Source organism: Mesorhizobium sp. WSM3862, assembly GCF_002294985.1.
In the GTDB taxonomy this organism is placed as follows: Bacteria; Pseudomonadota; Alphaproteobacteria; order Rhizobiales; family Rhizobiaceae; genus Mesorhizobium.
In genome coordinates this window covers 114020-171690 of sequence record NZ_NSGE01000003.1, presented here as the reverse complement: position 1 = coordinate 171690, position 57671 = coordinate 114020, and the positions used below count along the sequence as shown (strand labels likewise).

The 57671-nt window shown below is 63.3% G+C and carries 46 protein-coding genes, 1 tRNA gene and 2 pseudogenes (2 of these 49 running past the window's edge); 21 read left to right on the top strand and 28 right to left on the bottom strand.

Annotated features, from left to right (window positions below; genetic code table 11):
- From CK224_RS09265 to CK224_RS09240, 6 genes are all read left to right on the top strand, one after another.
- On the top strand, positions 1 to 974 hold the end of the coding sequence (locus tag CK224_RS09265) for a heme lyase CcmF/NrfE family subunit (protein WP_095781552.1). Its footprint begins 1018 nt before the window's first position; only the last 974 of its 1992 coding nucleotides appear in the window; its start codon lies off the left edge, out of view; its stop codon occupies positions 972 to 974.
- A complete protein-coding gene (locus CK224_RS09260) occupies positions 971 to 1435 on the top strand; it encodes a cytochrome c-type biogenesis protein (RefSeq protein ID WP_095781551.1) in 465 nt (154 codons plus the stop codon). The genes CK224_RS09265 and CK224_RS09260 overlap by 4 nt, the downstream gene beginning before the upstream one ends.
- Positions 1436 to 1555: 120 nt before the next feature.
- Positions 1556 to 3100, top strand: a complete 1545-nt coding sequence (locus CK224_RS09255; RefSeq protein WP_095781550.1) for a Do family serine endopeptidase — start codon at positions 1556 to 1558, stop codon at positions 3098 to 3100.
- Between the two features lie 356 nt (positions 3101 to 3456).
- The gene (locus CK224_RS09250) at positions 3457 to 4131 is read left to right on the top strand and encodes a response regulator transcription factor (protein ID WP_066997584.1); all 675 of its coding nucleotides are present in this window, start codon (positions 3457 to 3459) and stop codon (positions 4129 to 4131) included.
- Between the two features lie 96 nt (positions 4132 to 4227).
- Positions 4228 to 5703 (top strand): HAMP domain-containing sensor histidine kinase, encoded by a 1476-nt coding sequence (locus CK224_RS09245; RefSeq protein ID WP_067320986.1) that lies wholly within the window; start codon positions 4228 to 4230, stop codon positions 5701 to 5703.
- Complete coding sequence (locus tag CK224_RS09240) at positions 5703 to 8681, top strand: bifunctional [glutamine synthetase] adenylyltransferase/[glutamine synthetase]-adenylyl-L-tyrosine phosphorylase (protein ID WP_176477892.1); 2979 nt, start codon at positions 5703 to 5705, stop codon at positions 8679 to 8681. Before CK224_RS09245 ends, CK224_RS09240 begins: the two co-directional genes overlap by 1 nt.
- A 48-nt stretch (positions 8682 to 8729) precedes the next feature.
- On the opposite strand, the gene CK224_RS09235 is transcribed toward CK224_RS09240, so the two are convergent.
- Together CK224_RS09235 and pepN are read right to left on the bottom strand one after the other, a co-directional pair.
- The gene (locus CK224_RS09235) at positions 8730 to 11051 is read right to left on the bottom strand and encodes a PAS domain-containing sensor histidine kinase (protein ID WP_095781549.1); all 2322 of its coding nucleotides are present in this window, start codon (positions 11049 to 11051) and stop codon (positions 8730 to 8732) included.
- A 176-nt stretch (positions 11052 to 11227) separates the two neighbouring features.
- Positions 11228 to 13873 carry an aminopeptidase N gene (gene pepN / locus CK224_RS09230; RefSeq protein WP_095781548.1) on the bottom strand — a complete coding sequence of 882 codons (2646 nt, stop codon included), beginning with the start codon at positions 13871 to 13873 and terminating at the stop codon, positions 11228 to 11230.
- Between the two features lie 152 nt (positions 13874 to 14025).
- On the opposite strand from pepN, the gene CK224_RS09225 reads away from it, so the two are divergent.
- Positions 14026 to 14973, top strand: coding sequence for a DMT family transporter (locus tag CK224_RS09225; RefSeq protein WP_095781547.1), 948 nt, complete (start codon positions 14026 to 14028; stop codon positions 14971 to 14973).
- A gap of 2 nt (positions 14974 to 14975) precedes the next feature.
- Here the strand turns inward: CK224_RS09225 and CK224_RS09220 are convergent, their stop codons facing one another.
- The 3 genes from CK224_RS09220 to CK224_RS09210 form a co-directional block, all read right to left on the bottom strand.
- Positions 14976 to 15788, bottom strand: a complete 813-nt coding sequence (locus tag CK224_RS09220; RefSeq protein WP_095781546.1) for a helix-turn-helix transcriptional regulator — start codon at positions 15786 to 15788, stop codon at positions 14976 to 14978.
- A 91-nt stretch (positions 15789 to 15879) separates the two neighbouring features.
- A complete protein-coding gene (locus tag CK224_RS09215; RefSeq protein ID WP_095781947.1) occupies positions 15880 to 16803 on the bottom strand; it encodes a uracil-DNA glycosylase in 924 nt (307 codons plus the stop codon).
- A gap of 68 nt (positions 16804 to 16871) precedes the next feature.
- Positions 16872 to 17510 (bottom strand): hypothetical protein, encoded by a 639-nt coding sequence (locus CK224_RS09210; protein WP_095781545.1) that lies wholly within the window; start codon positions 17508 to 17510, stop codon positions 16872 to 16874.
- Between the two features lie 251 nt (positions 17511 to 17761).
- Between CK224_RS09210 and CK224_RS09205 the strand changes: the two genes are divergently transcribed.
- Together CK224_RS09205 and CK224_RS09200 are read left to right on the top strand one after the other, a co-directional pair.
- The gene (locus CK224_RS09205) at positions 17762 to 19441 is read left to right on the top strand and encodes an electron transfer flavoprotein-ubiquinone oxidoreductase (protein ID WP_066998143.1); all 1680 of its coding nucleotides are present in this window, start codon (positions 17762 to 17764) and stop codon (positions 19439 to 19441) included.
- A gap of 168 nt (positions 19442 to 19609) precedes the next feature.
- Positions 19610 to 20203, top strand: coding sequence for a DUF922 domain-containing protein (locus CK224_RS09200; RefSeq protein WP_066997555.1), 594 nt, complete (start codon positions 19610 to 19612; stop codon positions 20201 to 20203).
- A 44-nt stretch (positions 20204 to 20247) separates the two neighbouring features.
- Here CK224_RS09200 and CK224_RS09195 read toward each other — a convergent pair whose 3' ends face one another.
- The 5 genes from CK224_RS09195 to CK224_RS09180 form a co-directional block, all read right to left on the bottom strand.
- Complete coding sequence (locus CK224_RS09195; RefSeq protein ID WP_095778013.1) at positions 20248 to 21258, bottom strand: endonuclease/exonuclease/phosphatase family protein; 1011 nt, start codon at positions 21256 to 21258, stop codon at positions 20248 to 20250.
- A 138-nt stretch (positions 21259 to 21396) separates the two neighbouring features.
- Positions 21397 to 22857: an AMP nucleosidase gene (locus CK224_RS09190; RefSeq protein ID WP_245425838.1), complete on the bottom strand. Its 1461-nt coding sequence runs from the start codon at positions 22855 to 22857 to the stop codon at positions 21397 to 21399.
- A 128-nt stretch (positions 22858 to 22985) separates the two neighbouring features.
- Positions 22986 to 23180, bottom strand: a complete 195-nt coding sequence (locus CK224_RS09185; RefSeq protein WP_067321018.1) for a hypothetical protein — start codon at positions 23178 to 23180, stop codon at positions 22986 to 22988.
- A gap of 32 nt (positions 23181 to 23212) precedes the next feature.
- Positions 23213 to 23365 (bottom strand): hypothetical protein, encoded by a 153-nt coding sequence (locus tag CK224_RS31230; RefSeq protein ID WP_164747131.1) that lies wholly within the window; start codon positions 23363 to 23365, stop codon positions 23213 to 23215.
- A 207-nt stretch (positions 23366 to 23572) separates the two neighbouring features.
- Positions 23573 to 23914 (bottom strand): DUF2147 domain-containing protein, encoded by a 342-nt coding sequence (locus tag CK224_RS09180; RefSeq protein ID WP_066997546.1) that lies wholly within the window; start codon positions 23912 to 23914, stop codon positions 23573 to 23575.
- A 435-nt stretch (positions 23915 to 24349) separates the two neighbouring features.
- On the opposite strand from CK224_RS09180, the gene CK224_RS09175 reads away from it, so the two are divergent.
- Together CK224_RS09175 and CK224_RS09170 are read left to right on the top strand one after the other, a co-directional pair.
- Positions 24350 to 24616, top strand: coding sequence for a sel1 repeat family protein (locus CK224_RS09175; RefSeq protein WP_066997543.1), 267 nt, complete (start codon positions 24350 to 24352; stop codon positions 24614 to 24616).
- A 379-nt stretch (positions 24617 to 24995) separates the two neighbouring features.
- Entirely contained in the window at positions 24996 to 26117 is a 1122-nt protein-coding gene (locus tag CK224_RS09170) for an ABC transporter substrate-binding protein (RefSeq protein ID WP_095781543.1), read from the top strand.
- Between the two features lie 162 nt (positions 26118 to 26279).
- Here the strand turns inward: CK224_RS09170 and CK224_RS09165 are convergent, their stop codons facing one another.
- The 4 genes from CK224_RS09165 to CK224_RS09150 all read right to left on the bottom strand — a co-directional run bounded on the left by CK224_RS09165 (position 26280) and on the right by CK224_RS09150 (position 30926).
- Positions 26280 to 28241, bottom strand: a complete 1962-nt coding sequence (locus CK224_RS09165) for an acetyl/propionyl/methylcrotonyl-CoA carboxylase subunit alpha (protein WP_095781542.1) — start codon at positions 28239 to 28241, stop codon at positions 26280 to 26282.
- 49 nt (positions 28242 to 28290) lie between these two features.
- Positions 28291 to 28665 (bottom strand): hypothetical protein, encoded by a 375-nt coding sequence (locus CK224_RS09160; protein ID WP_176477891.1) that lies wholly within the window; start codon positions 28663 to 28665, stop codon positions 28291 to 28293.
- A gap of 120 nt (positions 28666 to 28785) precedes the next feature.
- Positions 28786 to 29316, bottom strand: a complete 531-nt coding sequence (locus CK224_RS09155; protein ID WP_066997529.1) for an O-acetyl-ADP-ribose deacetylase — start codon at positions 29314 to 29316, stop codon at positions 28786 to 28788.
- Positions 29317 to 29318: 2 nt separating this feature from the next.
- Positions 29319 to 30926 (bottom strand): carboxyl transferase domain-containing protein, encoded by a 1608-nt coding sequence (locus tag CK224_RS09150; protein WP_095781541.1) that lies wholly within the window; start codon positions 30924 to 30926, stop codon positions 29319 to 29321.
- A 244-nt stretch (positions 30927 to 31170) separates the two neighbouring features.
- On the opposite strand from CK224_RS09150, the gene CK224_RS09145 reads away from it, so the two are divergent.
- On the top strand, positions 31171 to 31563 hold the full coding sequence (locus CK224_RS09145) for a hypothetical protein (protein WP_066997523.1): 393 nt from the start codon (positions 31171 to 31173) through the stop codon (positions 31561 to 31563).
- 17 nt (positions 31564 to 31580) lie between these two features.
- On the opposite strand, the gene CK224_RS09140 is transcribed toward CK224_RS09145, so the two are convergent.
- The 7 genes from CK224_RS09140 to CK224_RS09110 all read right to left on the bottom strand — a co-directional run bounded on the left by CK224_RS09140 (position 31581) and on the right by CK224_RS09110 (position 39661).
- Entirely contained in the window at positions 31581 to 32744 is a 1164-nt protein-coding gene (locus tag CK224_RS09140) for an isovaleryl-CoA dehydrogenase (RefSeq protein ID WP_095781540.1), read from the bottom strand.
- A gap of 57 nt (positions 32745 to 32801) precedes the next feature.
- Complete coding sequence (locus CK224_RS09135) at positions 32802 to 33452, bottom strand: TetR/AcrR family transcriptional regulator (protein WP_066997517.1); 651 nt, start codon at positions 33450 to 33452, stop codon at positions 32802 to 32804.
- 136 nt (positions 33453 to 33588) lie between these two features.
- The gene (locus tag CK224_RS09130; protein ID WP_095781539.1) at positions 33589 to 35016 is read right to left on the bottom strand and encodes an HlyD family type I secretion periplasmic adaptor subunit; all 1428 of its coding nucleotides are present in this window, start codon (positions 35014 to 35016) and stop codon (positions 33589 to 33591) included.
- Between the two features lies 1 nt (position 35017).
- A complete protein-coding gene (locus CK224_RS09125) occupies positions 35018 to 36727 on the bottom strand; it encodes a type I secretion system permease/ATPase (RefSeq protein ID WP_245425911.1) in 1710 nt (569 codons plus the stop codon).
- A gap of 104 nt (positions 36728 to 36831) precedes the next feature.
- A complete protein-coding gene (locus CK224_RS09120) occupies positions 36832 to 37989 on the bottom strand; it encodes a CAP domain-containing protein (protein WP_095781537.1) in 1158 nt (385 codons plus the stop codon).
- A gap of 201 nt (positions 37990 to 38190) precedes the next feature.
- Positions 38191 to 38475, bottom strand: a complete 285-nt coding sequence (locus CK224_RS09115) for an acylphosphatase (protein WP_095781946.1) — start codon at positions 38473 to 38475, stop codon at positions 38191 to 38193.
- 73 nt (positions 38476 to 38548) lie between these two features.
- Positions 38549 to 39661 (bottom strand): pyridoxal phosphate-dependent aminotransferase, encoded by a 1113-nt coding sequence (locus tag CK224_RS09110; RefSeq protein ID WP_095781536.1) that lies wholly within the window; start codon positions 39659 to 39661, stop codon positions 38549 to 38551.
- 126 nt (positions 39662 to 39787) lie between these two features.
- On the opposite strand from CK224_RS09110, the gene CK224_RS09105 reads away from it, so the two are divergent.
- Both CK224_RS09105 and CK224_RS09100 read left to right on the top strand, forming a co-directional pair.
- Positions 39788 to 41455: a sulfotransferase gene (locus CK224_RS09105; RefSeq protein ID WP_095781535.1), complete on the top strand. Its 1668-nt coding sequence runs from the start codon at positions 39788 to 39790 to the stop codon at positions 41453 to 41455.
- A 330-nt stretch (positions 41456 to 41785) separates the two neighbouring features.
- Positions 41786 to 43465 (top strand): sulfotransferase, encoded by a 1680-nt coding sequence (locus CK224_RS09100; protein ID WP_095781534.1) that lies wholly within the window; start codon positions 41786 to 41788, stop codon positions 43463 to 43465.
- 493 nt (positions 43466 to 43958) lie between these two features.
- On the opposite strand, the gene CK224_RS09095 is transcribed toward CK224_RS09100, so the two are convergent.
- The 3 genes and pseudogenes from CK224_RS09095 to CK224_RS09085 form a co-directional block, all read right to left on the bottom strand.
- On the bottom strand, positions 43959 to 45095 hold the full coding sequence (locus CK224_RS09095) for a porin (RefSeq protein ID WP_095781533.1): 1137 nt from the start codon (positions 45093 to 45095) through the stop codon (positions 43959 to 43961).
- Positions 45096 to 45193: 98 nt separating this feature from the next.
- Positions 45194 to 45471: pseudogene (locus CK224_RS09090) on the bottom strand (GIY-YIG nuclease family protein).
- Between the two features lie 65 nt (positions 45472 to 45536).
- Positions 45537 to 45627: transfer RNA gene (locus CK224_RS09085), tRNA-Ser, on the bottom strand.
- A gap of 441 nt (positions 45628 to 46068) precedes the next feature.
- Between CK224_RS09085 and CK224_RS09080 the strand changes: the two genes are divergently transcribed.
- Both CK224_RS09080 and CK224_RS09075 read left to right on the top strand, forming a co-directional pair.
- Positions 46069 to 47232, top strand: a complete 1164-nt coding sequence (locus CK224_RS09080; protein WP_095781532.1) for a porin — start codon at positions 46069 to 46071, stop codon at positions 47230 to 47232.
- 244 nt (positions 47233 to 47476) lie between these two features.
- On the top strand, positions 47477 to 48550 hold the full coding sequence (locus tag CK224_RS09075; protein ID WP_095781531.1) for a site-specific integrase: 1074 nt from the start codon (positions 47477 to 47479) through the stop codon (positions 48548 to 48550).
- 71 nt (positions 48551 to 48621) lie between these two features.
- Here the strand turns inward: CK224_RS09075 and CK224_RS09070 are convergent, their stop codons facing one another.
- A complete protein-coding gene (locus tag CK224_RS09070; protein WP_095781530.1) occupies positions 48622 to 49512 on the bottom strand; it encodes an alpha/beta hydrolase in 891 nt (296 codons plus the stop codon).
- Between the two features lie 143 nt (positions 49513 to 49655).
- Positions 49656 to 51679 (bottom strand): annotated as a pseudogene (locus tag CK224_RS09065) (lytic transglycosylase domain-containing protein).
- A gap of 301 nt (positions 51680 to 51980) precedes the next feature.
- Here CK224_RS09065 and dapA point away from each other — a divergent pair.
- From dapA to CK224_RS09050, 3 genes are all read left to right on the top strand, one after another.
- On the top strand, positions 51981 to 52862 hold the full coding sequence (gene dapA / locus CK224_RS09060) for a 4-hydroxy-tetrahydrodipicolinate synthase (protein WP_095777859.1): 882 nt from the start codon (positions 51981 to 51983) through the stop codon (positions 52860 to 52862).
- A 25-nt stretch (positions 52863 to 52887) separates the two neighbouring features.
- The gene (gene smpB, locus CK224_RS09055; RefSeq protein ID WP_095781529.1) at positions 52888 to 53367 is read left to right on the top strand and encodes an SsrA-binding protein SmpB; all 480 of its coding nucleotides are present in this window, start codon (positions 52888 to 52890) and stop codon (positions 53365 to 53367) included.
- An 86-nt stretch (positions 53368 to 53453) separates the two neighbouring features.
- A complete protein-coding gene (locus CK224_RS09050) occupies positions 53454 to 54155 on the top strand; it encodes a glycoside hydrolase family 25 protein (protein ID WP_245425909.1) in 702 nt (233 codons plus the stop codon).
- Here CK224_RS09050 and CK224_RS09045 read toward each other — a convergent pair.
- Positions 54124 to 54795 carry a uracil-DNA glycosylase gene (locus CK224_RS09045; protein ID WP_176477890.1) on the bottom strand — a complete coding sequence of 224 codons (672 nt, stop codon included), beginning with the start codon at positions 54793 to 54795 and terminating at the stop codon, positions 54124 to 54126. The two genes, CK224_RS09050 and CK224_RS09045, sit on opposite strands and share 32 nt — an antisense overlap.
- Entirely contained in the window at positions 54792 to 55373 is a 582-nt protein-coding gene (locus CK224_RS09040) for an NYN domain-containing protein (RefSeq protein WP_066997475.1), read from the bottom strand. The genes CK224_RS09045 and CK224_RS09040 overlap by 4 nt, the downstream gene beginning before the upstream one ends.
- 296 nt (positions 55374 to 55669) lie before the next feature.
- On the opposite strand from CK224_RS09040, the gene rpoZ reads away from it, so the two are divergent.
- Together rpoZ and CK224_RS09030 are read left to right on the top strand one after the other, a co-directional pair.
- Positions 55670 to 56071, top strand: coding sequence for a DNA-directed RNA polymerase subunit omega (rpoZ, locus tag CK224_RS09035; protein WP_066997473.1), 402 nt, complete (start codon positions 55670 to 55672; stop codon positions 56069 to 56071).
- Positions 56072 to 56196: 125 nt separating this feature from the next.
- Positions 56197 to 57671, top strand: partial view of a bifunctional (p)ppGpp synthetase/guanosine-3',5'-bis(diphosphate) 3'-pyrophosphohydrolase gene (locus CK224_RS09030; RefSeq protein ID WP_066997471.1) — the 5' portion only. 754 nt of this gene lie beyond the right edge of the window; 1475 of the gene's 2229 nt are visible here — the first part of the coding sequence; the start codon lies at positions 56197 to 56199; its stop codon lies off the right edge, out of view.

Here is a 57671-nt window from a genome sequence, read left to right as displayed (position 1 = left end):
TGTTCCAGCCGATCTCGCGCGAAGGCGCGCTCGTGCTCAACAATCTGTTCCTGACCACGGCGACCGCGACGGTGCTCGTCGGCACGCTATACCCGCTGGCGCTTGAGGCCATCACCGGCGGCAAGATCTCGGTCGGCGCGCCCTTCTTCGACCTGACCTTCGGCCCGCTGATGCTGCCGCTGCTCGCCATAGTGCCGTTCGGTCCGCTGCTTGCCTGGAAGCGCGGCGACGTCCTTGCCGCCTCGCAGCGCCTGATGGCGGCCTTCGGGCTGGCGATCGCCGCGATGCTGGTCACCGGCCTGTTCGTCGATGGCGCCTCGGTCTTCGCTGCGCTTGGCGTCGGCCTCGCCGTCTGGCTTGTTGCCGGCGCGCTGACCGACCTTGCCGTCAAGTCGGGCATCGGCTCGGTGGCGCCGGCCGTCATGCTGAGACGCTTTGCCGGCCTGCCGCGCTCGGTCTTCGGCACCGCGCTTGCCCATCTCGGCCTCGGGCTCACCTTGCTCGGCATCGTCGGCACGCTTTCGTTCGGCACCGAGAAGATTCTTACCATGCGCGCCGGCGAGACGGTGGAACTTTCCGGCCACACGCTGCGCTTCGAAGGACTGTTTCCTCAGAAAGGCCCAAACTTCACTGAGGAGCGCGGCCGCTTCCTGCTGATTGGCGCCGATGGCAACGCCGATGGCGAGATCACCTCGGCTAAACGCTTCTATCCGGTGCGGCAGACGGTAACGACCGAGTCCGGCATCAGGACGCTGGGTTTGAGCCAGCTCTATCTGTCGCTCGGCGATGAGGGCAAGGACGGCTCGGTCGTCGTGCGCCTGTGGTGGAAGCCGTTGGTGACGCTGATCTGGGGCGGCGGACTGGTGATGATGGCGGGCGCCGCCATGTCGCTGCTCGACCGGCGCCTGCGCGTTGGCGCCCCGGCGAGGCGCCGCAAGCCGGCCGCCGCTGCCTTGCCCGCGAGCCCGACATGAAAGCGAAGTTTTCGCTCGCCCCGCTGATCCTCCTGCTGGCGTTGGTCTTCGCTGGCGCGGCACAGGCGGTGAAGCCCGATGAGGTGCTGCCCGATCCGGCGCTGGAGGCTCGCGCACGCGCGCTTTCCGAAGGCCTGCGCTGCATGGTTTGCCAGAACCAGTCGATCGACGAATCCGACGCCGATCTGGCCCGCGACCTGCGCATCCTCGTGCGCCAGCGCCTCGTCGCCGGCGATACCGACCAGCAGGTGATGGACTACATCGTGTCGCGCTACGGCGAGTTCGTTCTCTTGAAGCCGCGCTTCAGCCTGCGCAACGCGCTTTTGTGGGGCACCCCGGCGCTTCTGCTTGTGGCCGGCGGCATCTTCATCGTGCTCAGCACCCGTTCGCGCCGCCGCGCGCCGGGCAGCACGCTCAGCGCCGAGGAACAGGCGGCGCTGGACAAGCTGCTGCGCGATTAAAGCGCCAACATTACAAAATTTTCATATATCGGAAATGGCGCCGTAATGTGCGCCTCACTAAGTCTCTTTTCCGAGGATGCTCTCCTGAGCGCATCCACTTCGAAAGAGGAAACGAGACCCATGAATATTGCCCCCGATTCATATTCAAGCACCCGCAAGCGCCTGATCGCGGCTGTCGCGTCCCTGGCCGTCATTGGTGCGGTCGGCGCAGGCGCGCTTGCCACCGGCACTGCGCCCGTGCTGGCCGATGCTGTGCGTGTCGAGGCTCCGCAGGTTCCGAGCTTCGCCGACGTCGTCGAGCGCGTCTCGCCGGCGGTGGTCAGCGTCAAGGTGAAGGCCAAGATCCAGCCGACGGCCGATGACGGCTCCGACGATCAGAACGGCTTCGACAACCTGCCCGACAATCCGCAGCTGCGTCGCTTCTTCAGGGAGTTCCGCGGCTTCGGCGATCAGGGCGGCCAGTTCGGCATGCCCCGCTTCAACCACCGCAACCACGGCAATGGCGAGCCGCGCCCCGTGGCTCAAGGTTCGGGCTTCTTCATTTCCGAGGACGGCTACCTCGTCACCAACAATCACGTGGTTTCGGAAGGCTCCGACTTCACCGTAGTCACCAATGACGGCAAGGAGCTCGACGCCAAGCTGATCGGCACCGATCCGCGCACCGACCTCGCCGTGCTGAAGGTCGATGGCGGCGGCAAGTTCACCTATGTCGACTTCGCCGACGACTCCAAGATCCGCATCGGCGACTGGGTCGTCGCGGTCGGTAACCCGTTCGGCCTCGGCGGCACCGTCACCGCAGGCATCGTTTCGGCCCGCGGCCGCGACATCGGCGCCGGCCCCTATGACGACTTCATCCAGATCGACGCCTCGGTCAACCGCGGCAATTCGGGCGGTCCGACCTTCAATCTCAACGGCCAGGTGATCGGCATCAACACCGCCATCTTCTCGCCGTCGGGCGGCAGTGTCGGCATCGCCTTCGACATTCCGGCCTCGACCGCCAAGCAGGTGGTCGAAGACCTGATGAAGAACGGCTCAGTCCAGCGCGGCTGGCTCGGCGTCGAGATCCAGCCGGTCACCTCCGACATTGCCGAGTCGCTCGGCCTGAAGTCGGACAAGGGCGCGCTGGTTTCGAGCGCGCAGGACGCTGGTCCCGGCAAGAAGGCCGGCATCGTCGCCGGCGATGTCATCACCCAGGTCGACGGCAAGGACGTCGCCTCGCCGAAGGAACTCGCCCGCATGATCGGCGCTTATGCGCCGGGCAAGTCGGTTGATGTCACTGTCTGGCGCAACGGCAAGAACGAGACGGTCAAGGTGGACCTCGGCACGTTGCCTTCGAGCGACAAGCAGGCCTCGAACGAAGGCAGCAACAAGCAGGCGGCTCCCGCCAAGGCCGATACGCTTGCCGATCTCGGCCTCACCGTCACCAAGTCGGAAAACGGCAAGGGCCTGGTGGTCACCGATGTCGATCCGGACAGCGATGCGGCCGACCGCGGCATTCAGCCCGGCGACGTCATCACCTCGATCAATTCGAACGAGGTGAACACTACCGACGACGTTTCCAAGGCCATGACCGATGCCTCCAAGTCGGGCCGCAAGGCCGTGCTGATGCAGATCACCCGCGACGATAGCAACCGCTTCGTCGCGCTGCCGGTCGGTAAGGGCTGATCTGATAGAGCGGTTCAATCGCTCCTCGAGAACGCAGAACCGCTCTAACTCTCTGTTTGACGCAATTCCGGACGGCAACCCGCTTCACGCCTTTCCTGGAATTGCTCAGCGACTTTTCCTTGCGGCGGTTTCAACACCCCCGAGCCGCCGCCGGGAAAACATGGGGCCGAGCACGTCAGCCAGTCACCGTGTTTCGCTCCTGCGGCAGCGGGTTTCCCATCACCCGCTGCCGCTTGCCAAGCACGGTGCCCGCAAGTGGGTACCGGTCTGGGATCACGACATGCGGCTGGCGAACGCAAAGGCGCTGAGTCATGGCTGCCCCTCAACCTTCCAGTGAAATCGCGTATAACGGCTCCATGAAGATTCTCGTCATGGAAGACGACCGCGAGGCTGCGGACTACCTGCAGAAAGCCTTCGCCGAGGCGGGCCACACCGCCCATGTCGCCGGGGACGGCGAGACCGGCTTCGCGCTTGCCGACGCCGGCGACTATGACGTGATGGTGGTCGACCGCATGATGCCGCGCCGCGACGGGCTGTCGGTGATCGCAGCGCTCCGCTCGCGCGGCAACACCACGCCGGTGCTGATCCTGTCGGCGCTGGGCGAGGTCGACGACCGCGTCACCGGGCTGCGCGCCGGCGGCGACGATTATCTCACCAAACCCTACGCTTTTTCCGAATTGCTTGCCCGCGTCGAGGTGTTGAACCGTCGCGCCGGCGCCCGGGAAACCGAGACCGTCTACCGCGTCGGCGATCTCGAGCTCGACCGTCTGTCGCATTCGGTCAAGCGCGCCGGCCGCGAGATCACGCTGCAGCCGCGCGAGTTCCGCCTGCTGGAATATCTGATGCGCCACGCCGGCCAGGTGGTGACGCGCACCATGCTGCTGGAAAATGTCTGGGACTATCATTTCGATCCGCAGACCAACGTCATCGACGTTCATGTCTCGCGCCTGCGCGGCAAGATCGAAAAGGGTTTCGACAAACCGATCCTGCACACCATCCGCGGCGCGGGCTACATGCTGAAAGGCGGCTAGAGCATGATCCCAAACCGAAAGTCAGGGAACGTTTCGGAAAAGATGCTGCAACAAGGGGTTACCGTGCAGCCAATCGTCATCCTGATCTAGGCGCACATGGCTCTTTCCCTGCCGGCCATCATGAAGACGACGGCGGCCCGGCTCTCGGCGCTTTACCTTCTGCTTTTCGCTCTCTGCGCCGTGCTGCTCGTCTTTTACATGACGTCGCTCTCGGCGCGCATGCTGACGGCGCAGACCCAGGACACGATCAACGACGAGATCCTCGGCTTGGCTCGCGCATACAAAAATGGCGGCCTGCCGTTGCTGGTGCGCGTGGTTGAAGCCCGCTCGCGCCAGCCTGGCGCCAACCTCTATCTGATCGCCGACGCCAACGGCCAGATCCTGACCGGCAATGTGCAGAGCCTGGAGCCGGGAATCATCGAAACCGAGGGCTGGACGACGGAGCCCTTTTCGTACCATCGCTTCGGTGAGGGCGAACTCGACCGGTTGCGTGGTGGTGGCACCGATCAGAGCGCGCCGTCCCCGGGCGACAGCAGCGCTCGGTCGGAAGGCGAAGAAGGCCATAACGCTATCGCGCTGGTGCTGCGACTGCCCAATCAGATGATCTTGCTGGTCGGGCGCGATCTTGGCGAGCCCGAGCGCTTCCGCGCCGTCATCCGCCGCGCGCTGATGCTTGCGCTGGGCATGATGGGGCTCGGCGGCCTCTTGATCTGGTTCTTCGTCGGGCGCGCCGCGCTGAAGCGCATCGACAGCGTCTCCGACGCAAGCCGCCGCATCATGGGCGGCGATCTCAGCGGACGGCTGCCGGTGACCGGCGCCGGTGACGAATTCGACCGCCTGTCCGAAAACCTCAACACGATGCTTGCCCGTATCGCCATGCTGAACGAGGGGCTGAAGCAGGTCTCCGACAACATCGCTCACGATCTGAAGACGCCACTGACCAGGCTGCGCAACCGCGCCGAAGCCACCCTTGCCGGCAAGCGCAAGACGACGGACTACCGTCAGGCGCTGGAGGGAACGATCGCCGAGTCCGACCAGCTCATCAAGACCTTCAACGCCATCCTGATGATCTCGCGGCTGGAGGCCGGCTATTCCTCCGAGACAACCGGCCCGGTCGACCTCGCCGCTACGGTGAGCGATGTCGTCGAGCTCTACGAGCCGGTGGCGGAAGAGGCGGGCGTCGTGCTGGAAACCGCGGTGCCGGAAGCGGTGACCATCAACGGCAATCGCGAGCTGATCGGCCAGGCACTGTCGAACATCGTCGACAACGCCATCAAATACTCGACCGGCGCCGCCGAGAGCCCGAAAGTGCGCGTCACGCTGGAGCGCATCGGCGGCGAGGTCAAGCTCGCCGTTTCCGACAATGGCCTTGGCATTCCCGACGATGCCGACCGCGCCAGGGTCACCGAGCGTTTCGTGCGGCTGGAGAAGAGCCGTTCGCAGCCGGGCTCGGGTCTGGGCCTTAGCCTCGCCAAGGCGATCATGACTTTCCATAACGGCAGGCTTGATCTTCTGCCCGCCAATCCCGGATTGTCCGTAGTCATGAGTTTCCCGGCCCGGGAGACGCATTGATGGCGGCCAGGATGGCAAAAAAGAAGATCGATACGGAATGGCAACTCCAACCGACGCTGGCGCTTCGCCCGCTCGGCGGCGACCATGCCCGGAGGGAATTGTCCGAGATCGCTGACGCGGCCGAGCAAGACGGCCTTCCGCGTCTGGCCGCGTTCCTCGCCGGCCAGGGAGCACTGCAGGAATTGCTCGCCGCCATCTTCGACCTGTCGCCGTTCCTGCGTGATACGGCCCGCCGCCGGCCGGCCATTCTCGACACGCTGTTCGACCAGACGATCGAAGCGCGTCTCAACGAGATCGGCGAGGCGGTCGATCGCGCTGCGCGGGCCGACAATGTTTCGGAATCGAGCCTGATGATGGAACTCAGGCAGTTCAAGGTCGAAGCGCATTTCCTGGTCGCGCTGGCCGATCTGTCCGGCGAAGCCGAAACCGCGCTGACGGTGCGCCGTCTGAGCGACCTGGCGGATGCTTGCACACGCGCCGCCGTCGATTTCCTGCTGCTCGACGCGCACGGGCAGGGCAAGCTCAAGCTGCCCCATCCGGAAGACCCGGCGCGCGGCTCGGGCTGGATTGTGCTCGGCATGGGCAAGCTCGGCGCGCATGAGCTGAATTTTTCCTCCGACATAGACCTCGTCGTCTTCTTCGATCCGGAGGCGCCGGCGGTGGTCGATCCGCTCGATGCGACGGAGCTGTTCTCGCGCCTTACCCGCCGTCTCGTGCGCATCCTGCAGGACCGCACGGAGCATGGCTATGTCTTCCGCACCGATCTGAGGCTGCGCCCCGATCCCGGCTCGACCCCGCTGGCGATCCCGGTCGAGGCGGCGCTTCGTTACTACGAGGCCCGCGGCCAGAACTGGGAGCGCGCCGCCATGATCAAGGCGCGGCCAGTGGCCGGAGACCTTGCCGCGGGCTCGGCCTTCCTCAAGGAATTGCAGCCCTATGTTTGGCGGAAATACATGGATTACGCCGCGATCGCCGACGTCCATTCGATCAAGCGCCAGATCCATGCCCACAAGGGTCACGGCGAGATCGCGGTGAAAGGCCACAACGTCAAGCTCGGCCGCGGCGGCATCCGCGAGATCGAGTTCTTCGTCCAGACGCAGCAGCTGATTGCCGGCGGCCGCTTCCCGGAACTGCGCGGCCGCGAAACGGTGCCGATGCTGGACGCGCTCGCCGTGCGCGGCTGGATCACCGCCGATGCGCGCGATGCGCTCACCCGGCAATACTGGTTCCTGCGCCGTGTCGAGCATGCCGTCCAGATGGTGGCCGACGAGCAGACGCATGTCCTGCCGGAAGAGGACGAGGAGCTGGAGCGTATTGCGCTGATGCTCGGCTTCACCGGCGAGGCGGAATTCGCGGAAGCTTTCCGCGCCTCGCTGCAGCAGGTCGAACGCCATTATGCGGCGCTGTTCGAGACGGCACCCGAACTGTCGGCCGGCGTCGGCAATCTGGTCTTCACCGGTGATGTCGACGATCCCGACACGCTGCAGACCTTGCATCGCCTCGGCTTTCAGCGGCCGAGCGACATCTGCCGTGTCATTCGCGGCTGGCATTTCGGCCGATACCGCGTCACCCAGTCGGCGGAGGCGCGCGAGCGGCTGACGGAACTGACGCCGGCGCTGCTGAAAGCCTTCGGCCAGACGCGCCGCGCCGACGAGGCGCTGATCCGCTTCGACGAGTTCCTCGCCGGCCTGCCGGCTGGCATCCAGCTCTTCTCGCTTTTGCAGTCCAATCCGGCACTGCTCAAGCTGATGGCGACGATCATGGGCGCAGCTCCGCGGCTCGCCGCCATCATCACGCGCCGCCCGCATGTGTTCGACGGTCTGCTCGATCCGGCGTTGCTCGCGGAACTGCCCGACCGTGCCTATCTGTCGGCGCGGCTTGCGGCTTTCATCGACGGAGACCGCGCCTATGAGGATGTGCTTGACCGGCTGCGCATCTTCGCCTCCGAGCAGAAATTCCTGATCGGCGTGCGGTTGCTTGCGGGCTCCATCGATCCCGGGCGCGCCGGTCGCGCCTTCTCGGACCTGGCCGACCTCACGATCGAAGCGGCGCTCAACGCAGTCATCGCCGAGTTCGCGTTGCGCCATGGCAGGATTGCCGGGGGCAGGGTCGCGCTCCTCGGCATGGGCAAGCTGGGCAGCCGCGAGCTCACTGCCGGCTCGGATGTCGATCTGATCCTGCTTTATCACCACGACGCGGATGCGGAAGACTCCGATGGCGAGAAGCCGCTGGCGCCCTCACACTACTACACCCGCATGACGCAGCGGCTGATCGCCGCCGTCTCGGCGCCGACGGCCGAGGGAGTGCTTTACGAACTCGACCTCCGCTTGCGCCCCTCCGGCAACAAGGGGCCCGTCGCCACCCATGTCGACGCCTATAAGAAATATCAGCGGCAGGATGCCTGGACCTGGGAGCATATGGCGCTGGCACGAGCACGCGCCATCGGCGGTGACGCAGCGCTTTGCGCCGAGGTCGAGGACGAGGTTGCGGCGGTTCTCGCCCAGCCGCGCGACGGCGCCAAGGTGAAGGCGGATGCCTCCGAGATGCGGGCGCTGATCGACACGGAAAAGCCGCCGCGCGATCTCTGGGACATCAAGCTGATCCCCGGCGGCCTGATCGACCTTGAATTCATCGCCCAGGTCGCGGTCATCACCGGCGCGGTCGAGGCTGGTAGGCGGGCAACCGCGACGGCGGAAGTGCTGGCGCGGCTGGCCCCCGGTTACGCGGCGCCTGATGTTCGGCACGAGCTTTGCGAGGCCTGGAGGCTCTATCTCGCGCTGACCCAGATGATCAGGCTCTGCCTTACCGGCGAGTTCCAGCGCGACGATGTTCCGCCGGGGCTTTCTGATCTGCTTCTGGCGGCCACCGACCTGCCGGATTTCGGTGTGCTCGAAGCGCATCTCAAGGAGACGTCGCGGAAGGTTCGGAAGGATTTCGACCTTCTGCTTCGCGCGGGAGCGTCGATCTCGCGAGGTTAATCCACGCGTCATTCCTTGGCGCCGGCGTTTCGAATTTCAGCGCGCCAACTAAGCCGCCACCTTGACCATGGGCGGCGCCTTCTTCAGCGGGATGCGGACCGACACGATCGTGCCGACGCCTTCGGTGGAGCGAATCTTCAGCGCGCCGCCCTGCAGTTCGGCGAGCGAACGCGAGATGGCGAGGCCCAGGCCGGAACCGGTGTGGTTCTTGGAGAACTGGTTTTGCACCTGCTCGAACGGCCGCCCGAGCTTGCTCAGCGCCTGCTTCGGGATACCGCAGCCATTGTCCTCGATGGTGAGCACCAGCGCGCCTGAGGCGCTGCGCGCCCTGACCGTGATCTTGCCGCCCTGTCCGGTGAACTTCACCGCGTTGGAGAGCAGATTGATGGCGATCTGCTTGATCGCGCGGCGGTCGGCGTAGAGCCGCATCGCATCGGCGATGCGCGTCTCTACCGTGATCGACTTCTCCGCCGCCTGCAGCGAGATGACGCGAACCGTTTCCCTGATCAGCGGGCAGAGGTCGATTTCCTCGCGGTCAAGCGAGAACTGGCCGGCCTCGATCTTCGACATGTCGAGAATGTCGTTGATGACGCCGAGCAGGTATTTGCCGCTGCCGTTGATGTCGCTGGCATATTCCTCGTAGCGCTCGGAACCCAGCGGTCCGAACAGGCCTTGCTGCATCAGCTCGGAGAAGCCGATTATGGCGTTGAGCGGTGTGCGCAGTTCATGCGACATATTGGCGAGGAATTCGGACTTCGCCCGGTTGGCGGCCTCGGCGCGCTCGGTTTCCTTCATGTATTTGCGATTGAGCTCGACCAGCTCCTTGGCGCGTTCCTCCTCGGCCCGGCGGGCGAGGCTAAGATCGTGGATGGTCGCCATCAGGCGGCGCTCGCTGTCGACCAGCTTTTCCTGATGCAGCTTGATCTGGGTGATGTCGGAGCCGACCGAGACGATGCCGCCGTCTCTGGTCCTGAGCTCGTTGACCTGCAGCCAGCGTCCGTCGGCGAGCTGGCGCTCCAGCGTCACACCGCCATGCGGCCCGTTGGCGTTGGCCAGCCTGCGCTCCGAGGCGAAGGCGAGCATGCGCTCCTCCAGCATGTCGCGGGTTGCGCCCGGCATCACGTCGCGGTCCGAGAGCCCGTTGTCCTGCTGGAATTTGGAGTTGCACATGATCAGCCGTTCGGCGGCATCCCACAGCACGAAGGATTCGTTGATGTTCTCGATCGCCGTGCGCAGCCGCATGTCCGCCGCTTCCGAGCGCAGCGCGAGATGCCGCTGCTCGGTCACGTCGACGGCGATGCCGATCAGCTGGATCTCGGGCGCTTCCGGGTCGATCACCTGGGCGCGGGCGCGCATCCACACCCATTGGCCGTCGGCGTGGCGCATGCGGAACACCTGGTCGATATGGTCGATCTCGCGCTCGACGATGCGGTTGGCGAGCTCGAAGAGGTCGCCGTCGTCGGGATGGATGATCTCGTCGACCTCGCCGAAGGACAGCATCGTATCGCAAGGCTCGTAGCCCAGCATGTCGTACATCGAGCGCGACCAGTACATCTTGCCGCGCACCATGTCCCAGTCCCACAACCCGCAGCGGCCGCGCACCAGCGCCATGTCGATGCGCTGATGCGCTTCGAGATAGATGCGGTCGGCCGCCTGGGCGCGCGCCGCCTGGCCGAAATAGGCGTAAAGGATGACGATCAGCACGCCGGCCGTCAGCACGAACAACGTGACGTTGAGCGACACCGTCTTGCGCCAGCTGTCGAACACCGCCTCCTTGGGCACCAGCACCGCCGCGGCGTTGTTGCGGTCGCCGGTGAGGCTGACGGCGGCGAACCAGTCCTTGCCGCCGATGCTGACATCCATAACGCCGGCGCGGTCGCCGAACATGAACAGCGGCTGGCCGCCGAGCACCAGGCTGTCCAGCGAGCGTCCCTGCCAGCCGGTCGACAATGGCGATACCGCGACGATCTTGAAAGCGCCGTCGGTGATGGCCAGCACGTGGCTGCGGCCCATGGCGCCCTGGCGGCTGGTCTTCTCCAGAAGGTCCGTCGCATTCACGCCGGCTGCGTTCGGGTCGGCCGCAATCGCCTGTGCCATCTGGCCGGCGGCTAACGCCAGCACCGACTTGGCGTCGCGTTCGACCTCGTCGCGGTCGTTCACCAGCGACAGGAAGCGCAGTGCGGCGATGACAATCAGGAAGATGATGATCAGTGCGGGGATGGAGCGGCGCAGCAGCGGTTCCGCCGCCAGCAGCCGCTGGTAGGCGGGTTCGGCGATCAGACGCGCATTGCCGGCAGGCCCGCCGCTCCTTGCCTCGCGACGCGCAAAAGCTCTCCCTCCGGGCGCGCCCCACGCGTCCGTCTTCGCCATAAATGGCACTCCCCGATTTGCCGCATACTTGACGATCCGGCTACGCCGCACGTCCGAATCGTCAATAAGGAATCAAAGGTGATTCGCCTTGTCCAGAGGCGCGGCCAAAAAAATTAAAAGTTGATTGAAATTCGTCGAAACTGCTGATCTCCCCGCGTTGTGGGGGAGATTGCTAATCACACCAGCGTCCGCTCCACGATGTCGCGCAGGTCGGCCGACAGGTTGTCGGCGTTCGCGATCTGCAACAGTGCCTGCCTTGCCTTGTTCTGCCGGACCGGTTCCAGCGAGCGCCAGGACCTGAGTGCCGTCGCCAGCCGTGCTGCCACTTGCGGGTTGCGCTTCTCGACCTCCAGCACGGTCTCGGCGAAGAAGCGGTAGCCTTGGCCGTCGGAAAGATGGAAGCCGGTCTGGTTGGCGCTGAAGAAGGTGCCGATCAGCGAGCGCACCCGGTTCGGATTTGCGATCGAGAAGGCAGGGTGCTGCATCAGCGCGCGCACGTTTTCGACGGTCAGCGGTCCCGGCACTCCGGCCTGGATCTGGAACCATTTGTCGAGCACCAGCGCATCGCCGCGGTATCTCATCTCGAAGGCCGACAGTGCCTCCTCCGCTTGCGCGGAGCCGGCATGACGGTGTGCCAGCACGGTCAGCGCCGCGGCGCGGTCGGTCATGTTGGTGGCGGCGTTGAAATGCCGCGCGGCAAGCGCCGCGCCTTCGGGCAGGAGCGACAGGTAATCGAGCAAGATGTTGCGCAGCGCGCGGCGCCCAGCGCTTGCCGAGTCGGGCGTGAACGGACCGTTGTCGGCCAGGCTGGCGTAAAGGGCCGAGAAGATCTCGCGATTCGCCATGGCAATCGTCCGCGCCAGCGCCTCGCGGGCGACGAAAATGGCGTCGGGATCGATGCCCTGGCCGATGTCGCGCGCAATATCGGCCTCGCCGGGCAGCGACAGAGCCAGCGCCCGGTAGGCCGGCTCCAGCGTCTCGTCGCGGGCAATGCTTCCGGCAAGCTCGGCGAGCTTTGCGTCGAAGGCCGACTCTTTGCCGCCCAGCAGCTGGCGGAACGCCGCTATGAGCGCGTCGGTGAGCAGCGTGTTGAAGGCCTGCCAGCGCGAGAAAGGATCGCTGTCATGGCTGGCCAGGAAGAACTGGTCGTCGGCCTTCTGCTGCACCGAGAGCGTGATCGGCGCCGAGAAGTCGCGGTTGAGCGACACCGAAGGCCGCTCCGAAACCCCCGAGAAGCGCACCGTGTGCCGCCGCTTTCGGACATGGATGATGCCGTCCTCGACGGTGGCGCCATCGACGGCTGCCCAGGCGACAGGCTTGCCGCCGGCGCCGACCAGGCCGAAGGCCAGGGGAATATGCATCAGCCGCTTGCGGCTTTCCGACGGCGTCGGCGGCACCGATTGTTCGATCTCCAGCGTGAATGCCTTGGCCGCCGCATTGTAGGAGGAACTCACCGTCAGGTTCGGCGTACCGGCCTGATGGTACCAGAGCGCGAACTGCCCGAGGTCTCGGCCCGAGACGTCCTCGAACACTTTGAGGAAGTCCTCGATCGTCGCCGCTTCGCCGTCATGCCGCTCGAAATAGAGGTCCATGCCGGCGCGGAAGGTCTCCGCGCCGAGGATGGTGCGGATCATGCGCACCACTTCCGAGCCCTTCTCGTAGACTGTTGCCGTGTAGAAGTTGTTGATCTCGCGGTAGCGGCGCGGCCTGACCGGATGCGCCAATGGTCCCTGGTCCTCGGGGAACTGATGCGCGCGCAGCGTGCGCACCTCGGCGATGCGCTTTACCGCGCGCGAGCGCTGGTCGGCCGAGAATTCGTGGTCGCGGTAAACCGTCAGCCCTTCCTTCAGGCAGAGCTGGAACCAGTCGCGGCAAGTGATTCTGTTGCCTGTCCAATTGTGGAAATATTCATGCGCGATGATCGCCTCGATGTTGGCGAAGTCGGCATCGGTCGCCGTCTCCTCGTCGGCCAGCACATATTTGTCGTTGAAGATGTTGAGGCCCTTGTTCTCCATGGCGCCCATGTTGAAGTCGGACACGGCGACGATGTTGAAGACGTCGAGGTCGTATTCGCGGCCGAAGGCTTCCTCGTCCCATTTCATCGAGCGCTTCAGCGCATCCATCGCGTAGCCGGCGAGCCGCTCCTTGCCGGGCTCGACATAGATGCCGAGCTCGACCTTGCGGCCGGATAGGGTGGTGAAGCTGCCCGCGACCTTGCCGAGCGCGCCAGCCACCAGCGCAAAGAGATAGGAAGGTTTCGGGTAGGGGTCGTGCCAGACGGCATAGTGCCGGCCATCCGCGAGCGCTCCGCTTTCTACGGGGTTGCCGTTGGACAGCAGCAGCGGCGCCTCGGCGTGCGGCGCCTCGATGCGCACGGTGTAGACCGAGAGGACGTCTGGACGGTCGAGGAAATAGGTGATGCGGCGAAAACCCTCCGCCTCGCATTGGGTGCAATAGACATTGTTGGAGCGATAAAGGCCCATCAGCGCCTCGTTGCTGGACGGCGCGATCTCGGTCTCGAGACGAAGCTCGAAGCGCCGTGCCGCCGGCGGCGTCGGAATGATCAGCTGGTCGGGCGTAGCCTGATAGTCGGCTTCCGGGAGTACCTGCCCGTCGATGGCAACGCCGAGCAGCTTCAGCCCGTCGCCGTCAAGCACCAGCGGCGTGGAAGCGGCGACCCCCTGGCGTCGCTCGACGGTGAGCACGGCAGTGACGCGGGTGGCCTCCGGAGACAGACGGAAATCGAGGCTGGTCCGCGGAATGAGATAGTCGCTGGGACGGTAGTCTTCGAGCTTGAAGACATGGCCGGTATCTGTGCGCATTCCGTCGTTTTTCCTGTCGATTTCGGGTGGCAGTCGGCTTTGCTGGTCCGGGAATCTTAAAGTCCGCGCTCTTTACACGAAACGGTCACTCGACAAAACTGCGCCAAGGTCTATTTCTGGGCTTCGTTTTCCGACCATCGTCACGAGGCAAGATGACCGTCGATCATCCCGTCGGCCACAATACGCTGCGCGGCATTGCGCTGAAGATCGTCTCGGTGGCGGTCTTTGTCGGCATGCAGACCTGCATCAAGGCGGCCGGCGCCGTGCCTGCCGGACAGATCGTCTTCTTCCGTTCCTTCTTCGCCATCTTGCCGATCATCGCCTTTCTGGCCTTCAAGGGACAGCTGGCCACCGCATTCACCACGAAACGGCCGTTCAACCACATCGCGCGCGGCGTCGTCGGCGTCGGCGCCATGGGGCTCGGCTTCTTCGCGCTGACCAGGTTGCCACTTCCCGAAGCGATCACGCTGAATTATGCCCAGCCGCTGCTGGTCGTGGTGTTCTCTTCGATCTTCCTGGGCGAGATCATCCGCGTCTATCGCTGGAGCGCGGTCGCCTTCGGCCTCGTCGGCGTTTTGATCGTTTCCTGGCCGGAACTGACGCTGTTGAATTCCGACGAGTCGCTCGACGACCAGGAGGTGCTCGGTGTGATGGCGGCGCTGATCGCCGCGGCGATCTCGGCCGTCGCCATGCTTCTGGTGCGCAATCTCGTGCAGACCGAGAAGACGGCGACCATCGTGCTGTGGTTTTCCTCGACGGCGAGCGTGCTGGCGCTGCTCACCCTGCCTTTCGGCTGGCAGATGCTGACGCCGATGCAAGCCGCGCTGCTTGTCATGGCCGGCTTCTGCGGCGGGCTCGGTCAGATCCTGATGACGGCCGCCTACCGCCACGCCGAGGCTTCGGTCGTGGCGCCTTTCGAATATAGCTCGATGATTCTCGGCGTCGTCATCGGCTATCTTGTGTTCGGCGATGTGACGTCGCTCAACACGCTGATCGGCGGCGTGATTGTGGTTGCCGCCGGCATCTTCATCATCTGGCGCGAAAGGCAACTTGGCCTCGAGCGCACGCGCACCCGAAGGGCGACGCCGCCGCAGGGGTAAGCCTACGAAGCGGCCGTCCGCTCCTTCGCCAGCCGCACCAGCACGGTCCGCGTCTGGTCGTCGGCGGGGAAGAAGGATTCGATCGCCAGCTCCGACAGCGTCACGTCGAGCGGCGTTCCGAAGACGGTGATCGTGCTGATCAACGACAGCACCTGATCGCCATGCGCGAGCCTGAGCGGATGGACGATGCCGCTTGGCTCGACCGGCGCCGGCCGGCTGCTCCTCAGCCCGGACGGATAGCCGCGCAATTCCTTCTCCAACTCGATCAGCATGGAGTCGCCGGTGGCGTCGTTCTGGTGCTTGAGGCGCTCGAGCAGATGCGCGCGCCATTCCGCGAGGTTGACGATGCGCGGCGCGACGCCACCGGGATGCAGGCTGAGCCTCAGCACATTGACCGGCGGCTTGAGCAGCCACGGCTCCGAGACGTCGGCCAGGAACGGGCCGATCGCCGCGTTGGCGCAAACGAGGTTCCAGTGCTGGTCGACCGCCAGCGCCGGGAAGGGCTCGTGGCCCTTGAGCACCGTCTCGACCGCAGCCATCGCCGGCGCCAGCGTCGTATCGGTCAGCGGCCTTTCGCTGAAGCTCGGCGCGAAGCCGGCCGCGAGCAAAAGCTGGTTGCGCTGGCGTAGAGGAATGGCAAGCTGCTCGGCCAGATGCAGCACCATCTCGCGCGAAGGCTGGGCGCGGCCGCTTTCGACGAAGGAGAGATGCCGCTGCGAGATATCGGCTTCCATGGCGAGGTCGAGCTGGCTCATGCGCCGGCGCGTGCGCCACTCGCGAATGAGGCTGCCGGCGGAGACGTCGGGTGTTGTCATGGGGGATGAGTAGGGCGGCGAGGGGAGTAATTCAATTACCTAAGAGGTTATCGCTCCCCTTCTCCCTTGTTGTGGGAGAAGGGAAGGTGCTTCACCCCAACGCCCTCAGTTTCGCCTTCACCTCGAGAAAATCCCGCCACGCCAGCTTCTTGTGTGCAGGCGTGCGAAGCAGATACGCCGGATGCAGCGTCGGCATCGCTGGAATGGCAATGCCCGACTGGGTGGTGTGGACGCGCCAATTACCCCGTAACCGCAGGATGCCCTCGGTCGTGTTGAGCAGCGTCTTGGCGGAAGGGCCGCCGAGATTGACCAGCACCTTCGGATTGACCAGCTCGATCTGCCTTTCGATGAACGGGCGGCAGATCTCCGTCTCGTGCAGCGTCGGCGTGCGGTTGCCCGGCGGGCGCCACGGGATGACGTTGGCGATATAGGCCGATGTCCGGTCGAGGCCGATTGCTGCCAGCATGCTGTCGAGCAGCCGTCCGGAGCGGCCGACGAAGGGCAGCCCTTCGAGGTCCTCGTCGCGGCCCGGCGCCTCGCCGACGAGCATCAGGTCGGCATTCGGGTTGCCGTCGGCGAAGACCAGGTTCTTGGCGGTGAATTTGAGATTGCAGCCGTCGAACGCCGCCATCTGCTGGCGCAGCTCGTCAAGCGTCGAGGCGCTCGCCGCCAGCTGCCGTGCAAGCTTGATCTGCCCCTCGTCGGGGACCGTGGCGGTGGTGAGCGTCGGGCGCCGCGGCGCATCGGGCACTTGGCTTGCGTCCAGCCCGGTCGATGCCGCCGGCCGTTCCGCCGCCCGGCCTGTCTCGAATCCGGGCTCCGATGCCGGCCGCTCCAGGGGCATGCTTTCACGCGCGATCGCGGCCTGCGCAGGCGCGCGCTCGGCTTGCTTCGGCTTGGCCTCGGCGAAGCGGTTGACAGGCGTGTCTTCCAGCGCCTCGTCAACGCCGGCGCTGGCATAGAAGGCCAGCAGCTCTGCGATATCGATCGGGTTGTTGGGGGAGGCGGCAGTCATGGCGCCACCATCGTCCGCGCGGCAAAGATTTGCAACCGCTCGGAATTCGCCATTCAGCGCAATGTCTGTCACCCCGTCGGTATGCGCGGATCCTGCACCAGGAAAAATGTCCAGCGCGGCGTGTAGTCGGTGATCAGGAACTCGAACGTCGCCGTCTTCAGCGGGTCGACCTTGCCGTTCTTGAACAAGAGCCGGTCATAGGGTTCGAACTGGCGGTCGAAATCGGCGAAGTTGCTCGAGACGATGTTGTCGGGATTCTTGTTGCGCTGGTCGAAGGAGAGGCCGTCGCCGAACACGCTCGGCTGGTCGAGGATTTCCTGCAGCTCGAACTGGAACTCGACCCAGGGCAGGGAGCTGTTGTTGAGCACGTCGATGCGCATGTACATAACCCCATTGGCCACGTTGCCGGCCCTGCCGAAGGCTTCAATCGGCCTGATCGCGCGGATGGTCAGCGTCACTGGCGTCGCCGAATTCAGCTCCTCGGTGATGACCAGCGGGTCATCCTTGGTGCCAATTCCGGAAGCGCCGGTGATGCGGAAGCCGCCGAGCTCGTCGGAAAAGGAGTAGGCGCCGGCCGCCCAGACTTTCTGCGGATCGGCCTGGGCCGTGCCGAGCGAAAAGAGGAGCGGAAGAACCGCGCGGCAGAGCACGCCGGGCGTGAAGAGTAAGCGCTTCAATGAAAAGCCGGTTGGCTCGGGAGTGCGCATGGGGCCAAGTATTGCCGATAAGCAAGCCGTCGAACAATTAAAAACGTGCCGGACAGGCCTGGCCTTCCAACTGCATGGCCCTGGCCTATGCTTCGCCGTCGCCTGTCCGACGGCCGTTTCGCATGGAACACCGCGACTTTTTGTCGAAATCGGCTTTGTCACGTCAGCGCCGGTTTCGCGTCGCGAATTGATGCGCTATGCAGCGCGTGAGCCAGCAAAATGCGAGAATAGGGCAAGCCAGCGAGGGGCAGATGAGCGAAATCGAACGCGAGAGCATGGAATTCGACGTGGTCATCGTCGGCGCCGGTCCGGCCGGCCTTGCCGCGGCGATCCGTCTGAAGCAGCTCAACCCCGACCTTTCCGTCGTCGTGCTGGAAAAAGGCGGCGAGGTCGGCGCCCACATCCTGTCCGGCGCCGTCGTCGACCCGATCGGCATCGACCGCCTTTTGCCGGGCTGGCGCGAGGAGGAAGGGCACCCTTTCAAGACGCCTGTCACCGACGATCATTTCCTGGTGCTAGGCCCCGCCGGGTCCTTCCGCCTGCCCAACTTCCTGATGCCGCCGCTGATGAACAATCACGGCAACTACATCGTCTCGCTTGGCAATGTCTGCCGCTGGCTGGCGACCAAGGCCGAGGCGCTCGGCGTCGAGATTTATCCGGGCTTTGCCGCGGCGAGCCTTGTCTACAACGACGCCGGCGCCGTGACCGGCGTGATCACTGGCGACATGGGCGTCGAGAAGGACGGCACGCATGGCCCGGCCTACGCTCCGGGCATGGCGCTGATGGGCAAATACGTGCTGATCGGCGAGGGCGCGCGCGGCTCTTTGGCCAAGCAACTGATCGACAAATACCAGCTTGCCGACGGCCGCGAGCCCGCCAAATTCGGCATCGGTCTCAAGGAACTCTGGCAGGTCAAGCCTGAGAACCACAAGCCGGGGCTGGTGCAGCACTCCTTCGGCTGGCCGCTCGACATGAAAACCGGCGGCGGCTCCTTCCTCTACCATCTCGAAGACAACCAGGTGGCGGTCGGCTTCGTCGTCCATCTGAACTATAAGAACCCCTGGCTCTCGCCCTTCGAGGAATTCCAGCGCTTCAAGACTCATCCGGCGATCAGAGGCACCTTCGAGGGCGCCAAGCGGATCGGCTATGGCGCGCGCGCCATTACCGAGGGCGGCTGGCAATCGGTGCCGAAGCTTTCATTCCCGGGCGGCGTGCTGATGGGCTGCGCGGCCGGCTTCGTCAACGTGCCCCGCATCAAGGGCTCGCACAATGCGGTGCTGTCCGGCATGCTGGCGGCCGAGCATGTCGCGGACGCCATTGCCGCGGGCCGGGCCAATGACGAGCTCGCCTCCTATGAAGACGCCTGGCGCGGCAGCGACATCGGCAGGGACCTGAAGAAGGTGCGCAACGTCAAGCCGCTGTGGTCGCGCTTCGGCACCATCGTCGGTGTCGGCATCGGTGGTCTCGACATGTGGCTGAACACGCTGTTCGGCTTCTCGCCCTTCGGCACGCTGAAGCACGGCAAGGCCGACTATGCGACGCTCGAGCCCGCCTCCAAGCACCAGAAAATCGCTTATCCGAAGGCGGATGGCGTCTTGACCTTCGACCGGCTCTCCTCGGTGTTTTTGTCCAACACCAACCATGAGGAAAATGAGCCCGTGCACCTCATCGTCGGCGACATGGCGCTGCAGCAGCGTTCCGAGCACGACGTGTTCGCCGGGCCATCGACCCGCTACTGCCCGGCCGGCGTCTATGAGTGGGTGGACAAGGACGGCAATGCCGCTGCCGATCCGTCCGCCAAGGACGTGCGCTTCGTCATCAACGCGCAGAACTGCGTCCACTGCAAGACTTGCGACATCAAGGACCCGAACCGGAACATCAATTGGGTACCCCCGCAAGGCGGAGAGGGGCCGGTCTACCAAGGCATGTGAGCCCCACGTCTGGCCGGGCCGGCTCGACAGCCGCCATCCTGCGGCTGGCGAGAGCCGGGTAACAGGCGGCACCTACGAGCAATACCGGTTGCGACGGCGCAACCTCAAGGCTGTTGAATCCGCTGCCTGCTTGTGTTCCCTTTCCCTAAGGATAGGGAGGAGACGGTTATGCGCATGGCGGTTCTGACATGCCTTGTCGCTCTCGGCGCGCTCTGCGCGCCGCAGGCTTCGGCCGGCACCAGGGTGCTGGTCCAGACGCGCACCTATGACATTGCCGGCAATTCGGGCGCGGCGCTCATCGAGGCGATGGGCAGCAAAGGTCCCAAGCACGGCTTCATGACGCATGCCATCGCCCAGACCGCCTATACGGCCGACTGGGAGCTTGGCGTTATCCAGGACAAGGGCTCGTGCCGGATACGGCAGGCAAACGGAACGCTCAGTCTCTTCTACACTTTCCCCCGCTTGGCGTCGCCAGCCACGCCTGCATTGAAGAAGCGCTGGAACCGGTTCTTCGCCGGCGTGCGCGCGCACGAGGGAACCCATGGCCGCATTGCCCGGGAAATGATGCGCGTCACCGATCGCTCGATCACCGGTCTTAGGGTCGCTAACGACCCCTATTGCTACAAGGCGCGCAGCGAGGCGCGCCGGCGCATCCAGGCCGTCTATGCCGAATACGAGGCCAGGCAAAATGCCTTCGATGCCCGCGAGCACCGCGAAGGTGGTCATGTCGAGCACCTGGTCGCTGCTTTGATCAGGCCCTAGCGGCACAAGCAGAAACCGGCGATGCGGCGGGAAGCAATGCGACGCTAACTGCCCGTCTTGCCAAGTTGTGCGTTTGCCGCCAGCGCCGACTGATGCTCGTGCTCGGGCTGTCGGCCGTCGGACCGCAACGAGAACTCGATCAGCACCGGCAAGTGGTCGGACCCGGCGTCTTCCAGCCGCGTCGCCGAGTGGATGGTCACGGCGCCCTTGCTGAACACTTGGTCGATCGGCAGGCCGGCGAAGCGCCGGATGAAATCTGGTAGCTTCCGATGGATCCAGGTCGGCCCGGCCGACGGCATAACGCTCAGTCCGCCGAGCGAGGCGACACGACGCACTGCAGCGCTCCACGGCACGGCGTTGCAGTCGCCGGCCATGATGGCGGTTTCGCCGAGCGCGGCAAGCGGCCCCGCCAGCTCGCCGATCTGCCAGTACTGCTCGCGCGGCCAGGGCCAGCTCAAATGGATTGCCGCGACATCGACGCCGGTGCCGCCGAAATCGACCGTGGCGGTTGCCATCGCACCGCGCGGCTCGCAATGCGGCGCGGTGCCCGGGGCAAAAGGCCGCCGCGAGAGCAGCGCGACCCCGAATACGCCGTTGGGGTAGGGGCAGAGGATGCGGTACGGATAGGCGCCGGTGATATAGCCGAGCTCTCTCGTCCACATTCCCGACACCTCGTCGAGGGTGATCACATCAGGGTTGGTGCGGCCGATCAGCGACAGCACCTTCTTGGGCGTCGGATTGTCGAAGCGAAGATTGATCTGCAGCAGGCTGTAGACGATACGGTCGGCAGGTTTGGCGACCGCCTGCTGCGGCCACAACCTGGGCAGTGCGCTGGCCGTCGTGGCAAGGCAGGCGAGGGCGAAGAGCAGCGCTGCTGCCGCTTGCAGCCGGTACGAACTGGCAAGCAGCGCCACCGCCAGCAGCGCCGTGAGCACGCTCAGATGAATACGAAAATGCGAGAACGAATCGAGGGCTGGATGCAGCGCGCCGAGGAATCCGGCCAGCAGCGCGGCCGTGAGTGCCGTCATCGCCAGGAATGCCACCCCAGCCGTCATGTTTGAGCGCGCGCCGCCTGTTGTCATGTCAGTCGTGTTCTGCCGAATGTCGCCGGCATCTTTTTGCAGCGACATAGTCTCGCTCAGGCCTGCTTATCGGCAAAATTGCGGCCCGGGCAAGACGATGAGTTGCCTCGGCTACTGGAAAGCAGTCTCGGAGAAGCTTCTCAACTTGCGCGAATGCAGCCGCTCCATCGGCATTTCGGCCAGCTTCTCCATCGCCCTGATGCCGATGGTGAGGTGCTGCGCCACCTGCCGTTTGTAGAATTCCGTCGCCATGCCGGGCAGTTTCAGTTCGCCATGCAAAGGCTTGTCGGAGACGCACAGCAGCGTGCCGTAGGGCACGCGGAAGCGGAAGCCGTTGGCGGCGATCGTCGCCGATTCCATGTCGAGCGCGATGGCGCGCGACTGCGAAAGGCGCTGCACCGGTCCGCGCTGGTCGCGCAGTTCCCAGTTGCGGTTGTCGATGGTGGCGACGGTGCCGGTGCGCATGATGCGCTTGAGATCGTAGCCGGAAAGTCCCGTTACCTCGGCGACCGCTTCCTGCAGCGCTACCTGGATCTCGGCCAGCGGCGGGATGGGCACCCAGACCGGCAGGTCGTCGTCGAGCACATGATCCTCGCGCACATAAGCATGGGCCAGCACATAGTCGCCCAGTGCCTGCGTGTTGCGCAGGCCGGCGCAGTGGCCGAGCATCACCCAGGCATGTGGCCGAAGAACCGCGATATGGTCGGTGATGGTCTTGGCGTTGGACGGGCCGACGCCGATATTGACCATGGTGATGCCGCCATGGCCCGACTTCTTCAGATGGTAGGCCGGCATTTGCGGCAGGCGCTGTGGCGGGGTGCCTTCGCTCGCCGCGCCGGCCCCGGCCTTAGTCACGAGGTTGCCCGGCTCGACGAATTCGCTGTAACCGCCGCCGCCGCTCTCCATCAGCTCGCGGGCCCGCGCCACGAACTCGTCGATGTAGAACTGGTAATTGGTGAACAGCACGAAATTCTGGAAATGCTGCGGGCTGGTCGCCGTGTAGTGCGTCATGCGGTGCAGCGAATAGTCGATGCGCTGGGCCGTGAACGGCGCCAGCGGCCTCGGCTCGCCGAACGCCACCTCGAAAGTGCCGTTGGCGATCTGGTCGTCCGTGCCGTCGAGATCCGGCACGTCGAACAGGTCGCGGATCGGCCGCCTGATCCGCTCGGCTGCCGTGCCATCGACATAGGTGCCCTCCAGGAAGGCGAAATGCAGCGGGATCGGCGTCGTCGATTCCGACACCGTAACCTGGACGCCGTGATTGCGCATGATGAGCCGAAGCTGCTCGACGAGATAGTTCTCGAACAGCTTTGGCTGGGTGATGGTGGTGGCAAAATGCCCGGGCGTCGGCATATGGCCGTAGGCCTGGCGCGAGTCGATCTGCGTGAACGAGGTGGTGGTGACGCCGATCTGCGGATAGAAGGCCCGGTAGCGCCTGCTCTCGTCGCCGCCGGCGGCGAGCCTGGCGAAGGAATCGCGCAGGAATTTGGTGTTGCGGTCGTAGAGCGCCTCCAGCGCCGCGACCGCCTTCTTGGCGTCGTCAAAACTCTGCCTGCCGAAAGGCTCCGGCATGACGACCGATTCGATGGCTTGGGGGTAGATTCGCTTTTCCATGGCCCAATATAGGGATTTGGAAGAGCGCTTGGGAGGGGGAGGCGCGCGCGAACCTGGCTCCTGCGGCGTATTTTTCTCCGGCCGTGTCAGCCGCGCTGCAAGCTGACCAGCAGCACGAAGCCGATGCCTGCCTTCTTCGGCGTTGGCGCCTCGATGACCGAACCGGCGTCGGCGCGCATCATCGGCACCGCCAGCACAGGAGCGGCAAGCACCATCAGGATGAGCATCGCCCGCGGCAGGAGCCGAAGAGCTTTGAGGGTGGAGGCAGCGATGCGGTTCATGGTGGTCGTTCCGGTTTCGAGTATTGGTCGTCTCAGCGGCCAAAATGGTTCATGCAGTCCAGCCGGCAGGTATCGGCCATTCGCGGTGAGCGCGCCGGACGGCCGGCTTCGGCCACGAGGATGGCGAAGAACATGCCGAACAGGCTCATCAGCAGGCAGACGATGGTGAAGCGGCGGACAAGCATTGGTCTCTCCTTCGATGGCGAGGAGAATGCCCGAACGCCTCTGAACCGGTTCTGAGACCGATATTCATCTGCCGTTCAAAATGGCTGATGGGGTCATGACCGGCCGAAGGCCTGCGAAGTGCCTTGTCCAGCGTTGCGCTCAGAAACGGCGCTCAAAAAGAAAACGGGGCGCCGGGCCCCGTTTTTGCATCGTGATCCGTTCGACTGTCAGAGCTTGTGCCAGGTCTGGGTCTTGCAGATCAGTCCGCCCAGAACGCAGCCGCTCATCTTTAGCGAGGTGCCGGAAAGCGTCGCCTTGCCGGAATAGGTCTTGTCGGTTTCCGGGTCCGTTATGGTGCCGGTGTACTTGTTGTCGCCGGCCGCCTTGAAGGAGCCGATCGTCTTGCCGGCATATTTGCCGGACTTGAGCGTGATGGAAAACGCCCCGCCGCCGGCGATCGCCGCTGTCGATCCGGCCTGCGTCTTCCAATTGCCCTCGATCGGGTCGGCCGACGCGGCGCCTGCCATCATCAAGGTGGCCGCCAGGGCCAGGCTGACTTTTCGAAACATGCTTGTCCTCCCTTTAGGGTTCCGGCGGGCCTCGTTCCGCCTCTCTGTCCCTTACGCAAACGTAAAGCTAATCCAGCCATCGCCAAAACGAAAGCCGTGCCCTGACGGAAGCTTGCAAGGATTTTGGCCGGGTCGATCGTTGAAAATGAACGGATGGCGAAAAAGGCTTCGGTTTCCGTGGTTAGCGAAGTCTTGATTCCCGCGCCCCAAATTTTCGACGAATTTGGCGCAGATCGGCTGAATTGCTGGATTCCTATGCTTAACGGTTCTTCGCGTTTACCTCTTGTTTTAGCTTTGTTTTCTTCAAATTAAGCAAGCCATTTAACGACGGATTCAAGGCGAGCCGTCATCCTCGAAAGCATCGAAAGAGCGGCCCGCCCAGGGGACTTCCAGGGACAGAAGGAGGCAGCTCTCGGGAGCAGACAGGGGATTGAAATGGCACGCTTTGAAATGCTTGAAGCCGGCTTCGGCGCCATGGGGGCAACTGCCCAGGCCGATATTCTTTTCGAACTGGGCATGATGTATGCGACCGGCCGCGACTGCGAGACCGACGTCATTGCCGCCCACAAATGGTTCAACATCGCCGCGATCAAGGGCTCGCTCCGCGCCGCCGAGCTGCGCTCGGAATTGTCGGCATCGATGTCGAAGGCCGAGATCGCCAAGGCGCTGCGCGAAGCGCGCGAATGGATGACGATGCACTGATTTTGCGGGGTAAAGCCCGGAAGCTCTTAAGGGACAAGGCCGCAAAAAGACGGCCGGTTAACCAGACCAAGAACGCGGCAGGTCAACGAACTCAAGCCGTGCGACAACACAGGGAAGCGAGCGGGTTCAGGCGCGCGGGGTGCCGGGAAGCTCGACTGCAAAAGCCGTGACCGGCCGGGACAAGGCCGGCGCGGCTTTTGCATTTGCGCAGTCACCGCCTGTATGGGAACGGCAGCTTGGCCCAAGAACTCCCCGTCGGAATGAACCAAATCCCGATACATTGTGCTCTCGACAGTTCCGGCGAAGGGTGAAATTGTCCCGGCTCTCTGGAAGAAGCGTGGCCGGAACGGCCGCGCGCAAGTGGAGGAGTTCTATTGTCATGCAAAGATTGGGTATTTTGAGCGCGGCCGCATTGGGCCTGACGATGAGCGCATCGGTTGCCTTCGCCGACGACATCACGATTTCGGTGGTCGGCCCGATGACCGGGCAGCTCGCCAACATCGGCGACCAGTTCAAACAGGGCGCGCAGGCCGCGGCGGATGCCATCAATGCCGCCGGAGGTGTAAACGGCAACAAGATCAAGATCGACATCCAGGACGACCAGTGCGATCCGAAGCAGGCGGTGTCGGTCGCCAACCGCATCGTCGCCAACGGCGTCAAATTCGTCGACGGCCATGCCTGCTCGGGCTCGAGCATTCCCGCTTCCGCCGTCTACGCCGAAGCCGGCACCCTGATGATGAGCCCGGCCTCGTCTAATCCGGAACTGACCGACGCCGCGGCCAAGGCCGGCTGGCCGACGATCATGCGCCTCTACACGCGTGACGATGCGCAGGGCGCTTTCATCGGTCCATGGATCGCCAAGAAATATGCCGGCAAGAACGTCGTCGTCCTGCACGACAAGAGCGCCTACGGTCAGGGCGTTGCCGATGCTGTCAAGGCGACCATGAATGCCGGCGGCCTCAAGGAGGTCGACTATGAAGGCATCAATGCCGGCGAGAAGGACTATTCGGCTTTGGTCACCAAGCTGAAAGAGCTCAAGGCCGACGTCGTCTATTTCGGCGGCTACCATCCGGAGGCCGGCTTGATCCTGCGCCAGGCAGCGGAGCAGAACGTCAAGTTCCAGCTGATCATGCCGGATTCGATCGCCTCGCCGGAATTCTGGCAGATCGCCGGCCCGGCCGGTGAAGGCACGATGTTCGTCTTCCCCTCGGATCCGCAGTCGAAGCCGGAAGCGAAGGAGGCCGTGGCCAAGATCAAGCAAGGCGGCTTCACACCGGAAGGTTTCACGCTGTTCTCCTATGCAGTGATCCAGGCGGTGGCCGAAGGCGTCAAGCGCGCCGGCACCGACGACCCGGCCAAGGTCGCCGAGGCGCTGAAGGACGGCAAGCCGATCAGCACCGTGGTCGGCGATGTGATCTTCGACGAGAAGGGCGACCTGAAGAACGCCAGCTACGACATCAACCAGTGGCACGACGGCAAATACGCGCCGATCAAGCCGTAATTCGTTCTGCAGATCGATTGGAAATGGCCGGGATTTGTCCCGGCCGTTTTCGTATGTGCCTTGGCACTGATTTGGAGGCCAGTTCGGCGCTCTACGGCGTCCCCCTGGAGTCCTGCCGCCCCAGCCAGTTTGTCCCGTTGCCGATCCAAGGCGACCGGCAGCTCAGCCCCGTGCGTCCTCGAACCGCACCAGCACCGTGCCGTCGCTCACTTGCGCGCCTTCGGCCGCGATCTCGGCAATCACCCCGTCATGGGGTGCGGCGATCGTATGTTCCATCTTCATCGCCTCGAGGATCAGGAGCGGCTGGCCCTTGATCACGGCATCGCCCGCTGCCGCGCGCACCAGCTTGACCAATCCCGGCATCGGCGCGCGCAGGCTGTCCGACGCGGCCGCGGCCTCATCCGCCTTGGCCAGCGGATCCGGCACCGTGAATGTATATCCGACCGCTCCTTCGAACACCGTGACATGGCCCGGCCAGCGCGCGCTGCGCGGCATGCTCCTGAGGTCGTGCGCGTTGAGCGCGTCATGCGGCGCCTCCAGCGCCACCTGGAAGCGGCCGTCTGGCCGCGCCGAAACCCGGGCCAGGATGTTCTCCTCGCCGTAACGCAGCCGGGTGCGGCGCGCCAGCGTATGGAAATGCGCATAGCCGGCGAGCGAGCACCACGGATCGGCGGCCGGACCCGCCGTGCTTGCGTCGGTCGCTGCCAGCGCCGCCGCGGCAATCGCTTCATCGCTTGGCGCGGGAACAGCGACAAGAGCGTCCTGATGCCGGCCGATCAGGCCGGTGTCGATATCGCCCGCCGCGAAATCGGCGTCGGCGGCGAGTGCTGCAAGGAAGGCTGTGTTGACCGTCGAGCCGGCAACTTCGGTTCGGGCCAGCGCCTTGCGCAGCGCGCCAAGCGCGGTGGTTCTGTCCCTGGCGTGCACCACCAGCTTGGCGATCATCGGATCGTAGAAGGGCGAGATCGCATCGCCGGACCGCACGCCGGTCTCGATGCGCATGGCGGCATCCTCCGGCGGCGTGTCGGGGAATTTGAGATGATAAAGCGTGCCCGTCGCCGGCAGGAATCCCTTGGCCGCGTCCTCGGCGTAGATGCGCGCCTCGAAAGCATGTCCGGCAAGGGCGATCTCGTTCTGCGCCTTCGGCAGTTTTTCGCCGGCGGCGACACGAAGCTGCCATTCGACCAGATCGACGCCGGTGACCATCTCGGTGACGGGATGCTCGACCTGCAGCCGTGTGTTCATCTCCATGAACCAGAAGCGGTCGGCTTTGAGGGCCTCGGAACCATCGACGATGAACTCGATCGTGCCGGCGCCCGAATAGCTGATTGCCTTGGCGGCCTTCAACGCCGCTTCCGTCATCGCCTTGCGCAGCGCCGGCGTCATGCCGGGGGCGGGCGCCTCCTCGATCACCTTCTGGTGGCGGCGCTGCGCCGAGCAGTCGCGCTCGAAAAGATGCACGACATTGCCGAAATTGTCACCGAACACCTGGACTTCGATGTGGCGCGGCTTGTCGACATATTTTTCGACCAGAACGCGGTCGTCGCCGAAGGCAGCCTTGGCCTCGCGCCGCGCTCCGGACAGCGCCTCGGAGAAGTCGTCCGGATGGTCGACGCGCCGCATGCCCTTGCCGCCGCCGCCGGCGCGCGCCTTGATCAGCACCGGGTAGCCGATCTCGCGCGCTTTTGTGGCAAGCAGCACAATCTCCTGCGCTTCGCCGTGATAGCCGGGCACCACCGGAACGCCGGCCTTTTCCATCAACCGCTTGGCGGCGTCCTTCAGCCCCATGGCGCGGATCGAGGCGGCGGACGGGCCGATGAAGATGAGGCCCGCTGCCGTCACCTGGTCGACGAAGTCGGGGTTCTCCGAAAGGAAGCCGTAGCCGGGGTGGATAGCCTCGGCGCCTGTGGCAAGCGCCGCGGCAATGATCCTGTCGCCGCGCAGATAGCTGTCACCGACCGGCGAGGGGCCGATATGCACCGCCTCGTCGGCCATCTCGACATGCAGCGCTCGCGCGTCGGCATCCGAATAGACGGCGACTGTTCGCACGCCGAGCTTGCGCGCGGTGCGGATGACGCGGCAAGCGATCTCGCCGCGATTGGCGATCAGGATCTTGCCGAACATGGAGCCTCCCGAGTTTGCGACGGGCAGCGCCAATTCGGCAGGCGCGGGCCTACTTCGATGCGGCGATCTCGCAGGCGCCGCCCGTAGTCACCTTGTAGTGCGCGCGCGTGGCCAGGCAGGATTTCATCGCCAGCTCTTCCGCAACTTTTTGGGACGGCGCATTCAGGTGTCCACCACAGATGATGTAAGACGACATGATCCGGGCATAAGGCGTGGTCGCGTAGGCTGAATGGCCGCTCGCCGCCAAATAGGCCTTGTATGCCCTGTTGCACGGATCCTTGGGATTGCGTGGGATGTAAGGTGGAAAGCGCTTGTCCCCCTCGCTTCCAGCCAGCGACCCGGCGACGACAGCGCCGCACGAGGCGAATATAAGCATTCCTGCAAGTATCGACGCGGATGTTTTCCGCAGATATTCTCGTGTCATTTTTACCCCATCCCCATAAGACAATGCAGGATGAGCAATATCGAATATTTGCCGGCGCCGCTAGATGGTCACTCAAGAATCTCGATCTCGTGAACGGGTGGAACGTCTTTGTCATAAAGTTCAGGCTCCCCCAATCGCAGCAACGGTTGAGCTGTATAGTTTGGCAGTCAGATCGTCGAAGCAGCAGAAAGTTACGGTCTCGGGGATGGCGTTTTCGCCTAGAAAAACAGCAACCGTGCCGACGGCTATTTCGGTAGCCTGATCTTTCGGATAGCCGTAGATGCCGGTCGAGATCGCCGGAAATGCTATCGTTCGACAGTCCTTACCGGTGGCAATCTCCAGCGAGCGCCGATAGCAGGAGGCGAGCAACTCCGCCTCGCTCTCGCCGCCGCCGTGCCAGACCGGGCCGACGGTGTGAATGACATAGCGCGCCGGCAGCCGGTAGCCTTTCGTCAGTTTGGCATCCCCGGTCCTGCAGCCGTTCAGCGTCCGGCATTCGGCGACCAGCTCCGGCCCGGCGGCGCGGTGGATAGCGCCGTCGACACCACCGCCGCCGAGCAGCGAGGAATTGGCGGCATTGACGATGGCATCGACCTTAAGCCTGGTGATGTCGCCGGTATGCACGCGGATCCTATCGCTGACGCCGCTCATCGTCACATCCTGAACACGCCGAACTTCGTTTCCTCGACCCCGGTATTGAGCGCCGCCGAGAGGCTGAGCGCCAGCACCTCGCGTGTTTTGGCCGGATCGATGATGCCGTCGTCCCAAAGCCTTGCCGAAGAATAGAGCGGGTGACCCTCATGCTCGTATTTCATCAGGATCGGCTTCCTGAATTTCGCTTCCTCCTCGGCGCTCCACTCACCGCCCTTGCGCTCGATGCCCTCGCGCTTGACCATGGCGAGCACCGTCGCCGCCTGCTCGCCGCCCATCACCGAAATGCGCGCATTCGGCCACATCCACAGGAAGCGGGGCGAATAGGCGCGGCCGCACATGCCGTAATTGCCGGCGCCGAACGAACCGCCGATGATCACCGTAAGCTTCGGCACGCGTGCCGTGGCGACCGCCGTGACCAGCTTGGCGCCGTCCTTGGCGATGCCGCCGGCCTCATACTTTCGCCCGACCATGAAGCCGGTGATGTTCTGCAGGAAGATCAGCGGAATGCCGCGCTGGCAGCAGAGCTCGATGAAATGCGCGCCCTTCAGCGCGCTTTCCGAGAACAGCACCCCATTGTTGCCGAGGATGCCGACCGGCATGCCGTGCAGATGCGCAAAACCGGTGACCAAGGTGGTGCCGTAATTCTGCTTGAACTCGTCGAACTCGGAACCGTCGACCAGACGCGCGATCACCTCGCGAACGTCATAGGGCTGGCGCAAATCCGTCGGCACGATGCCGTAGAGTTCATGCGGATCGTGAAGCGGCGATACCGGTTTCTGTAAGTTCAGGCTTACGGCCTTGTTCCGATTCAGGTTCTTGACGATGCGTCGGCAAATGGCCAGCGCGTGCTCGTCATCCATGGCATAGTGGTCGGCGACGCCGGAAAGCCTGGTGTGGACCTCGGCGCCGCCGAGCTCCTCGGCGCTGACATCCTCGCCGGTGGCAGCCTTCACCAGCGGCGGGCCGCCAAGAAAAATGGTCGCCTGGTTGCGCACCATGATCGTTTCGTCCGACATCGCCGGCACATAGGCCCCGCCCGCCGTGCAGGAGCCCATGACGCAAGCGATCTGCGGGATGCCGGCTGCCGACATGTTGGCCTGGTTGTAGAAGATGCGGCCGAAATGCTCACGGTCGGGGAAGACCTCGTCCTGGTTGGGCAGGTTGGCGCCGCCGCTGTCGACCAGGTAGACGCAAGGCAGCTTGTTCTGCAGCGCGATCTCCTGCGCGCGCAGATGCTTCTTCACCGTCACCGGATAATAGGTGCCGCCTTTCACCGTCGCGTCGTTGACGACGACCATGACCTCCCGGCCTTCGACACGGCCGATGCCGGTGATGATGCCGGCCGACGGAATATCCTCGCCATACATCGACCATGCCGCGAACTGGCCGACCTCGAGAAAAGGCGAGCCGGTGTCGAGCAGTTGCGCCAATCTTTCGCGCGGCAGCAGCTTGCCGCGGCTTTGGTGGCGCTCGCGCGCCTCGTCCGAGCCGCCGCGCTCGATGCCCGCCGCCTTCTCGGCGATATCGTCGACCAGCGCCCGCATGCGCTCGGCATTGGCGCGGAAGCTTTCCGAGGAGGGGGAGATTTGGGTTTGGAGTATGGCCACGTTATTCCTCACACCTCTTGATGCCGCAACGCAACCAGTGTAACAGCCCGCACCCGGATGCTGCGTGCGCAGCGCGGCATCTTTTGTACGAATGACACCTCAGGAGGCGACGATGAAAGGCATCGATATGCGTTTCACCAAATGTCTCCCCTCGGCCATGGCCTGACGCCGCCGAAGGGCGGCTTTCCACGTCCCGGATTCGAGCAAAAGGAACACGGCGCCTGCAAGCGCTGTGGGTGTCACTATGTATGTGCGGTTTGTAACGCCGCTGATCCATCCGAAGAGCCGGGTAGAGAGCGGCTTTTTCCATGCGTCCTGGTACTTGTACCGGAATGGCTGCCCGGACTGGATCCATGGCGAACTGGAGGATCAGTTCGACTGGTTCAATCGGCATTTGCCCATTCCTGGCCGGGTTGGGCGGCATTTCAAGCGCCGTGAGTCGATTTGGGGCGTCTGCTGGTTCCACCCGAACGCCAAGGAAGCCATCAGCCGTGCGCGCTATTGCGCCTGGCTGATCGAGGAGGGCGGCTTGCCTGTGCGCTCGATCACGTCCCGGCGCCAGCGTGAGGTTCTGTGGCGCGATGAGCATCAGATCGTCGCCAAGCCGACCGACGACCTGCCCAAGGCGTTCGGCTGAGGTGACGGAGGGAGACATCACACTCCCTCCGCCATGATCTCGCGGCCGATCAGCCAGCGGCGGATCTCGCTGGTGCCGGCGCCGATCTCGTAGAGCTTGGCGTCGCGCAGAAGCCGCCCGGTCGGATAATCGTTGATATAGCCGTTGCCGCCGAGCAGCTGGATGGCATCGAGCGCCATCTGCGTCGCCTTTTCGGCCGCGAAGAGCACGCAGCCGGCGGCGTCCTTGCGCGTGGTCTCGCCGCGGTCGCAGGCACCGGCCACGGCGTAGACATAGGCGCGCGCCGCGTTCATCGTCGAATACATGTCGGCAAGCTTGCCCTGCACCAGCTGAAAACTGCCGATCGGCTGGCCGAACTGCTTGCGCTCATGCACGTAAGGCACCGCCACGTCGAGGCAGGCCGCCATCAGCCCGATCGGCCCGCCGGAGAGCACGGCGCGCTCATAGTCGAGGCCCGACATCAGCACCTCGACGCCGCGCCCTTCCTCATGCAGCACATTCTCGAACGGCACCTCGACATTCTCGAAGACGAGCTCGCCGGTGTTCGAGCCGCGCATGCCGAGCTTGTCGAGTTTTTGGGCCACCGAAAACCCGGCAAAGGGTTTTTCGATGATGAAGGCGGTGATGCCGCGCGAATTGCGCTCCGGATCGGTCTTGGCATAGACCACCAAGGTCTCGGCATCGGGTCCGTTGGTGATCCACATTTTCGAACCGTTGAGCACATAGCGGTCGTTGCGCTTTTCGGCGCGCAGCCGCAGCGACACGACGTCCGAGCCTGATCCGGACTCCGACATTGCCAGCGCGCCGACCTTTTCGCCCGAGCAGAGCGCAGGGAGGTATTTCTCCTTCTGTGCCGGCGTTGCCCAGCGGTTGATCTGGTTAACGCAGAGATTGGAATGCGCGCCGTAGGAGAGGCCGACCGAGGCGGATGCGCGGGAAATCTCCTCCATCGCCACGACATGCGCGAGATAGCCCATACCGCTGCCGCCGAACTCGGCATCGGCGGTGATGCCGAGCAGGCCGAGCGCGCCGAGCTCCCCCCACAGATGTGCCGGGAATTCGTTGGAGCGGTCGATATCGGCCGCGATCGGCGCGATCCTGTCTTGTGCGAAGCGCCTTACGGTATCGCGCAACGCCTCAATGTCGGCATCAAGCCCGAAGTTCAGCGTATTCGTGTACATGGCGTTCCTCCCGGCGCATGACCCCGAAATCGACTTCGATAAGGATAATGCGCGAAATCAAAGTGCCGTGGCCTCCTTTGCGCGTCGGACGGGACGCGTTGCGCTGCCGGCGCCGATCTTCGCGCCGACGAGCCGCCTTGTCATCGAAAGATATGTCTCCGTGACTTCAGAGATCGACAGCCGCTCGCCCGGACGGAACCAGACGATGACGCCGGTCATCATCTGGATCAGCGCCATGGCGGTCAGGCCGACATCGTCGATCTCGAAGATGCCGGCGTCGGCGCCGTCGCGCAGGATCGCGCGCAATTCCTTCTCATAGGCCGTGCGCATCTTGAGGATCTGCGTCAGCCGCTCATGCGAGAGGCTGCGCAATTCCATGTTGGAGACATGGGTGGCGCGGCGCCGCTCGATATGGAAGGCAATGTGGTTCTCGACATAGGCGGCGAGCCGCGCCGCCGGATCGGCCGGTGCCGGGCGCGCGTCATCCCAGGCCTTGAGCAGGCCTTCCATATGCTCGCGCATCAGCGTGAACAGCAGATCCTCCTTGGTGGGAAAATAGCGATAGAGCGCGGCGGCCTGCACGCCGACTTCGGTCGCCAGCTGGCGCATCGACATCGCCTCATAGCCGAGCCGCGCGATCAGCCCGACCGCCGCCTCGCGAACGGCCGCCTCGGTTTTTTCGCCATCTGAACCCGTGGTGCGTGCCATGTTTGCCTCTGCGAAGCAGATAATAAAACGAACGTTCAATTAATTCAAGCGGGCAAGCGATGGTGTTCAGGCCGAAGGGCAATGGCCTGCAATCGGTCTGACGCAAGCCTCGGCTGGATCTGTAGAGCGGAGCGACTTAGTCGCCGCGGAAAGCGCGGCTCGCCTGATCGGTCAGGGGCTTAAGCAGATAGGAAAGCACCGTGCGGTCGCCGGTTCTCAGGAACACCTCCGCCGGCATTCCCGGCTTCAGTTCCAGCGATCCCGCCTGTTTGAGGCTGCTTTGCGTCAGCACGATGCGCACCGCGTAATAGGCGACCCCGGCTTTCTGGTCTTCGATGAGGTCGGGCGAGATACGGTCAACCTGGCCCTCGACTTCCGGCGTGATCTGCTGGCTGAAGGCCGAAAGGCGAAGCGTGGCGTTCTGTCCGATGCGCACCTGGTCGATGTCCTGCGGCGCGACGCGCGCCTCGACCACCAGCGCGTCGGCGCTCGGCACGATCTGCATGATCGCCTCGCCGGGCGCGATCACGCCGCCGATCGTGTGCACGGCCAGCTGATGCACCCGGCCCGATTGCGGGGCGCGGATATCGATCTGCTTCAGCGTTTGCTCGGCCGCGATCTGACGCTCGCGCAGTTCGCTCATCTTGCCGTCGATCTCCCTCAGTTCGCCCGCCACTTCGCTGCGCAGGTCCTGATCGATCTGGATGATCGCCAGTTCCATCTCGCTGATGCGCCCGCGCGTCTGCGCGGCGGCGGCGATCAACTGCCCGTTTTCGCCGTCGAGCCTTGCCTCGGCGCGTTCGCGATCGGCCAGACGCGAGATCGGCACCAGCTTCTTTTTCCAGAGGTCCCGCATGCCCTCGAGCTCGATCTTGGTGAGGGATATCTCCTGCTGCTTGCTCCTAAGCTGGGCCTCGATACCCGCGATCTCCTGACGGAACTGCACGATGCGCTCGCGTAGCTGTGAAATCTTGCCCTCGCGCGCCTGCCGCCGCAGCGCGAACAGCCTGTTCTCGCCGTCGATGAGATGACCGATCTGAGGGGCATGCGCGTTTCCCGACAGCTGCTCGGGATAGAGCACCGCCTGGGCGCCGTCGCGTTCGGCAATCAGCCGGGCGCGGCGGGCAGAGAGCTCGTCGAGACCGTTGTCGACGATGGCGAGATTGGCACGCGCCACCGTGTCGTCCAGCCGCACCAGGACGTCGCCCGCCTCGACCGTGCTGCCGTTCTGCACGTTGAGAGCGCCGACGACGCCGCCTTGCGGATGCTGGACGGACTTCACGTTCGAGCCGACGACCAGATGGCCGCCTGCGACCACGGCTCCGGCAAGACTGCTTGATGCCGCCCAAAGGCCGAGCCCGCCGACAAGCAGCGCCGCTGCGATCGCTCCCGCCCGGACGTTCCTGCGAATGGCCTGACGCAAGCGCTGCTGCTGGGGCGAAGCACCTTCGATCGGCTTCGAACCGCGGTCGAGCAGCGCGATCGCGCGCGCCCTGGCGGACAATGCGATGTCGCGCACCACGCGCAACGCATCGGCTTTGAAATCGGGAGTTGCCGACCTCATCTCAGCCCGCCGATCCGACCGCATGCAGCGGTTTCGTCACCGGCTGCAAAGCCTGCCGTGCGATCTCGCTCTTCAGCCCGAATGCCTGCTGCCTGCCGCCATTCAGCACCAGCAAGTGGTCGAGCGCGGCGAGGGCGCTGGGACGATGCGCGACCACGATGACGATGCCCCCGCGCGCTTTGATGCCTTCGATGGCACGCGTCAGCGCTTGGTCGCCCGCGGCATCGAGGTTGGAATTCGGCTCGTCGAGCACGACGAGGAACGGATTGCCGAACAGCGCGCGCGCCAGGCCTACACGCTGACGCTGTCCGGCGGAAAGTGCCGCGCCGCTCTCGCCGATCTCGGTTTGATAGCCTTCGGGCAGGCGCAGGATCATGTCGTGCACGCCGGCAGCCTGGGAGGCCTCGATGATCGCCTCCGGCATGGCGTTCTCGTCGAAGCGGCTGATGTTCTGGGCGACCGTACCGGCGAACAATTCGACATCCTGCGGCAGATAGCCGATATGGCGGCCAAGCGCCTGCGCCGGCCACTGCTCGATCGCAGCGCCGTCGAGACGGATCTTGCCGCGCATCGTGGGCCATACGCCGACGAGCGCGCGCACGAGCGACGATTTTCCGGAGCCGCTCGGGCCGATCAGGCCCATGCCGGAGCCGGCGCCGAGCGAGAAGTCTATATCCTCCAGCAGGATGCGCCGTCCACCAGGCGCCGTCACCCCGACGGTTTCCACAGCGAGTGTCGCGTTTGGCGCCGGAAGCTCCATGCCGCCATCGTCGACCGGAAAGGCGGCAAACAGATCGACCAGCCTCTGCCAGCTCTGGCGCGCGCTGAGGAAGTGCTTCCAATACGCGGTGGCGAGCTCGATCGGCGCCAGCGCCCGCGATGTCAGGATTGAACTGGCGATGATGATGCCGGGCGTGGCCTGCTGGTAAATGACCAGATAGGCGCCGAGCGCCAGGACCATCGACTGCAGCATCATGCGCATGATGCGCGAAGCCGCACCCAATCCGCTCGTCAGGTCGCTCGCCTTCGCCTGCGCCTCGCGGAAGGCGTTGTTTGCTTGGCTCCAGCGCCCGGCCAGCCTCTCGCCCATGCCCATGGCGGCCAGCACTTCGGCGTTGCGGGCGCTCGCCTGCGCGATCGCGCCGCGCCTTGTGCCGAAGCCCGACATTGCCTTGGTCGGGGCGCGGACCAGGCGATCGGTGAGCCCCGTCAGCGCGACCAGCAGCAGCGCGCCGATGAGCGCCGCGACGCCGATCCACGGATGGAAAAGAAAGCAGATCACAACATAGAGCGGCATCCATGGCAGATCGAACAGCGCACCCGGGCCGGGGCTGGAAAGGAAGCCGCTGACCTGGTCGAGGTCGCGCAGCGCCTGCAGGCCTTCGCCGCGATCAGGCGTTCTAAGCGGCAGCCGCACGAGGCAGTTGAAGACGCGGCCGGCGATGAGCTCGTCGATGCCGGCGCCGATGCGTGTCAGCACGCGCGCACGGATCGCTTCGAGGACGCCCTGGAAGGCATAAAGCACGGCGACCAGAATGATCAGCGCCACCAGCGTCGGCACGCTGCGGCTAGGCAGAACGCGGTCATAGACCTGCAGCATGAACAGCGAACCGGACAGCATCAGCACGTTGATGAGGCCGCTGAGCCCGGCGACGGCCGCATACGGGCCGCGGAAGGAGGCGAGCGCCTTGCGAAGCTCGGAAGGTTTCAGGTCAGCTAAAGGCGAGCGTGTCAGATGGTTACCCCCGAAAAAACCGCGCCCGGCTTGAGGCGGGTTGGCGGGCCGCGATCGAGGCGCGGCCCGCGGTGAATGGATCAGCCGACGAGTTCCGTCGTTTGATGGTCGGAATGGCCGGCAATCTGCGCCAGGATCTTGGTGATCGCGGACTGCGCCGCATCGGCCGCGTCGGCAAAGACCGGATTGTCGGACGGCAGGTGGTCGTGCAGCCCCGCTGCCGCCCGTTCCACAGCCTGCTGGACATGGTCCGACGGATCCGGCGCGTTGTCCGGATTGGCGTGCGAGGCGTGACGGAACAAGAATTGGTCGCTGTCCAAGGCCACCGCATCATGCTTGGGCGCGTCGGTGGAGTCGGTGAGACCAGGCGTGCCCCGGTCGCCAACAGGATGCTTGCCGAAGAAGTCGGCGAGCCAGTTTTTGGTGCCGTTGCCCGTGTTCGGTCCGCTGGTCGGCGCGGCCGGGGCGTGGCTTGAATCGGATCCTGAGTCTTCTGCCGATGCCGTCGCCGCGAGCGTGCCCGATTTCATTGCCGGGTCGATCAGGTCGCGCTTGACGTTCTTGGTGCCGATTGTCGCCGTCTGCGTCGAAGTGGCGATATTGGCGCCCGAAAAAGTGACGTTATAGGTGCCGGGCTTCAGCGCTAGATCATAGCCGCCGGCGGCCGAGGTCGTGGTCTTAAAGGTCTGGCCGGCTGAGTTCCTGGCGGTCACAGTGATGGTGCCCAGCCCTTCGCCCGGATCGTAGAAACGGTCGCCGTCCTTGTCGTCGAAAGCGACGCCGGTGAGGAAGAGATCCGTGCCGCTCTTGGCGAAATCCTCGGTGACGAAGGCGCTGCTGCGGCCCTTGTAGTCGCCGACCTCGAAGGCGAGCCCAACTTCACGGAAGTTGGAATTGAGGATGTTGGCCCGATGCCCGGTAGAATTCATCAGATTGGTGTGGAGAAGCTTGACCTCGTCGACATAGCCGGTCGGCGCGCGGGTCGTTGCCCAGGCGATGTTCTCGCCCGTGGCCCATGAGCCGCTCAGCGTATAACCGGCATTCGTCATGCGCGTCGTCGGCGACGAACCCCCAGAGCCGGTGTGAGAGAATGTGTCGGTGGCCAGCATCCACCTGTCGTGGCCCTCGGCGGCTTCGCTGAGATCGTTGTCGAAGGCCAGGGGCTGGGCGCCGGCCTTGGCGCGCTCAGCATTGATGAGCTCGAGCAGATACTGCTCGTTGGCACTGTGCTGCGGCATTGAAATATCCCCGTTGATATTGTTCGGTGAACCCCCTGATCTCCGTCACCCGCCTTTCCGGCTATGGAGCAAATATGTTCATCATGCGGCGCTAAAGTAACAAATCGGAATATACGCACATATATCGTGTGCGTATCGCACCAGAAGCAATGTCGGACGGTTTGCCGATCGGTGGATGGAAGCTGATTTCGGCGGACTTGCTTAGGCGATGATCCTGAAGTCGATAGGTGCGCTGTCGTCCGTGCGTTCTTCGATCTCGACCCTGATGACCGTCGCGCCCCTCGGCCCCCGCCACAGCCGATCGACCATCGAGTCGATCGCTGCGTCGGCGCCGGAGATGAGCGCCGTGACCGAACCGTCGTGCTCGTTTCGCACCCAGCCCGTCAGTCCGAGGCGCACGGCTTCGTCCCGCGCCCAAACCCGGTAGCTGACCCCTTGCACCTTGCCGGAGATGCGCGCCCGAACGGTTCTCTTTTGCTCGACCATGCTCGTCTCCGCCTTCGAAAGCCCTACGGAATCCGGCTCGGCGCCGCGCAAACGCAACGGCTGTGGATCGCCGTTAGTTCCCCCGCGCCGCCGCCAGCGCGCCGGGCAATTCCTCGGCGAAGATGTCGAGCTCATGGTCGAGGCCGACGCTGACCCGGATGCAGCGGTCGAGCCGCGGCGCCATCGGCTTGCGGATGAAGACGTCGCGCGAGAGCAGCGCCTGCATCACCTTCAGCGCGAAGGCGCCGTCGCGGCCGCAGTCTATGGTGACGAAATTGGTCGCCGAGGGCAGCGGCTTCAGCCCGTTTTCCTCGGCGATGGCCGCAATGCGCCGGCGCCCCGCGGCCACGCGCGCCACCACCGAATTCAGATAGTCCTGATCGGCCAGCGCCTCGAGCCCGGCGATCTGCGCCATGCGGCTGACGCCGTAATGGTTGCGGATCTTTTCGAAGTCGCGGATCACTTCCCGTTCGGCCACCGCATAGCCGCAGCGGATGCCGGCAAGCCCATAGGCCTTGGAGAAGGTGCGCATGCGCACGACGTTCGGCCGCGCGACGTCGATCGGCGGTAGCGCCGAGGCCGGTCCGAGCTCGCCATAGGCCTCGTCCAGCACCAGCATGGTGGTTTCCGGCAGCGCCTCGATGAAGCCGACGACGTCCGGCGCCTCCCACCAGCTTCCCATCGGATTGTCCGGATTGGAGAGATAGACGAGCGGCGCTCTTTCCCTGGCGACAGCGGCAACCAGCCCGTCGAGGTCCTCCTTGTCGTTGGTGTAGGGAACCGTCACCAGCCGGCCGCCGACGCCGGCGATGTGGAAGTTGAAGGTGGGATAGGCGCCAAGCGAGGTCACCACCGCGTCGCCCGGCGCGACATACATGCGCGCGACAAGGCCGAGCAGTCCGTCAATGCCTTCGCCGACCACCACGTTCTCGACGCCGACATTGTGATGCGCGGCCGCCGCGACCTTCAGCTCGAAATTGTCGGGGTCGCAATACATCCACTGGTCGCGCGCGACGCTCTCCATGCGGGCAATCACGCGCGGCGAGGGCCCAAAGCTGCTTTCATTGGCGCCGATGCGGGCGCGGAAAGGCCGCCCGCGCTCGCGCTCCTGCGCCTCCGGCCCGACGAACGGCACCGTGCTGGGAAGCGCGCCGACGATCGGCGTAAGGGAAGGGCGCTGGCGCATGGCAAAGGCTCGGTTGAGAGGAGGCTTCTTGCTAGCGTGAGCGATGGAAGGACGCAAGCTGCGCCAGAACCATCGATTGCGCGGCTCAGGCTAGATTCCGCCGCTTGTTTTTGGTAGCGAGGCACCATGAACAATCGACTGCCGCCTGCTTGGTCAAAGCACATCAGATCCGGCCCTGCGCCGCAAGCCAAGTTGCCACAAGCCAGTTTGCTGAAAACAAATCTGCGCGCGCGAGAGAGAGCCGACGACGAGCTCCTGAAGCAAGCCTATGAACACCAGCAAGCCAAACGGCTGGACGAGGCTCAGGACTTATGCCTCCAAGTCCTTGCGCGCACTCCAAATCATCCTCTTGCTATGTACATTCTGGGGACAGTGTATGTAGGCTATGACGATGAAAAGTCTTTGCGATATTTCGCGCGAGCTGTCGGCGAGGAGCCTAAAAATCCTTACTACCATCTAAGTCTCGGCGACGTCTATGTAAAACTCAGCGAGTTTTCGTCAGCGATCAAGCACATAGAGTATGCACTGGACTTGCAGCCTGACCTTGTAGAAGCGCTTTGTTCTCTTGGCCGTGTTTATCTGGCGTTCGACAAGCCCGAGATGGCATTGCCGCTCTTCGAGAAGGCGTTGAAAACCAATCGCGACCATCCGAAGGTACGCATAGGGCTTGCTAATGCGCTCAGCAGCCTCGGGCGGATGGATGAAGCCGCTACCTACCTGAAGGAAGCGATCGATCGGCGGATTGAAGTGCCAACTGCCTATAACGATCTTGTACACACCCGCAAATTCGCGGAGGAGCCCGCGGAACTCCAATCCATTCTGCGCGAACTCGACAATTCAAAGCTGGGCGGCCAGTGCGCGGGGCAACTCCATCACGCGGCCGGCAAGGTTCTGAACGACCTCAAACGCTACGAACAGGCTTTTTTTCACTTTAACAAGGCGAAAGAGGCCTTAGGTTACAGGTTCGATGTCGACCAGTACCGGCGCTGGGTCGATTCGATGATCGAGATATTCACCCCAGACCTGCTAGCCGAAAGAGCAAGCTATGGAAATTCGTCCGAAGTGCCTGTTTTTGTTGTTGGCATGCCACGTTCGGGGACCACGCTTACTGAACAAATTTGCGCCAGCCATCCGTATGCGCACGGCGCGGGCGAACTTAGCAAGCTGAGGCGAGTTGCGAACGCAACCGGCCTACTAGATCGCTCTTCGGGCGACATGGCCCAATCGATCATGTCAATCACACCCGATCTTTCAAAAATGCTGGCGGATGAACACTTGGCTTATCTACGGGAGAGGGCACCCCATGCGGCGCGCGTCATCGATAAGATGCCGCACAATTTCGAAGTGGTAGGCCTCATCTGGCTTCTCTTCCCCAATGCGCGGGTCATTCATTGCCGTCGCGACGCCATCGATAATTGTGTTTCTTGCTTCATGTTGGCCTTTAGCGAAGGCCATAGCTACAATTGCGATTTGCGCACACTTGGACTTTACTATCGCGAGTATGATCGCTTGATGCGCCATTGGAACAGAGTTTTCCCGGGTCGTATTCTCGAAAATCGTTATGAGACGCTGATTGAAAACCAGGAGGAGCAGTCGCGCCGTCTGATAAACTATCTTGGGCTATCATGGGACGATGCATGCCTTCGCTTCTTCGAGAGGGATGGTGCGGTAAACACGTACAGTCGCTGGCAGGTTCGCCAGCCGATCTACAAATCTTCGGTGAAGCGCTGGAAGAACTATGAGCGCGAAATCCAGCCCCTGATCGAAGCGTTGGGTGACTTGGCGGAGATTTGACTGCCGCTGGCAAGGCTGCCCCATATCTCAATTTGGCCTCTGGCGCACATGGGTTGACAGAGTACGACCAAAACACCTTGGGCGACCTGGCGAGCTGTAATGCGCGCCGAAATTGATATGTCAGCGCAAATAATCTCCTCTGAAACGATGCCGCTTGCGGGAAGGGAACATCCAATCGGCGTAGAGGCAAGGTGCAGATGCGTGCCAAGGCTGGCAGTACCTGTGGGCCGATCAGACGGAGATGGATTGGGGCGCTGAACATCTATTTCAGCGGACCCGCATCGCATTGTGTTTACTGGATTCGGCCAGCCCCCTTTGCTAGCCAAAGGGATGAATAACCGACTGCCGCCTGCCTGGTCCAAACACCTCAAATCCGGCGTTACGCCGAAGTCCAGATGGCCCCAGGCAAGTCCGCCACAGCCGAGCCTTCAGAAGCAAGATTCGCTTGCCCGCGCACAGGCCGACGACGCTTTGCTGAAGAAAGCTTATGAGTGTCAACAGGCCAAACGCCTTGATGAAGCACAGGATTTATGCTTCCAGGTGCTGGCTCGAACGCCAAATCATCCGCTGGCCCTGTACATCATGGGCACCGTCTGTCTGGGTTACGATGATGAGGCGGCCTTGCGCTATTTCGCGCGTGCAGTCGGCGAGGAGCCTAGAAACCCCTACTACCATCTTAGCCTCGGCGAGGCCTATGGGAAGCTGAGTGAATTCTCAGCGGCCGTCAAACACATCCAATATGCCTTGCAAGTGCAGCCCGATCTGGTAGAGGCGCTTTGTGCCTTGGGGGGCGTTTACACCCAGTTCGACAAACCTGATCTTGCTTTGCCCCTGTATGAGAAGGCGCTGAGGATCAAGCGCGACCATCCCAAGGCGCGGATCGGAATAGCAGCCGCGCTCACTGGCCTTGGGCGCATGGATGAGGCCGCTTCTTATCTCAAGGAGGCGATCGAACGCCGCATCGACGTGGCGGCCGCCTACTACGACCTTGTGCAAACCCGAAAATTCACTGAGGAGCCCGCCGAATTCCAGTCGATCCTTCGCGAGTTGAACAGGCCGGGGCTTAAGCCGGAGGCTAAAGCGAGTCTCAACTACGCCGCCGGTAAAGTGGAGAACGACCTTAAGCGCTATGCGGCAGCCTTCGGCCACTTCAAGAAGGCGAAGCAAGCGGAAGGTCACAAATTCGACATCGATCGGTACCGTCGTTTCATAGACCTGACGATTGAAACGTTTACGCCGGATTTCTTTGCGGTAAGGTCCGGTTACGGCAATTCTTCCGAAGCGCCTGTGTTCGTGGTGGGCATGCCGCGCTCGGGCACCACGCTTACCGAACAGATATGCGCCAGTCATCCCGAGGTTCACGGGGCGGGAGAGTTGAGCAAGCTAAGGCGGGTGGCGAATGCAATCGGTCTGCAAGCCTCTGCCTCCGATTTTGATAAACCGATCACGACAATCACCGAGGGCTTGTCCAAGACGTTGGCAGAAGAGCATCTTTCCTATCTGCGGGAGCGCGCTCCGACGGCGCGGCGCATCATAGATAAGATGCCGCACAATTTCGAATTGGTTGGCCTTCTCAGCCTTCTCTTCCCTAAGGCGCGCATCATTCACTGTCGCCGCGATGCTATCGACAACTGCGTATCGTGCTACGTCCTGCCGTTCAGCTCGACGCACGGCTACAATACGGACCTGCAGACGCTCGGTCTCTACTATCGCGAGTACGATCGCTTGATGCGTCATTGGAACGAGGTGTTCTCAGGCCGCATCTTCGAGAATCGATATGAGACACTTGTGGAGGACCAAGAGGCGCAGTCGCGCCGGCTCATCGATTATCTCGGGTTGCCGTGGAATGATGCCTGCTTGCGCTTCTTCGACAGGGAAGGGGCGGTTACCACCCCCAGCCGCTGGCAGGTTCGTCAGCCGGTCTACAGATCCTCCGTGAGGCGCTGGAAGAATTTCGAAGCCGAGATCACCCCCCTGATTGGAGCCTTGGGTGACCTGGCCGAGCTTTGAATTCGATCGCCGGGCGCAGCCGCTCCGGCCAGCCAGTTGCTCGATCCGGAGATTCTGACGGCTTGGTCGTTTGCTTGAGGAAATGCGGCGACGCAAAGCCGGATCCGTTATGACCGTTCGCGCCCCCTTTGTCCTGCCGGACCTTCGGCAGCAACTGCGGGCCGGACTGAATATCTCCCCACAAGTCGCGAGATTGGCAGCTTCGGCATCCCGTTCCATGCTGCGACGTTGGCAATTGGCATATGCGGCGTGACATTCGATCAGCTCTCAAGTGATGGAGAGATGTCCGGCAGTACAGGAGCGGCTGTCCCCCCGGATTTTAGGAGCTCTCCACAGCCGCTACGCCGATATCGTGTCGAACGCCAAAGGCGGCTCGGACATTGCTGCAACACCCAAACTGCGCAGCGATTGGGGACCTCGACATGCACTCAAAACAGAAAAAACCCGGCGGTTGCCCGCCGGGTTTTCCTGTCTCCCCAGAAAATATCTGGTTCTAGAAGTCGCGCTGGAAACGGATGATACCGCCGACGCTGTTCTTCTTGGTGGCACCGGTCCAGTTGGAATTGTCCAAATCGCCGAACCTGCCATTGTGGAGGAAGTCAACTTCGGGCGTGATGGTGAGGCCGGGAACGACGGTGTAGGCAACGTTAGCTGCAATGCCGTAGTTCTTGAACTGATCGCCCGACACCTGGAGGTTGAAGGAGGCCTTGTCGCTGAACTTGTAAGTGCCGCCGGCCCAGAAGGCCCAATGGCCGCCCCATGGCTTGTAGAAGGAGCGAGCGAGTCCAACATCGCCAAGCTTGCCGTCGCTGCCGTAACCGAACATGCCGAACAGCGACAGTTCGTTGGTCACGTTCACATCCAGGCGAACCTTGCCGGATACGTTTTCGTAGTTGCTGTCGTAGGCAACGACACCGACGATGTCGCCCCAGCCCTGCGTGTACTTCACGCCGCCGACGACATGCGGAACATAGCTGTCGATCGTGCCAATTGCCCCGTCATATCGACCCGAACCCTCTTCCAGCGAGACCACTGCCGAGAAGCCGTTGCCGGCATCGAAGTAGTACTGGATTTCATTGGTCTGGAAGCCGCCGTAGGGGACCAGCGTGTCGTTGATGACGTTGCCGGCGTAACCGACGAAGGTGTCGAAAGCCGATTCGTCGAGACCGACGCGCAGTCCACCGAGCTGAACCCAGGCGAAGTGCAGGTCGAAGGTCTTGTTGCCGGCTTCGTTGTACTCAAAGTCCCCGTTGCGGTTGCCGAAATTCATGCGCATTTCGGTGTAGGTCTTCAACGTGCCGAGCTCGGTTTCCTGGCCGGTCCAGGTCTTGAGCGTGAAGCGGGTGTTTTTGAACCATGTGCCCTGGTCCTTGCCGGTTACGACATCGCTCGTGCGGGCGCCGTCGAACGAGCCGATGTCGCCACCAGCGGCGTCGTAGCGGACATAGCCGCCGATGCGCAGGCAGGTCTCGGTGCCGGGGATATAGAAGTAGCCGGCGCCGTACACGTCGCAGATCTTGACGTATTCAGCCGGTTCCGGCTCGGCGACGGTCACCGCGTCGGCGGCGCGAGCACCGGAAACTGCGATCAGGGCCGCAGCTGAGCCGAGAAGAAGGCTCTTGATGTTCATTTTCTGACCTCCAGTCAGAATCGAACGGCAGCGTCGATTTCACTCGACTGTCACCGGTGTCAGTGCTTTGTTATTGTTGTATTTTTTCCGAGTGGCCGCTACCACAGACGTTTGCTGGCGAACGCGTGCCCGGATCCCGATTTGAGATAGCGCTCGAACGAAGTCGCCTTTGCTCGGCTTGAAAAGGCCATGTAGGTCACGATTCGCCACGGGAAAATTTGGAAGTGTGACTGGACTTTCCGGCGTGATGCTCAGCAATTCGTCGCCGCAGGTCCGATGTTATGCCGATATAACGCTCGCCTACGAAAGCCTCGCTCTCAATCAGGTATACGTACCAAACGGACCGGCCCTCCTTCGCCAAGGCTTCGGAGGGCATCCTCTCCGCCATCCTGCTTCGCACGAACGGGGCTTGTCCTGCGTAGCTCGGAGAGCGAAGCAGGATGGCGGAGAGGATGGGATTCGAACCCACGAGAAGCTTTTGACCTCTACTCCCTTAGCAGGGGAGCGCCTTCGACCACTCGGCCACCTCTCCGTCGCGCCGCTGGATAAAGAAAAGCGGCGGCACAATCAACAAGCCCGCGCCGTAATCGCTGAAAATTCGACGCCGGCAGCAGGATGAGTGTTCCCATGCGGCGATTCCATGGCGATTCCCGGCCGGTGACTCGCAGCTGGCGCCGCAATTTCGGCCGCACATCGCCGGATTCGACCGGCTGCAAGGCCTTAATGGTTAATGAGAACTTTCGGAGTGAGGCCAAATCGTGTCATTTGTGCAACAACGTCCGGGGATAGCGTCCGGACTGGGCTTTCGCCGATACGATCATGGTTGAACGCGGCCGCCGCCTGGGTAAAGGTCTCGTTCGAAGGAGCGGCGCGGTGCGCATCTTTTTCGGTAAGTGGGGATGGGGCAGGGAACGCTGTCCTTCAGCAAAAAATACCCAGACCCGTTTTTTAACTTTTGACTGGAGGTCAGAAAATGAACATCAAGAGCCTTCTTCTCGGCTCAGCTGCGGCCCTGATCGCAGTTTCCGGTGCTCGCGCCGCCGACGCGGTGACCGTCGCCGAGCCGGAACCGGCTGAATACGTCAAGATCTGCGACGTCTACGGTTCGGGCTACTTCTACATCCCCGGCACCGAGACCTGCCTGCGCATCGGCGGTTACGTTCGTTACGACATTGGCCTTGGCGACATCGGCTCGTTCGACGGTGCCAAGGCTATCGACAAGGTCGATGGCGACGAGAACAGCACGTGGAAGAAAAATGCTCGCTTCACGCTGAAGACCTGGACCGGCCAGGAAACCGAACTCGGCACGTTGAAGACCTACACCGAGACCCGCTTCAACTTCGGCAATGGTCGCGGAACCACCGACGGAATTTATGGTGGTGTCGCCACCACCAATCCGGCTGGCAACAAGCCCGTGTCTTTGAACTTCGCCTGGATCCAGCTCGGCGGTCTCCGCGTCGGTAAGGACGAATCGGCCTTCGATACGTTCATCGGCTACGCCGGCAACGTTATCCAGGACACGATCGTTCCTTACGGCGGCTTCGACACCAACGTCGTGCAGTACTACTTCGACGCCGGCAACGGCTTCTCGGCAGTGGTCTCGCTCGAAGAGGGCTACGGCGACGTCTACACCATCGACAGCTATGTTCCGCATGTCGTCGGCGGTGTGAAGTGGACGCAGGGCTGGGGCGCCGTCACCGGTGTTTTGGCTTATGACAGCAATTACGAACAGGTGACCGGCAAGGTTCGCTTGGACGTCAACGTCAATGACCAGATCTCGCTGTTCGGCATGTTTGGCTATGGCAACGACGGCAAGCTCAACGATGATAATGTCATCGACGCTAATGGTCGCGGCTTCTACAAGATCTGGGGCGGTAACTGGGCTTGGTGGGCTGGCGGCACCTATAAGTTCAACGAGAAGACCTCGTTCAACCTCCAGGTGTCAGGTGACGACGACAAGAATTACGGCGTCGCGGCAAACGTTGCCTACGACGTTGTCCCGGGCTTCACGGTCACGGCCGAAGTTGACTGGAACCATTATGGCAACTTCGATACCCCGACCATTTATGGCAACTGGACCAACGCTGACAAGAAGAACAGCGTCGGCGGCATCCTCCGCTTCCAGCGTTCCTTCTAAGGGCTGGACTGCAACAACATGAAATCCGGCCCGGGCATCTCTGCGCCCGGGCCGTTTTGCTTTTCGCGATGGATCAACGCAACGAAAGGATGGGGGTGAAAACGGTAAGCTGATCGGGTCTGTATAGCGACTTTGTGGGATCCGCCGGCGGCGGATGGGGTCGGAGGCCAGACTCGAAAACTCTTGAAAGGATGCTCCCGAGCGGTTAGGGCTGGTCCCTTAACCACAGGGGGTGTGGCTAAAAATGTCGAACGAAGCGATTCAAGAGGGGGAGCCCTCTGGTCATTTTGCGGTGTTTTCTTCTCAGAATTCGAAGTTTAGGTACACCTATAACAAGATCCGGGAAGTAAAATCGTACAGGGTCAGTGAGCTCTTTACAGCATACCGGGATATACTCTGGGATGATGGGCGGCATAAATACAATGTCAGCTCATTCATCGGTGAAATAGACGAGATCCTTCTGGGAGAGCGTTTCAGCACCTTTGACCAGAACACCCTGGACAATCTTATCGGTACCTTGCGCCAGCGCGGGAACAGCAACGCAACCATCAATCGCAAGATGGCTGCACTCAGCAAGCTGCTGCGCAAGGCTCATAAGATGGGAGATATCCACAGCCTGCCCGAGTTCCGCCGCCAGAAGGAGCGGGCGGGACGGATTCGTTTCCTCGAAAGGGACGAAGAGACAAGGCTGTTCGCCGCCATCAAGAGCCGCAGCGAAGATGCCTACCGACTTTCGGTCTTCCTAGTCGACACCGGCTGCCGCCTCGGCGAGGCGCTTGGCCTGATCTGGAACGACATCCAGGAACACCGCGTCAGCTTCTGGATCACAAAGTCGGGCCGCAGCCGCACCATCCCGATGACCGAACGGGTCAAGGAGGTGATCAAGCTGCCGCCGACCACCGAAGGTCGCCGGCCGAAGGGTCCGTTCACCAAGCTCACCCAGGCGCAGTACCGCGCCATCTGGAACGAGGCGAAGGCCGAAGTCGGTCTAGGCGCCGATGAGCAAGTGGTGCCGCATATCCTGCGCCACACCTGCGCTTCGCGACTCGTCCAGGGCGGCATCGACATCCGGCGCGTGCAGATGTGGCTCGGCCACCAGACGCTGTCGATGACCATGCGGTACGCGCACCTCGCCACCAACGACCTCGATGGCTGCGTCGTCGTGCTTGAGAAGCCGCGCGCCGAAGAGGCGCCGCGGCCCGCAGAGAACTCGGTGTTTGCGTCCCCGTTGACCACCCCGTCATCCGCCAAAGCCGCCCGCAAGGAGAGCGGCTCGGAGCCCGCGAAGGCACGCCGCAAGAGCTCGAAGGGCAAATAGGCGCGCGCCACGCGTCGGGAAATCTACATTTCAAAAACAAGCCCGGGGCGGAGTTAGTCTCGGGCTTTACTTTACGTGGACTTGGCTTCGGCGCGATCGAGGAAATCCGCAATCTTCTTCGGCAGGTTGCCGGTTTCCAGGAAGGGCGCGTGTCCCTGGCCTTCGACCGTGATCGTCTCCATGCCGGGATGACGCTTTGTCATCTCCTCGATCGTCGCGGTGGAGAGAAGCGTCGAATTGCCGCCGCGTATGGCGAGCAACGGCACGGCGGCAAGCGCGTTGAACTGTGGCCAAAGATCCGGCAGTGGCTTGCTGAAGTCGACATTGGCCAGGGTCTCGACCAGGGCAGGATCGAAATCGGGCACCAGCCCGGCATCCGTGTCGCGGCAGATGGCGCCAACCATACGCGCCCAGTCGGCATCGGTGAGCGCCGGGAAGCCGCCACCATGCACGCGCCGCTGCGCATCGACTGCCTCGGCGAATGTCTTCGGCCTCGGCGCGCGATCGAGATATGAGCGGATATGGGCCAGACCTTCCGCCTCGATCACCGGGCCGATATCGTTGAGGACAATGGCTTTCAACGCGGCCGGCTTCAGCGCGCCGAGCACATGGATGATCAGTCCGCCGCGCGAGGTGCCGATGAAGCCAGCCTCTTCGATACCCAGCGCTGACAAGCCAGCGAGCACGTCGCCGGCTTCGACGCCGACATTGTAGTGGCTGATGTCGGGATCGTAGTCGGATCGGCCACGGCCGCGATAGTCGAAAGCGACGACCTTGCGCGGCGTCTTCGCCTTGCCGGAGAGGTAAAGCGCGAGTTCATGGAAGTCGCGCGCATTGCGGGTGAGGCCGGACAGGCAGACGACCGGCCAGCCACCGCTGTTCGCCTCGCCATAAATGCGGGCATGCAGTTTCAGCCCATCGGGTGCGGCATAGAAGAAGTCGTAGAAACCGTCGCTCGCCATCCGGATGCTGCTCCTCGCTGAGGTGACCGACAGCTACAGGCGAGGGCGGCCGCGGTCAAAACATTGGATGCGGGAGGTTTCCGGCAGGACAGAGGGGGGCGCGAAGGATCGCCAACCTGAGGCTTGCATACGCCCGCCGGCCCTCAACTGCGCCCGTTCACCAAATCCCCGACGATGTCGTATTTGCCGGAAATACGCATCTTGTAGACTTCATAATTCTCCATCACGCGCTGCACGTAACTTCTTGTTTCTGTGTATGGGATCCGCTCGACCCAGTCGACGACGGCGTCCACGTCCTTGCCGCGCGGATCACCATATTTCGCCACCCACTGGGCGGCGCGGTTTGGGCCGGCATTGTACCCGGCGAAGGTCAGCACATAGGAGCCGTTGAAGCGGTCGAGCTGCTCGCCGAGGAAGGCTGACCCCAGCGTCGCGTTGTAACCGGCATCGGTCGTCAGCCGCGTTTGCGAGAAGGTCATGCCGGCCTTCTTCGCCAGTTGCTTGGCGGTACCCGGCATCAACTGCAAGAGGCCGCGCGCGCCGGCGCTGGAAATCGCCGCGACATTGAACTCGCTCTCCTGGCGGGCGATGGCATAGGCCAGCGCCTTGCCGGAGCCGGAGATATCGGCCGAATCGGGAATGACACCCAACGGATGCGAAAGCGCACCCACATCGATGCCGCGCTGGGCGGCGATCTTGCCGACCTTCAGCGCCATGAAATGGTTGCCCTGTTTTTCGGCAAGCCCCGCCAGCAGCGCAAGCTCGCCGGGGCTGGTCAGCTGCCCCGCGAGGTCGCGGTAGAGCGTCTCGGCATAGCGGTCATAGCCTGCCTCCTGCAGCCGCTTGATCGCTTTCACCGCCTCGCGGCCCTCGAAGCTTTGGCGGTCGGCCGCGCTGGGCGTGGGATGGACGATGCTCAAGGTTCTGAGGCCCACACGCTCGCCGGCAAGCTGGCCGTAGAAGGTGGTGCCGTAGCTGGCTGCCCGGGTGAAATAGTCCTTGGCGCTGCCCGCGCCGCCGACTTCCGCGGCGCGGCCAAGCCAGTAATAGGCGCCTGGGCGAGCTCGGCGATGCGTGAAAAATGCGAGGCGGCCGCTGCCGGGTCGTTGAGACCGCGCAATGCATACCAGCCGGCATGGAACTCGGCTTCCGCGGCGCTGGCCGCGCTTTCGGCCGCATGCATGGAGGCAATCTTGTAGGCGGTCTTTATGTCGCCCTGATCGACCAGCTCGCGCGAAAGAACGCGCCGCTCCACCCACCAGGCATCGGGATCGACCAGCGCGTCGCGATTGGTCGGCGCCTTCATCACGACTGCCGCGGCATCGGCAACTTTTTGCTGCTTGCGCAGATATTCTGCCTCGGCGAAGAAATAGCCGGCCGAACGCTGCGTCGCCGGCACCGCCTTCAACAGTTTCGCCGCGTTTTTTTCGCCTTTATCGACCGCCACCCAGGCATCCGCCAGTTGCTGGGCGCCGGCAAGGCCGGCGACGCGCAGCGCCGAGGACGGCCGGTCGGCATAGAACATGCGCTCCATGCGATAGCGATGATCGGCCGCGGGGATCAGCGTGCCGAATTCCTTGATGATGGAAGTTTCGACCTGGGCATCCAGCTTCTCCGTGCGCCAGAAGGGCACCAGCACCGCGCGCGCCGCCGCTTGATCGCCCAGCGCCACCTGCGAGCGGGCAAGGATGATCACGCCTTCCGGCGTCAGCGGCTGGCTGCGGCCGAAGGCCCGCACCACCACTGGCGGCGGCGGGTTCTCGCGATAGAGCGCGCGCTCGCTGTTCCTGCGCAGCGCGATCGTGCCCGGCCATCCAGGCAGCATCTTGGCGGCATCGGCGATTTCGCCGCTCGGCACCTGGTCGCCGCCATACAGCGCGATCGCCCAGGCCAGAATGTGCCGGTCGAGCGAGGTGGAGGGCAACGTGTCGCGGGCATTGCGCGCCGCGGCGATGTTGTTCACCGCGACCGCGTCGAGTCCGCTCTTCAATTGCCCGATGCTGGACGGAGGCTGAAGCTGCTGCGCCTGGTCCGCGGCCGACGGCGAGCCCGGCGCGGCAATCGCCGCCGTCACGCGCACGTCGACGCTGCCGCCGATCGCCATACCCGGTATCAGCGCGACAGCCGCGCTCAAAAGCGCGAACAGATGAGGCCGACTTGTCGGCATTGTTCCACCCCGGCACATTGTCAGCAGGCAGGGCCTTCGAGGCCGACCCGGAGCCTAAACTTAGGTCGTGAAAGGCTCGTAAACAAAAGGTTATCGAGGCCGTTCGAATTACGCTTGCTGGCACTACAGCAATGCTTGCCGCTGAACCGTGTCGAGACTATGGTGCGCGGCTTCGCTTTCGATTAGAAGGCGCGGGAATTTACGCATCGACAAAACGCTGATGCATGTCGCACAAAGTGGGCACCCGGCTTTGGGAGAACGACATGCTTGGACCAACAAAGTCCCAAGGAGTTTGGACAATATGCTGAGAGGCTCGCTGACTGCGCTCGTGACACCGTTTGAAAAGAGCGGGCGTTTCGACGAGAAAGCCTTTCGCGCGTTTGTCGAATGGCAGATCGCCGAGGGCACCAAGGGCCTCGTGCCCGTCGGCACCACCGGCGAGTCGCCGACGCTGTCGCATGACGAGCACCGCAATGTCGTCAAGGTCTGCATCGAGGTCGCCAGGGGCAGGGTTCCAGTTGTGGCCGGTGCCGGCTCCAACAACACCGAGGAAGCCGTCGGCCTGGTGCAGTATGCCGAAAAGTCAGGCGCCGATGCAGCCCTGGTCGTCACGCCTTATTACAACAAGCCGACCCAGCGCGGCCTCTACGAGCATTTCGCAGCCGTTGCCAGGGCAACGAAGCTGCCGATCATCATCTACAACATCCCGCCGCGCTCGGTGATCGACATGACCCCGGAGACGATGGGCAGGCTGCGCCACGACTTCAAGAACATCGCCGGCGTCAAGGATGCGACCGGCAAGGTCGAGCGCGTCTCGGAACAGCGCATGACCTGCGGCAAGGATTTCATCCAGCTTTCCGGTGAGGATGCGTCCGCGCTCGGCTTCAACGCGCATGGCGGCGTCGGCTGCATCTCGGTGACGTCGAACGTCGCGCCGCGCCTTTGCGCCGAGTTCCAGGAAGCGACGCTCTCCGGCGACAGCGCCAAGGCGCTAGAACTGCAGGATCGTCTCCTGCCGCTGCATAAAGCAATTTTCGTGGAGCCCGGCGTGTCCGGCGCCAAATACGCCCTGTCGAAGCTGGGCAAGGTCGAGAACGTGGTCCGCTCGCCGCTGGTGACGGTCGAAGCTTCGACCGCCGAGAAGCTCGACGCGGCGCTGAAGCACGCCGGCTTGATTAATTAGGGATGAGGCGCCACCTCTCCGCATTATGAATCAAGTCAAGAAAGCCGACCCCAACAACAGGACGGTCGCCGAAAACCGCAAGGCGCGCTTTTCCTACGAGGTGCTCGACACGATCGAGACCGGCTTGGTGCTGACCGGCACCGAGGTCAAGTCGCTGCGCCAGGGCCAGGCCAACATCCAGGAGAGCTACGCCTCCGCCGAAGGCGGCGAGATCTGGCTGATCAATTCCTATCTGCCGGAATATCTCCAGGCCAACCGCTTCAACCACGAGCCGCGCCGGCGCCGTAAGCTGCTCGTCAGCAAGCGCGAGATGGCCAAACTTGCGCAGAGCGTGGAGCGCGAAGGCATGACGCTGGTGCCGCTGAAAATCTATTTCAACGATCGCGGCCGCGCCAAGCTCCTGCTCGCCATCGCCCGCGGCAAGAAGCTGCACGACAAGCGCGAGACCGAAAAGCAGCGCGACTGGTCGCGCGAGAAGGGACGGCTCCTTAAGGGGCGCGGATAAAGCCACCTTCGATATGCGGGGCAAGGCGAGCAGGGAGCCAAGGCTTGAGGAACGGCTTGATTGCCCTGGCCCTGGCTTTCGTCTTTCTGGCGCTTGCCACATGGGCAGAGGGCTTCTTCCGGCACCGTGCTTTCCCGCCGGATCGCGGCAAATTCCCCTTAAGGGGCATCGATGTTTCGCATCACCAGGGCAGGATCGACTGGCCGCGCGTCGCGGCCGACGATGTCGTCTTCGCCATCATCAAGGCGACGGAAGGTGGTGACTATGTCGATGACGCCTTTGCTGAGAATTTGCGCCAGGCCCGCGCGGCTGGCCTCGCTGTCGGCGCCTATCATTTCTTCACCTTCTGCCGCCCGGGTGCCGACCAGGCCAGGAATTTCATCTCGGTCGTGCCGCGCGGCGAGCAGCTCTTGCCGCCGGTGGTCGACATCGAGTTCCACGGCAATTGCCCGCGACGCCCTTCGCCCGCCGAGCTGAACGCCGAACTGCTGGCATTCCTTGGCCCGGTCGAGGCGGCTTACGGCAAGCCGGCCATTTTCTATATTACCGATGAGACGGCGCCGACCTATGCCGCTCATATCGCGGTTCGACAGCGCTGGCTGCGCTCTGTGCGGGGGCCGCTGAACGAAGACGACTGGGTCTATTGGCAATATCTCGACACAGGCCGTGTCGACGGCATCGACGGCGACGTCGACCTGAATGTGCTGAAGGGCGGGCCGGCGAGGCTCTCGGAGCTGTTCGCCGCTGCGCCTGACTCTAGCTCTTCAGGAACGCCGCTATCTCCTTGAAGACATCGACGAACATCGCTTCCGTCAGGACACCGGTGTTGGTGTTGTAGCGCGAGCAGTGATAGCTGGAGAACAGCGTGATGCCGCCGGCCTGCTGGCGTCCGCCGTGGCGGAACGGAAGGGTGGCGACTCGCCCGCCCAGCGCCCGCACCGTCGATTGATGCGCGATCGAGCCCAGCGTCAGGATGGCCCGCAGATTGGCAAAGCGCGCGATCGTCGGTTTGAGGAAGGTCCGGCAGGTGGCGATCTCGGCGCCGACCGGCTTGTTTTCCGGCGGCACGCATCGCACCGCATTGGTGATCGCGGTGCCGACGAGCTCCAGCCCGTCATCGGGCCTGGCCTTGAATTCCCCGCGCGCCAACCCTTGAGCGATCAGCGTTGCGTAGAGCAGGTCGCCGGCATAGTCGCCGGTGAAGGGACGCCCGGTGCGGTTGGCGCCGCGCAGGCCGGGCGCCAGCCCGACGATGAGGAGCCTGACCGAGTCCTCGCCCTCCGGCGGCAGGAAGGTCGGCACCGGTGCATTGAACCAGCCCGGCTCGCGCTGGCGCCAGACGGCGATGAAGTCGTGCAGCCGCGGGCAAAGCGGACAATCGCGGTCAGGCTCGGGGGAGGGCGCGGCGCTCAAGGCTGCCGCGCTCAATAATCGTCCTCGTCGGCTTCAGCCGGCTCAGGCCGGCGGACCGGCCGTTCCGATGGATCGCGGCCGACTTCATTCTTCAGCGTCATGAGGTCGATGAAGTGGTCGGCCTGGCGGCGCAGGTCGTCGGAGATCATCGGCGGCTGCGAGGCCATGGTCGAGATGATCGACACCTTGCGGCCACGCCGCTGCAGCGCCTCGACCAGCGTGCGGAAGTCGCCGTCGCCGGAGAAGATGACATAGTGGTCGACGACATCGGCAAGCTCCAGCGCATCGACGGTGAGCTCGATGTCCATGTTGCCCTTGATCTTGCGCCGGCCGGTCGAGTCGGTGAACTCCTTGGCTGGCTTGGTCACCACCTTGAAGCCGTTATAGTCCAGCCAGTCGATCAGCGGCCGGATCGAGGAATATTCCTGATCCTCGACCAGCGCGGTGTAGTAATAGGCCCTGAGCAGGTAGCCGCGTTTCTGAAAGCTCGACAGAAGCTTGCGGTAGTCGATGTCGAAGCCCAGCGCCCGCGAGGTGGCGTAGAGGTTGGCGCCGTCGATGAAAAGAGCGATCTTTTCACGGGGATCGAACATTGAAAAATATCCCTTTTCAAAAATTTCTGTCGTCTAAAAGGACGTGACGGGTAGGCCCGATAATGGTCCCTCTTCCCGCCCCTTTCGAGATAACGCCAGATTTATGGATATCCAAGGGCAGGGCGCGCATTGCAAGCAATTGTGATCGGCACTAGGTAAGCATGGCGAGGTCCGGTATTGAGCCGGGCAAGGGCTCGTGCTTCGGCGGTGTCCGCCATAAAGCTTGTATTTCGGCGGCGTCCTTGTTATGGAGCCCGCCAGTTTTCCATCAAATCCACGCATGAAAGGGGCAGTCCATGGCCCGCGTAACCGTTGAAGATTGCATCGACAAGGTCGACAACCGTTTCGAGCTCGTGCTGCTCGCCGGCCACCGTGCCCGCCAGATCAGCCAGGGCGCGCAGATCACCGTTCCTCGCGACAATGACAAGAATCCGGTCATTGCGCTGCGCGAGATCGCCGACGAGACGCTGTCGCCGGACGACCTCAAGGAAGACCTGATCCACTCGCTGCAGAAGCATGTCGAGGTCGACGAGCCGGAGGCCGAGGGCGAGGCCATCGCCGACCAGACCGGCGCTGCCACCGCTGCTGCCGACACCGACGATGCCGAAGAGAACATCGCCTTCGACCGCATGAGCGAGGAAGATCTGCTGGCCGGCATCGAGGGTCTGGTGCCGCCGGAAAAGAGCGACGACTACTAAGCTCTTGGACACGGGCCTGGATCAAGCATCCGGGACTTCCGTATCGTCAGTTTCGTGGCTATCTATGGGATGCGTCGCACGCCGGTGCGGCGCATCAATCATTTCATCACCGCGAGATCCCGCCCATGATGCGTCAGTATGAGCTTGTCGAGCGCGTGCAGCGCTACAAGCCTGACGTCAATGAGGCGCTGCTCAACAAGGCCTATGTCTACGCCATGCAAAAGCATGGCCACCAGAAGCGCGCCTCGGGCGATCCCTATTTCTCGCATCCGCTGGAAGTGGCGGCCATCCTCACCGAGATGCATATGGACGAGGCGACCATCGCTGTTGCCCTGCTGCACGACACGATCGAGGACACAACCGCGACCCGGGCCGAGATCGATGAATTGTTCGGCCCCGAGATGGGCAAGCTGGTCGAGGGATTGACCAAGCTGAAGAAGCTCGACCTCGTTTCCAAGAAGGCCGAGCAGGCGGAGAACCTGCGCAAGCTGTTGCTGGCGATCTCCGAGGATATTCGCGTTCTGCTGGTCAAGCTCGCCGATCGCCTGCACAACATGCGCACGCTCGACCATATGCCCGAGTCCAAGCGCCTGCGCATCGCCGAGGAGACGATGGACATCTATGCGCCGCTCGCCGGCCGCATGGGCATGCAAGGCATGCGCGAGGAACTTGAGGAGATCGCCTTCCGCTACATCAATCCGGAAGCCTATCGCGCCGTCACCGCGCGGCTCGCCGAGATCTTCGAGCGCAACAAGGGGGTGCTGGACGAGATCGAGAAGGCGCTGTCCGGCCTGTTCGAAAAACACGCGATCAAAGCCGGCGTCAAAAGCCGGCAGAAAAAGCCGTGGTCGGTGTTCCGCAAGATGGAGGCCAAGGCGCTCTCCTTCGAGCAGCTCTCCGACATCTTCGGCTTCCGTGTGGTCGTCGACACCGTCGAGGACTGCTACCGCGCGCTTGGCGCCATCCACACCACCTGGTCGATGGTGCCCGGGCGCTTCAAGGATTACATCTCGACGCCGAAGCAGAACGACTACCGCTCGATCCACACCACCATTGTCGGCCCGTCGCGCCAGCGCGTCGAATTGCAGATCCGCACCCGCGAGATGAACAAGATCGCCGAATACGGCGTTGCCGCGCATTCGATCTACAAGGACAGCGGCGGCAAGCCGAACGGCGCAGCGCACGCGATCTCCAAGGAGACCAACGCCTATGCCTGGCTGCGCCGCACCATCGAGCAACTGGCCGAGGGCGACAATCCCGAGGATTTCCTGGAAAACACCAAGCTCGAGCTGTTCCAGGACCAGGTGTTCTGCTTCACGCCCAAAGGCATGCTGATCGCGCTGCCGCGCGGCGCCACCCCCATCGACTTCGCCTATGCCGTCCACACCGATGTCGGCGACACCTGTGTCGGCGCCAAGGTCAACGGCCGCATCATGCCGCTGATGACGGAGTTGAAGAACGGCGACGAGGTCGAGATCATCCGCTCCAAGGCACAGGTGCCGCCGGCAGCCTGGGAATCGGTCGTCGTCACCGGCAAGGCGCGCGCCGCCATCCGCCGCGCCACCAAGAATGCCATCCGCAAGCAATACTCCGGGCTCGG

What these genes read in the sequence shown, in the direction of transcription:
- CK224_RS09040 (WP_066997475.1), bottom strand. Translation starts at nt 55,373, where the DNA reads ATGTTCGATCCCCGTGAAAAGATCGCTCTTTTCATCGACGGCGCCAAC.
- CK224_RS09165 (WP_095781542.1), bottom strand. Translation starts at nt 28,241, where the DNA reads ATGTTCGGCAAGATCCTGATCGCCAATCGCGGCGAGATCGCTTGCCGC.
- CK224_RS09185 (WP_067321018.1), bottom strand. Translation starts at nt 23,180, where the DNA reads ATGAACCGCATCGCTGCCTCCACCCTCAAAGCTCTTCGGCTCCTGCCG.
- CK224_RS09120 (WP_095781537.1), bottom strand. Translation starts at nt 37,989, where the DNA reads ATGCCGCAGCACAGTGCCAACGAGCAGTATCTGCTCGAGCTCATCAAT.
- CK224_RS09135 (WP_066997517.1), bottom strand. Translation starts at nt 33,452, where the DNA reads ATGGCACGCACCACGGGTTCAGATGGCGAAAAAACCGAGGCGGCCGTT.
- CK224_RS09205 (WP_066998143.1), top strand. Translation starts at nt 17,762, where the DNA reads ATGAGCGAAATCGAACGCGAGAGCATGGAATTCGACGTGGTCATCGTC.
- pepN (WP_095781548.1), bottom strand. Translation starts at nt 13,873, where the DNA reads ATGCGCACAGATACCGGCCATGTCTTCAAGCTCGAAGACTACCGTCCC.
- CK224_RS09095 (WP_095781533.1), bottom strand. Translation starts at nt 45,095, where the DNA reads ATGAACATCAAGAGCCTTCTTCTCGGCTCAGCTGCGGCCCTGATCGCA.
- CK224_RS09130 (WP_095781539.1), bottom strand. Translation starts at nt 35,016, where the DNA reads ATGAGGTCGGCAACTCCCGATTTCAAAGCCGATGCGTTGCGCGTGGTG.
- CK224_RS09080 (WP_095781532.1), top strand. Translation starts at nt 46,069, where the DNA reads ATGAACATCAAGAGCCTTCTTCTCGGCTCAGCTGCGGCCCTGATCGCA.
- CK224_RS09100 (WP_095781534.1), top strand. Translation starts at nt 41,786, where the DNA reads ATGAATAACCGACTGCCGCCTGCCTGGTCCAAACACCTCAAATCCGGC.
- CK224_RS09190 (WP_245425838.1), bottom strand. Translation starts at nt 22,857, where the DNA reads ATGCCGGAGCCTTTCGGCAGGCAGAGTTTTGACGACGCCAAGAAGGCG.
- rpoZ (WP_066997473.1), top strand. Translation starts at nt 55,670, where the DNA reads ATGGCCCGCGTAACCGTTGAAGATTGCATCGACAAGGTCGACAACCGT.
- CK224_RS09260 (WP_095781551.1), top strand. Translation starts at nt 971, where the DNA reads ATGAAAGCGAAGTTTTCGCTCGCCCCGCTGATCCTCCTGCTGGCGTTG.
- CK224_RS09250 (WP_066997584.1), top strand. Translation starts at nt 3,457, where the DNA reads ATGAAGATTCTCGTCATGGAAGACGACCGCGAGGCTGCGGACTACCTG.
- CK224_RS09140 (WP_095781540.1), bottom strand. Translation starts at nt 32,744, where the DNA reads ATGTACACGAATACGCTGAACTTCGGGCTTGATGCCGACATTGAGGCG.
- CK224_RS09160 (WP_176477891.1), bottom strand. Translation starts at nt 28,665, where the DNA reads ATGACACGAGAATATCTGCGGAAAACATCCGCGTCGATACTTGCAGGA.
- CK224_RS09225 (WP_095781547.1), top strand. Translation starts at nt 14,026, where the DNA reads ATGACCGTCGATCATCCCGTCGGCCACAATACGCTGCGCGGCATTGCG.
- CK224_RS09155 (WP_066997529.1), bottom strand. Translation starts at nt 29,316, where the DNA reads ATGAGCGGCGTCAGCGATAGGATCCGCGTGCATACCGGCGACATCACC.
- CK224_RS09240 (WP_176477892.1), top strand. Translation starts at nt 5,703, where the DNA reads ATGGCGGCCAGGATGGCAAAAAAGAAGATCGATACGGAATGGCAACTC.
- dapA (WP_095777859.1), top strand. Translation starts at nt 51,981, where the DNA reads ATGCTGAGAGGCTCGCTGACTGCGCTCGTGACACCGTTTGAAAAGAGC.
- CK224_RS09245 (WP_067320986.1), top strand. Translation starts at nt 4,228, where the DNA reads ATGGCTCTTTCCCTGCCGGCCATCATGAAGACGACGGCGGCCCGGCTC.
- CK224_RS09075 (WP_095781531.1), top strand. Translation starts at nt 47,477, where the DNA reads ATGTCGAACGAAGCGATTCAAGAGGGGGAGCCCTCTGGTCATTTTGCG.
- CK224_RS09195 (WP_095778013.1), bottom strand. Translation starts at nt 21,258, where the DNA reads ATGACGGCTGGGGTGGCATTCCTGGCGATGACGGCACTCACGGCCGCG.
- smpB (WP_095781529.1), top strand. Translation starts at nt 52,888, where the DNA reads ATGAATCAAGTCAAGAAAGCCGACCCCAACAACAGGACGGTCGCCGAA.
- CK224_RS09145 (WP_066997523.1), top strand. Translation starts at nt 31,171, where the DNA reads ATGTATGTGCGGTTTGTAACGCCGCTGATCCATCCGAAGAGCCGGGTA.
- CK224_RS09110 (WP_095781536.1), bottom strand. Translation starts at nt 39,661, where the DNA reads ATGCGCCAGCGCCCTTCCCTTACGCCGATCGTCGGCGCGCTTCCCAGC.
- CK224_RS09175 (WP_066997543.1), top strand. Translation starts at nt 24,350, where the DNA reads ATGGCACGCTTTGAAATGCTTGAAGCCGGCTTCGGCGCCATGGGGGCA.
- CK224_RS09235 (WP_095781549.1), bottom strand. Translation starts at nt 11,051, where the DNA reads ATGGCGAAGACGGACGCGTGGGGCGCGCCCGGAGGGAGAGCTTTTGCG.
- CK224_RS09215 (WP_095781947.1), bottom strand. Translation starts at nt 16,803, where the DNA reads ATGACTGCCGCCTCCCCCAACAACCCGATCGATATCGCAGAGCTGCTG.
- CK224_RS09170 (WP_095781543.1), top strand. Translation starts at nt 24,996, where the DNA reads ATGCAAAGATTGGGTATTTTGAGCGCGGCCGCATTGGGCCTGACGATG.
- CK224_RS09115 (WP_095781946.1), bottom strand. Translation starts at nt 38,475, where the DNA reads ATGGTCGAGCAAAAGAGAACCGTTCGGGCGCGCATCTCCGGCAAGGTG.
- CK224_RS09220 (WP_095781546.1), bottom strand. Translation starts at nt 15,788, where the DNA reads ATGACAACACCCGACGTCTCCGCCGGCAGCCTCATTCGCGAGTGGCGC.
- CK224_RS31230 (WP_164747131.1), bottom strand. Translation starts at nt 23,365, where the DNA reads ATGCTTGTCCGCCGCTTCACCATCGTCTGCCTGCTGATGAGCCTGTTC.
- CK224_RS09180 (WP_066997546.1), bottom strand. Translation starts at nt 23,914, where the DNA reads ATGTTTCGAAAAGTCAGCCTGGCCCTGGCGGCCACCTTGATGATGGCA.
- CK224_RS09070 (WP_095781530.1), bottom strand. Translation starts at nt 49,512, where the DNA reads ATGGCGAGCGACGGTTTCTACGACTTCTTCTATGCCGCACCCGATGGG.
- CK224_RS09210 (WP_095781545.1), bottom strand. Translation starts at nt 17,510, where the DNA reads ATGCGCACTCCCGAGCCAACCGGCTTTTCATTGAAGCGCTTACTCTTC.
- CK224_RS09200 (WP_066997555.1), top strand. Translation starts at nt 19,610, where the DNA reads ATGCGCATGGCGGTTCTGACATGCCTTGTCGCTCTCGGCGCGCTCTGC.
- CK224_RS09105 (WP_095781535.1), top strand. Translation starts at nt 39,788, where the DNA reads ATGAACAATCGACTGCCGCCTGCTTGGTCAAAGCACATCAGATCCGGC.
- CK224_RS09255 (WP_095781550.1), top strand. Translation starts at nt 1,556, where the DNA reads ATGAATATTGCCCCCGATTCATATTCAAGCACCCGCAAGCGCCTGATC.